This window comes from Agromyces sp. NPDC056523 (assembly GCF_042794545.1).
Classification (GTDB): Bacteria; Actinomycetota; Actinomycetes; order Actinomycetales; family Microbacteriaceae; genus Agromyces.
Map to the genome: position 1 here is coordinate 1 of NZ_JBHTTM010000004.1, position 54,086 is coordinate 54,086.

The 54,086-nt window shown below is 70.3% G+C and carries 61 protein-coding genes; 33 read left to right on the forward strand and 28 right to left on the reverse strand.

What is annotated here, in order from left to right; all coding sequences use genetic code 11:
• Positions 1-48: 48 nt before the first annotated feature.
• Positions 49-702, reverse strand: coding sequence for an ATP-binding cassette domain-containing protein (locus ACFQ58_RS13315; RefSeq protein ID WP_376951624.1), 654 nt, complete (start codon positions 700-702; stop codon positions 49-51).
• Positions 703-1,403: 701 nt separating this feature from the next.
• Here ACFQ58_RS13315 and ACFQ58_RS13320 point away from each other — a divergent pair.
• From ACFQ58_RS13320 to ACFQ58_RS13375, 12 genes are all read left to right on the forward strand, one after another.
• Positions 1,404-2,636, forward strand: a complete 1,233-nt coding sequence (locus ACFQ58_RS13320; RefSeq protein WP_376951625.1) for a hypothetical protein — start codon at positions 1,404-1,406, stop codon at positions 2,634-2,636.
• On the forward strand, positions 2,633-4,546 hold the full coding sequence (locus tag ACFQ58_RS13325; protein ID WP_376951626.1) for an AAA family ATPase: 1,914 nt from the start codon (positions 2,633-2,635) through the stop codon (positions 4,544-4,546). Before ACFQ58_RS13320 ends, ACFQ58_RS13325 begins: the two co-directional genes overlap by 4 nt.
• Positions 4,543-5,223 (forward strand): 4Fe-4S single cluster domain-containing protein, encoded by a 681-nt coding sequence (locus ACFQ58_RS13330; protein WP_376951627.1) that lies wholly within the window; start codon positions 4,543-4,545, stop codon positions 5,221-5,223. The genes ACFQ58_RS13325 and ACFQ58_RS13330 overlap by 4 nt, the downstream gene beginning before the upstream one ends.
• On the forward strand, positions 5,220-5,792 hold the full coding sequence (locus tag ACFQ58_RS13335) for an FHA domain-containing protein (protein WP_376951628.1): 573 nt from the start codon (positions 5,220-5,222) through the stop codon (positions 5,790-5,792). The genes ACFQ58_RS13330 and ACFQ58_RS13335 overlap by 4 nt, the downstream gene beginning before the upstream one ends.
• A 26-nt stretch (positions 5,793-5,818) precedes the next feature.
• Entirely contained in the window at positions 5,819-8,602 is a 2,784-nt protein-coding gene (locus tag ACFQ58_RS13340) for a protein kinase (protein WP_376951629.1), read from the forward strand.
• Positions 8,599-9,372, forward strand: a complete 774-nt coding sequence (locus ACFQ58_RS13345; protein ID WP_376951631.1) for a PP2C family protein-serine/threonine phosphatase — start codon at positions 8,599-8,601, stop codon at positions 9,370-9,372. Before ACFQ58_RS13340 ends, ACFQ58_RS13345 begins: the two co-directional genes overlap by 4 nt.
• Before the next feature lie 6 nt (positions 9,373-9,378).
• Positions 9,379-10,161: a hypothetical protein gene (locus tag ACFQ58_RS13350; protein WP_376951633.1), complete on the forward strand. Its 783-nt coding sequence runs from the start codon at positions 9,379-9,381 to the stop codon at positions 10,159-10,161.
• Positions 10,162-10,345: 184 nt separating this feature from the next.
• Entirely contained in the window at positions 10,346-11,254 is a 909-nt protein-coding gene (locus tag ACFQ58_RS13355; protein WP_376951634.1) for an alpha/beta fold hydrolase, read from the forward strand.
• A 105-nt stretch (positions 11,255-11,359) separates the two neighbouring features.
• A complete protein-coding gene (locus ACFQ58_RS13360; protein WP_376951635.1) occupies positions 11,360-11,914 on the forward strand; it encodes a TetR/AcrR family transcriptional regulator in 555 nt (184 codons plus the stop codon).
• Between the two features lie 266 nt (positions 11,915-12,180).
• Positions 12,181-12,615: a hypothetical protein gene (locus ACFQ58_RS13365; protein ID WP_376951636.1), complete on the forward strand. Its 435-nt coding sequence runs from the start codon at positions 12,181-12,183 to the stop codon at positions 12,613-12,615.
• Between the two features lie 184 nt (positions 12,616-12,799).
• Complete coding sequence (locus tag ACFQ58_RS13370; protein ID WP_376951637.1) at positions 12,800-13,087, forward strand: helix-turn-helix domain-containing protein; 288 nt, start codon at positions 12,800-12,802, stop codon at positions 13,085-13,087.
• Positions 13,080-14,318, forward strand: coding sequence for a HipA domain-containing protein (locus tag ACFQ58_RS13375; protein WP_376951638.1), 1,239 nt, complete (start codon positions 13,080-13,082; stop codon positions 14,316-14,318). Before ACFQ58_RS13370 ends, ACFQ58_RS13375 begins: the two co-directional genes overlap by 8 nt.
• Before the next feature lie 49 nt (positions 14,319-14,367).
• On the opposite strand, the gene ACFQ58_RS13380 is transcribed toward ACFQ58_RS13375, so the two are convergent.
• Positions 14,368-15,309, reverse strand: coding sequence for a LysR family transcriptional regulator (locus ACFQ58_RS13380; RefSeq protein ID WP_376951640.1), 942 nt, complete (start codon positions 15,307-15,309; stop codon positions 14,368-14,370).
• A 72-nt stretch (positions 15,310-15,381) separates the two neighbouring features.
• Between ACFQ58_RS13380 and ACFQ58_RS13385 the strand changes: the two genes are divergently transcribed.
• From ACFQ58_RS13385 to ACFQ58_RS13400, 4 genes are all read left to right on the forward strand, one after another.
• On the forward strand, positions 15,382-16,308 hold the full coding sequence (locus tag ACFQ58_RS13385) for an EamA family transporter (protein WP_376951641.1): 927 nt from the start codon (positions 15,382-15,384) through the stop codon (positions 16,306-16,308).
• Between the two features lie 498 nt (positions 16,309-16,806).
• Positions 16,807-18,237, forward strand: coding sequence for a DUF222 domain-containing protein (locus ACFQ58_RS13390; protein ID WP_376951642.1), 1,431 nt, complete (start codon positions 16,807-16,809; stop codon positions 18,235-18,237).
• Positions 18,238-18,484: 247 nt separating this feature from the next.
• Positions 18,485-19,075: a PadR family transcriptional regulator gene (locus ACFQ58_RS13395; protein ID WP_376951643.1), complete on the forward strand. Its 591-nt coding sequence runs from the start codon at positions 18,485-18,487 to the stop codon at positions 19,073-19,075.
• A 47-nt stretch (positions 19,076-19,122) separates the two neighbouring features.
• On the forward strand, positions 19,123-20,829 hold the full coding sequence (locus ACFQ58_RS13400; protein WP_376951644.1) for an ABC1 kinase family protein: 1,707 nt from the start codon (positions 19,123-19,125) through the stop codon (positions 20,827-20,829).
• A gap of 137 nt (positions 20,830-20,966) precedes the next feature.
• Here ACFQ58_RS13400 and ACFQ58_RS13405 read toward each other — a convergent pair whose 3' ends face one another.
• Entirely contained in the window at positions 20,967-22,109 is a 1,143-nt protein-coding gene (locus ACFQ58_RS13405) for a hypothetical protein (RefSeq protein ID WP_376951645.1), read from the reverse strand.
• A gap of 112 nt (positions 22,110-22,221) precedes the next feature.
• Between ACFQ58_RS13405 and ACFQ58_RS13410 the strand changes: the two genes are divergently transcribed.
• The 4 genes from ACFQ58_RS13410 to ACFQ58_RS13425 all read left to right on the forward strand — a co-directional run bounded on the left by ACFQ58_RS13410 (position 22,222) and on the right by ACFQ58_RS13425 (position 25,256).
• Positions 22,222-22,797, forward strand: a complete 576-nt coding sequence (locus ACFQ58_RS13410; RefSeq protein ID WP_376951646.1) for a GAF domain-containing protein — start codon at positions 22,222-22,224, stop codon at positions 22,795-22,797.
• 117 nt (positions 22,798-22,914) lie between these two features.
• Positions 22,915-24,171 (forward strand): hypothetical protein, encoded by a 1,257-nt coding sequence (locus ACFQ58_RS13415; RefSeq protein ID WP_376951647.1) that lies wholly within the window; start codon positions 22,915-22,917, stop codon positions 24,169-24,171.
• The gene (locus tag ACFQ58_RS13420; protein ID WP_376951648.1) at positions 24,168-24,824 is read left to right on the forward strand and encodes a hypothetical protein; all 657 of its coding nucleotides are present in this window, start codon (positions 24,168-24,170) and stop codon (positions 24,822-24,824) included. The genes ACFQ58_RS13415 and ACFQ58_RS13420 overlap by 4 nt, the downstream gene beginning before the upstream one ends.
• 66 nt (positions 24,825-24,890) lie before the next feature.
• Positions 24,891-25,256, forward strand: coding sequence for a cupin domain-containing protein (locus tag ACFQ58_RS13425; RefSeq protein WP_376951649.1), 366 nt, complete (start codon positions 24,891-24,893; stop codon positions 25,254-25,256).
• 117 nt (positions 25,257-25,373) lie between these two features.
• Here ACFQ58_RS13425 and ACFQ58_RS13430 read toward each other — a convergent pair whose 3' ends face one another.
• Positions 25,374-26,348: a D-2-hydroxyacid dehydrogenase family protein gene (locus ACFQ58_RS13430; protein ID WP_376951650.1), complete on the reverse strand. Its 975-nt coding sequence runs from the start codon at positions 26,346-26,348 to the stop codon at positions 25,374-25,376.
• A 163-nt stretch (positions 26,349-26,511) separates the two neighbouring features.
• On the opposite strand from ACFQ58_RS13430, the gene ACFQ58_RS13435 reads away from it, so the two are divergent.
• From ACFQ58_RS13435 to ACFQ58_RS13450, 4 genes are all read left to right on the forward strand, one after another.
• Complete coding sequence (locus ACFQ58_RS13435; RefSeq protein ID WP_376951651.1) at positions 26,512-26,907, forward strand: hypothetical protein; 396 nt, start codon at positions 26,512-26,514, stop codon at positions 26,905-26,907.
• Positions 26,908-27,128: 221 nt separating this feature from the next.
• Positions 27,129-27,416 carry a VOC family protein gene (locus ACFQ58_RS13440; RefSeq protein WP_376951652.1) on the forward strand — a complete coding sequence of 96 codons (288 nt, stop codon included), beginning with the start codon at positions 27,129-27,131 and terminating at the stop codon, positions 27,414-27,416.
• Positions 27,374-27,532: a hypothetical protein gene (locus tag ACFQ58_RS13445; protein ID WP_376951653.1), complete on the forward strand. Its 159-nt coding sequence runs from the start codon at positions 27,374-27,376 to the stop codon at positions 27,530-27,532. Before ACFQ58_RS13440 ends, ACFQ58_RS13445 begins: the two co-directional genes overlap by 43 nt.
• Before the next feature lie 57 nt (positions 27,533-27,589).
• Positions 27,590-27,943 (forward strand): Fe-S protein, encoded by a 354-nt coding sequence (locus tag ACFQ58_RS13450; RefSeq protein WP_376951654.1) that lies wholly within the window; start codon positions 27,590-27,592, stop codon positions 27,941-27,943.
• A 9-nt stretch (positions 27,944-27,952) separates the two neighbouring features.
• Here ACFQ58_RS13450 and ACFQ58_RS13455 read toward each other — a convergent pair whose 3' ends face one another.
• Genes ACFQ58_RS13455 through ACFQ58_RS13465 form a run of 3 tightly spaced genes read right to left on the reverse strand, consistent with a single transcriptional unit; the run spans position 27,953 to position 29,304 of the window.
• Positions 27,953-28,669, reverse strand: a complete 717-nt coding sequence (locus tag ACFQ58_RS13455) for an SGNH/GDSL hydrolase family protein (protein ID WP_376951655.1) — start codon at positions 28,667-28,669, stop codon at positions 27,953-27,955.
• A gap of 13 nt (positions 28,670-28,682) precedes the next feature.
• Complete coding sequence (locus ACFQ58_RS13460; protein WP_376951656.1) at positions 28,683-28,940, reverse strand: zinc-ribbon domain-containing protein; 258 nt, start codon at positions 28,938-28,940, stop codon at positions 28,683-28,685.
• A gap of 13 nt (positions 28,941-28,953) precedes the next feature.
• Complete coding sequence (locus tag ACFQ58_RS13465) at positions 28,954-29,304, reverse strand: metallopeptidase family protein (RefSeq protein WP_376951657.1); 351 nt, start codon at positions 29,302-29,304, stop codon at positions 28,954-28,956.
• A 113-nt stretch (positions 29,305-29,417) separates the two neighbouring features.
• On the opposite strand from ACFQ58_RS13465, the gene ACFQ58_RS13470 reads away from it, so the two are divergent.
• Positions 29,418-29,768, forward strand: a complete 351-nt coding sequence (locus ACFQ58_RS13470; RefSeq protein ID WP_376951658.1) for a DUF805 domain-containing protein — start codon at positions 29,418-29,420, stop codon at positions 29,766-29,768.
• Positions 29,769-29,773: 5 nt separating this feature from the next.
• On the opposite strand, the gene ACFQ58_RS13475 is transcribed toward ACFQ58_RS13470, so the two are convergent.
• The 3 genes from ACFQ58_RS13475 to ACFQ58_RS13485 form a co-directional block, all read right to left on the reverse strand.
• Complete coding sequence (locus tag ACFQ58_RS13475; RefSeq protein WP_376951659.1) at positions 29,774-30,184, reverse strand: nitroreductase family deazaflavin-dependent oxidoreductase; 411 nt, start codon at positions 30,182-30,184, stop codon at positions 29,774-29,776.
• A 195-nt stretch (positions 30,185-30,379) separates the two neighbouring features.
• Positions 30,380-30,664: a carboxypeptidase-like regulatory domain-containing protein gene (locus tag ACFQ58_RS13480; RefSeq protein ID WP_376951660.1), complete on the reverse strand. Its 285-nt coding sequence runs from the start codon at positions 30,662-30,664 to the stop codon at positions 30,380-30,382.
• Positions 30,661-31,620 carry a trypsin-like serine peptidase gene (locus tag ACFQ58_RS13485; RefSeq protein WP_376951661.1) on the reverse strand — a complete coding sequence of 320 codons (960 nt, stop codon included), beginning with the start codon at positions 31,618-31,620 and terminating at the stop codon, positions 30,661-30,663. Before ACFQ58_RS13485 ends, ACFQ58_RS13480 begins: the two co-directional genes overlap by 4 nt.
• A 186-nt stretch (positions 31,621-31,806) precedes the next feature.
• Between ACFQ58_RS13485 and ACFQ58_RS13490 the strand changes: the two genes are divergently transcribed.
• The gene (locus ACFQ58_RS13490) at positions 31,807-33,117 is read left to right on the forward strand and encodes a S8 family serine peptidase (RefSeq protein ID WP_376951662.1); all 1,311 of its coding nucleotides are present in this window, start codon (positions 31,807-31,809) and stop codon (positions 33,115-33,117) included.
• Between the two features lie 61 nt (positions 33,118-33,178).
• On the forward strand, positions 33,179-33,412 hold the full coding sequence (locus ACFQ58_RS13495; RefSeq protein WP_376951663.1) for a hypothetical protein: 234 nt from the start codon (positions 33,179-33,181) through the stop codon (positions 33,410-33,412).
• A 99-nt stretch (positions 33,413-33,511) separates the two neighbouring features.
• On the opposite strand, the gene ACFQ58_RS13500 is transcribed toward ACFQ58_RS13495, so the two are convergent.
• Together ACFQ58_RS13500 and ACFQ58_RS13505 are read right to left on the reverse strand one after the other, a co-directional pair.
• Positions 33,512-33,958: a CHRD domain-containing protein gene (locus ACFQ58_RS13500; RefSeq protein ID WP_376951664.1), complete on the reverse strand. Its 447-nt coding sequence runs from the start codon at positions 33,956-33,958 to the stop codon at positions 33,512-33,514.
• Positions 33,959-34,041: 83 nt separating this feature from the next.
• Positions 34,042-34,800, reverse strand: a complete 759-nt coding sequence (locus ACFQ58_RS13505; RefSeq protein WP_376951665.1) for a BTAD domain-containing putative transcriptional regulator — start codon at positions 34,798-34,800, stop codon at positions 34,042-34,044.
• Between the two features lie 131 nt (positions 34,801-34,931).
• Between ACFQ58_RS13505 and ACFQ58_RS13510 the strand changes: the two genes are divergently transcribed.
• From ACFQ58_RS13510 to ACFQ58_RS13525, 4 genes are all read left to right on the forward strand, one after another.
• Entirely contained in the window at positions 34,932-35,966 is a 1,035-nt protein-coding gene (locus ACFQ58_RS13510; RefSeq protein WP_376951666.1) for an NADPH:quinone reductase, read from the forward strand.
• A gap of 29 nt (positions 35,967-35,995) precedes the next feature.
• Entirely contained in the window at positions 35,996-36,370 is a 375-nt protein-coding gene (locus ACFQ58_RS13515; protein WP_376951667.1) for a hypothetical protein, read from the forward strand.
• 79 nt (positions 36,371-36,449) lie between these two features.
• Positions 36,450-37,025, forward strand: coding sequence for a helix-turn-helix domain-containing protein (locus tag ACFQ58_RS13520; protein WP_376951668.1), 576 nt, complete (start codon positions 36,450-36,452; stop codon positions 37,023-37,025).
• On the forward strand, positions 37,022-37,660 hold the full coding sequence (locus tag ACFQ58_RS13525; protein ID WP_376951669.1) for a hypothetical protein: 639 nt from the start codon (positions 37,022-37,024) through the stop codon (positions 37,658-37,660). The genes ACFQ58_RS13520 and ACFQ58_RS13525 overlap by 4 nt, the downstream gene beginning before the upstream one ends.
• Positions 37,661-37,718: 58 nt before the next feature.
• Here the strand turns inward: ACFQ58_RS13525 and ACFQ58_RS13530 are convergent, their stop codons facing one another.
• Positions 37,719-38,036, reverse strand: a complete 318-nt coding sequence (locus ACFQ58_RS13530; protein ID WP_376951670.1) for a nuclear transport factor 2 family protein — start codon at positions 38,034-38,036, stop codon at positions 37,719-37,721.
• Positions 38,033-38,566 carry a dihydrofolate reductase family protein gene (locus tag ACFQ58_RS13535; protein ID WP_376951671.1) on the reverse strand — a complete coding sequence of 178 codons (534 nt, stop codon included), beginning with the start codon at positions 38,564-38,566 and terminating at the stop codon, positions 38,033-38,035. The genes ACFQ58_RS13530 and ACFQ58_RS13535 overlap by 4 nt, the downstream gene beginning before the upstream one ends.
• 142 nt (positions 38,567-38,708) lie before the next feature.
• On the opposite strand from ACFQ58_RS13535, the gene ACFQ58_RS13540 reads away from it, so the two are divergent.
• Complete coding sequence (locus ACFQ58_RS13540) at positions 38,709-39,284, forward strand: dienelactone hydrolase family protein (protein WP_376951672.1); 576 nt, start codon at positions 38,709-38,711, stop codon at positions 39,282-39,284.
• 19 nt (positions 39,285-39,303) lie between these two features.
• Here ACFQ58_RS13540 and ACFQ58_RS13545 read toward each other — a convergent pair whose 3' ends face one another.
• From ACFQ58_RS13545 to ACFQ58_RS13590, 10 genes are all read right to left on the reverse strand, one after another.
• A complete protein-coding gene (locus ACFQ58_RS13545; RefSeq protein WP_376951673.1) occupies positions 39,304-39,927 on the reverse strand; it encodes a putative glycolipid-binding domain-containing protein in 624 nt (207 codons plus the stop codon).
• Complete coding sequence (locus tag ACFQ58_RS13550) at positions 39,927-40,790, reverse strand: alpha/beta fold hydrolase (RefSeq protein ID WP_376951674.1); 864 nt, start codon at positions 40,788-40,790, stop codon at positions 39,927-39,929. Before ACFQ58_RS13550 ends, ACFQ58_RS13545 begins: the two co-directional genes overlap by 1 nt.
• A 78-nt stretch (positions 40,791-40,868) precedes the next feature.
• Positions 40,869-42,239: an NAD-dependent succinate-semialdehyde dehydrogenase gene (locus ACFQ58_RS13555; protein WP_376951675.1), complete on the reverse strand. Its 1,371-nt coding sequence runs from the start codon at positions 42,237-42,239 to the stop codon at positions 40,869-40,871.
• Positions 42,236-43,546 carry a M20 family metallo-hydrolase gene (locus tag ACFQ58_RS13560; protein WP_376951676.1) on the reverse strand — a complete coding sequence of 437 codons (1,311 nt, stop codon included), beginning with the start codon at positions 43,544-43,546 and terminating at the stop codon, positions 42,236-42,238. The genes ACFQ58_RS13555 and ACFQ58_RS13560 overlap by 4 nt, the downstream gene beginning before the upstream one ends.
• A 26-nt stretch (positions 43,547-43,572) precedes the next feature.
• The gene (locus ACFQ58_RS13565) at positions 43,573-45,279 is read right to left on the reverse strand and encodes a thiamine pyrophosphate-dependent enzyme (RefSeq protein ID WP_376951677.1); all 1,707 of its coding nucleotides are present in this window, start codon (positions 45,277-45,279) and stop codon (positions 43,573-43,575) included.
• Between the two features lie 9 nt (positions 45,280-45,288).
• A complete protein-coding gene (locus ACFQ58_RS13570; protein ID WP_376951678.1) occupies positions 45,289-45,921 on the reverse strand; it encodes an RraA family protein in 633 nt (210 codons plus the stop codon).
• A 10-nt stretch (positions 45,922-45,931) separates the two neighbouring features.
• Positions 45,932-46,324: a RidA family protein gene (locus tag ACFQ58_RS13575; RefSeq protein WP_376951679.1), complete on the reverse strand. Its 393-nt coding sequence runs from the start codon at positions 46,322-46,324 to the stop codon at positions 45,932-45,934.
• Positions 46,321-47,685: an MFS transporter gene (locus ACFQ58_RS13580; protein WP_376951680.1), complete on the reverse strand. Its 1,365-nt coding sequence runs from the start codon at positions 47,683-47,685 to the stop codon at positions 46,321-46,323. The genes ACFQ58_RS13575 and ACFQ58_RS13580 overlap by 4 nt, the downstream gene beginning before the upstream one ends.
• Positions 47,686-47,899: 214 nt before the next feature.
• The gene (locus ACFQ58_RS13585) at positions 47,900-49,222 is read right to left on the reverse strand and encodes an ArgE/DapE family deacylase (protein WP_376951681.1); all 1,323 of its coding nucleotides are present in this window, start codon (positions 49,220-49,222) and stop codon (positions 47,900-47,902) included.
• A gap of 6 nt (positions 49,223-49,228) precedes the next feature.
• Positions 49,229-50,554, reverse strand: a complete 1,326-nt coding sequence (locus tag ACFQ58_RS13590) for an MFS transporter (RefSeq protein WP_376951682.1) — start codon at positions 50,552-50,554, stop codon at positions 49,229-49,231.
• A 130-nt stretch (positions 50,555-50,684) separates the two neighbouring features.
• Between ACFQ58_RS13590 and ACFQ58_RS13595 the strand changes: the two genes are divergently transcribed.
• Positions 50,685-51,839, forward strand: a complete 1,155-nt coding sequence (locus ACFQ58_RS13595) for a PucR family transcriptional regulator (RefSeq protein ID WP_376951683.1) — start codon at positions 50,685-50,687, stop codon at positions 51,837-51,839.
• 13 nt (positions 51,840-51,852) lie between these two features.
• On the opposite strand, the gene ACFQ58_RS13600 is transcribed toward ACFQ58_RS13595, so the two are convergent.
• The 4 genes from ACFQ58_RS13600 to ACFQ58_RS13615 form a co-directional block, all read right to left on the reverse strand.
• Positions 51,853-52,296 carry a hypothetical protein gene (locus tag ACFQ58_RS13600; protein ID WP_376951684.1) on the reverse strand — a complete coding sequence of 148 codons (444 nt, stop codon included), beginning with the start codon at positions 52,294-52,296 and terminating at the stop codon, positions 51,853-51,855.
• A gap of 37 nt (positions 52,297-52,333) precedes the next feature.
• On the reverse strand, positions 52,334-52,702 hold the full coding sequence (locus ACFQ58_RS13605; protein ID WP_376951685.1) for a nuclear transport factor 2 family protein: 369 nt from the start codon (positions 52,700-52,702) through the stop codon (positions 52,334-52,336).
• Between the two features lie 117 nt (positions 52,703-52,819).
• Positions 52,820-53,305 (reverse strand): nitroreductase/quinone reductase family protein, encoded by a 486-nt coding sequence (locus ACFQ58_RS13610; RefSeq protein ID WP_376951686.1) that lies wholly within the window; start codon positions 53,303-53,305, stop codon positions 52,820-52,822.
• A 75-nt stretch (positions 53,306-53,380) separates the two neighbouring features.
• Positions 53,381-54,031, reverse strand: a complete 651-nt coding sequence (locus ACFQ58_RS13615) for a LysE family translocator (protein ID WP_376951687.1) — start codon at positions 54,029-54,031, stop codon at positions 53,381-53,383.
• Positions 54,032-54,086: the final 55 nt, after the last annotated feature.

A 54,086-nucleotide genomic window follows, 5' to 3' on the forward strand; every position in this document is an offset into this window, starting at 1 on the left:
GCCCGGTCCTTCACTTCCACTGGGTACTTCTTCTGCGCCGGCATGACATCACCCTTTCGTGAGATCAATGCCTCCACCAGACCCGGGGCGGTTCATGACGCGAAGAGCCGCGACGACCTCACCACCGTCGCGAAAGCGGAACGGATCGCCGCAGCCAGGTCCGGCACCTATGGCCGCCCAGCGGCTCGTCGACCTCGGACACCTGAAAGTCGGGCCCACCATGGTCGCGATCACCTTCTTGTGATCTTCCTCACCGATACGAGCGTTCGCCTCGGTATCAAGTCGCCGGTCTCGCTCATCGCCTTGATCAACGACCACCTCGGCAAGCCCGTCGGCGGGCTCGCCTGCTTCGGCGTGTTCCTCATCAGGCTCACGCTCTCGGTCGGCAACGCGGTCGGCTCGGGGCGCGGCATCCGTCATCGGCTCGACCAGCGCGTGGCCGATCTCGTCGAGCCGGGCCTGCGTCTCGTGCACCTCGGTGAAGTGGGCGCTCAGCGTCGCGTACGTGCTCTGCTCGCCGTCGAGCTCGGAGAACTCCGAGAAGTACCCGATCGTCGTGCCGAGCGTCACGTCGACGGTGCCGCCCGACGGCTCCCGCCGCCCGAGCACCAGCTCGAGGAACGTCGTCTTGCCCGTGCCGTTCTTGCCCATCAGCCCGACCCGGTCGCCGCGGCGCAGCTTCAGGTACGCCTCGCGGAGCACCCAGGCGCCCGTCGAACTGCATGCTGACGTCGTTCAGGCGGATGCGGCTCACGGGGGTCCGAGTTGGCGCGCGCGGCCGGGGATGGCGGCGATACCGGCGGGCGCGGGCGCCGCGGGCCAGGCCCATCCCTACCCGCCGCTCAGCAATCGATCGCCACCTGATCATGTCGTCGCGCGTGAGGGGCCATCCGCTCTGCAGGTCGACGTGTTGTCGCTGTACCGCAGGAACATGCGCATTGGCCACGGTTTGGCTTCAGGACAACCGGCCCCGCCATCACCGAGCCTCGCCAACCCCGGCATGGGGCCGGCGATGCCGGATCGGAGGAGTCTCAGCCGACGTCTCGGGCGACGTCACCGCTTCCAGTGACCGCCATGCTCCGCGCAGAGCAGACCTGTCGTGCGACACTTCGAACACGTCAGGTTCGAGCGACCACCGCGGCAGGCGGGGCAGTCGTGCAGTGGTCGGAAGCACTTCTCGCACTTCATCTCGTCTCCTTCGGTCACGCGGCTGCCTGGCGTTGCCCTTCGGCGACTCTCACGTTCGCAGCCGCGCGATCCGGACGATACCCCCCATTTTGGGCGTGGCTCACGCCAACGTGAGTCCGGATAAATGGGGTCAGGGCCTGTTCCTTTCGAGGGCGGTCGAGTGCGCCGAAGCTTGGGTGCAAGTGGGCGCGCCGGGCCGCGGGAGGGAGCGGAGCTTGAGCGGACCCAAAGGGTACAACTACGTCGTGCAGTCCGCGGAACTCGAGCGACGACGCGTCGTGGAGGACGCTCGTGGTCGATGCCGAGCGTCGTGGGAACGCGCGCTCGTGGATATCGCCGAGGCCGGCGAGTACGGACGTCGCGGCCTTTCGGTCGCGGAGCCACCGAAGATCGACGCCGGGACGTCGTCGGCCGAGGCCGAAAGGATCGCGGCCGAGTACGCGGAGACGTGCCGGTCCGTCGCTGCCGCCCGAGATGAGGCGCGCGTGGATGCGATCGCGCGGGCGTTCGCGCGGCAGCTGCCTGCGAGCCTCGCGGGGTCCGACATCACGATCGACTGGTCGAGCGGGCGGGCCGACCGCGAGGCGAGCTCGGACGTGTCGGCCGGTGTGCTCGGGCATGCGACCGCTCCCGGCGCAGCCTCCGACGCCCACGCCGACCGTGACCGTCTGGTCGAGCGCATCCTCACCGGCCTCGTCGAGATCGCCGACGCGACGAAGCGCAACGCGTGGTTCGACGAGGCCAACGCGCTGCTGGATGCGGGGGCCGACGGCACCTCGGCCACGCGGCTCCTCCGCGCCCTGGAACGTGAGGTCGCGCGGGAACTGCGAGCCCAGCGCCACACCGAACGCATCCGCGCAGAAGCGGACGAGATCGCGCTGACCATCGCCGCGATCGACTCCCCCACTGCAAGTCGTGCGCGTGCGTCACTCAGCGTCGCCTCCGACCGCGACGGCCTGCGGGCCGCCGCTGAGCTCGCCCGTGCGGCTCGCGCCGAGCATGTCGACCTCGAGGAGCGCCGTTTCGTCATCGAACAGACGATCGAGGCCCTCGCCGAGCTCGGCTACGACGTCGAGGGCGAGTTCCGCACGACCGCCTTCGAGGGCGACTTCGCGGTCGCGACGAAGAGCGGGCTGCCGGAGCACGCCCTGCAGGTGCGATTCGTGGGCGACCGGATGCTGACGAACACGGTGTCCCTCGTCGGCGGCACGAGCAGTGCCGCTGATGTGGCCGCCGAGGACGAGACCTGTTCGGATCTTGCGGCGGTGGAGGCGCGGGTGCGTCGGCACGGCGTCACCCTCGAGCGCCGTCACGCCACCCCGTCCGGAGCCGTCCCCGTCGAGCGACACCTGGAGCGCACTGCGACCGACCGCGCCGCGATCTCCCGGCGTGCGGAGGCTTCGCGCGACCGGGCCCGTCCCCACGGCGGACAGGAGCGGCTCCGATGAGCGGAGCGACGGGTTCCGGACCGTCCACGGAGCGCGGCACCGCCGAGCGCGCCGGTGTCCTCGAAGCGCATGACCGGGTGGCCGGCTTCCCCTCGTGGCTCGTGTACGTCGATTCCGTCCTCCCCGCGGCATCCGTGTTCGTGGTGCACGGAAACATCCGCGACCTTCATCTCGTGCCTGGGCCGAATGGCGCGCCGGTGCTGACCCGCACGCCGTACGCCATCCGCGAGACGCTTGCGCGGAGCGGCCTGCCCACAGTGCTGTACTCCTCTCCCTTGCACGGAGTCACGGCGCTCGCGGGCTCCGACCCGCAGGCCGTCGAACGGGTTCTCGGCTCGCAGGCGAGCACGCCGGACGCCTCGCCCGCGGACCAGGACGGCGCGAGACTCGCCTTCACCGCTGTCGCCGAGATCGCCCAGCGCATCTCCGGGAGCAAGGCGGACCCGTGCGCGCTCATCATCGACTACCTCTCGCAGGCGGCGGACACGGACGCCGCCGGCGATCCGCGGGCCCTGTTCCTGGCGCTCCTGCGCGCCGCGAACGAGGGCGAACCCATCCGGCGGCCGGGCGGACCGCGCCCGCTGCTCCGGAACCCCGTGTTCCTCCTCGTCGACCGACCCGCCGATCTGCCGGCGTGGCTGCTCAGCGGGGACGGGATCCGGCAGGCCCCCGTGCCGCCGCCGAGCTTCACCGAGCGCGCGCGGGCCGTCGGCAGCCTCCGCCACGTGATCTTCGCAGACGAGCCGGCCACCATCGACGACGCAGCAGAGCAGGAGGTGATCGCCAGCCGCCTCGTGGAGGCGACGCACGGGCTCAGCCTCCGCGCACTCACCGAGATCGTGCGGCTCCGCCAGGACGCGGGCATCCCCGCCGAACGGATCGAGGACGCCGCCCGGCGGTACCGGAGCGGCATCATCGAGGATCCGTGGCGCGATTCCGGGCTGCACCGTCGCATCAGCAACGGCCAGTCGGCTCTGCAGGGCCGGGTGAAGGGGCAACCGCGCGCGATCCGACACGCCCTCGACATCCTCGTACGCTCGGCCAGCGGAATGACCGCGGCACACCGTCGCGACCGCGGCAGCGGTCCACGCGGAGTCATGTTCTTCGCCGGACCGACCGGCGTCGGGAAGACCGAGCTCGCGAAGGCGGTCGCCGAGCTGCTCTTCGGCGACGAGTCGGCGTACGTGCGATTCGACATGAGCGAGTTCGCCGACGCCGCGACCGATGCCCGCCTCATCGGATCACCCCCGGGATACGTCAACCACGACGCCGGCGGGGAGCTGACCAACGCGGTCCGCGAGCGGCCGTTCTCGGTCCTGCTCTTCGACGAGATCGAGAAGGCGCATCCGCGCATCCTCGACAAGTTCCTGCAGATCCTGAGCGACGGCCGACTCACCGACGGATCCGGCGACACGGTGTTCTTCAACGAAGCGCTCATCGTGTTCACCTCCAACCTCGGCATCGGGCTCGAGGGCACGCGCGCCGAGGACTCCGAGGCGGACGGCGCGCAATTCGAGCGGAACGTGCAGGCGTCGATCCACGACGCCTTCACCACCGGCCTCAACCGACCCGAACTGCTCGGCCGGATCGGCGACAACATCGTCGTCTTCGACTACCTCACCGACCCCATCGCTCGGGAGATCGCCGAGGGCTACGTCGACAACGTGCTCGAGCGGGCCCGGCGAGAGCAGCGCATCTCGCTCGAACTGCCCGACGCGGTGCGCCGAAGCGTGATCGACCGCGCCGTCGCGGGCTCGAGCCTCGGCGCGCGCGGCATCGGCAGCAACCTCGAGACGGGATTCGTGAACCCCATCGCCAGAGCCGTGTTCGGGCTACCGCCCGGTGCCACGCGAACGGTGGCATCGGTGACGGAGGACGAACGCGGCATCGTGACAGCGACGCTCGTATGAGTCCGGATACCATCCGCATCGCGCGCTTCGCCGCACCGGTCACCGTACTCGGCCCCGGCGTGCGCGTCGCGGTCTGGGTCCAGGGGTGCACGATCGGATGCCACGGCTGCGCCTCCGTCGACACCTGGTCGAGCGACGCCGGCACGAGCGCGGACATCGAGGTCCTCGCCGCCGACCTCGCCCGCACGGCGGCCGAGGTCGGCGCCACCGGGCTCACCGTGACCGGCGGGGAGCCATTCCAGCAGCCGGACGAGGTGACGCGGCTCATCGACGCCACACGACGGAGATGGGACCGCGGAGCCGAGATGGATGCGCTCGTGTTCACCGGCTACGCCGCAGCCGCTGCGCGTCGCCGCGCCCCCCGGCTGTGGGCCGTCGCCGATGCCGTCATCGCCGGGCCCTACCGCCGCGATCGACCGAGCCCGCACCCGGTGCTCGGGAGCGCCAACCAGACGATCGAGACGAACACCGCCCTCGGCGCCACCAGGATGGCGAGGGTGGCGCCGGCCCGGCCGGCGATCCAGGTCGCCGTGGACGACGGAGCGGTGTCGCTCATCGGCCTGCCCGACCCGGGCGACCTCGATCGCCTGCGCGCGAAGCTGGCTGCCCGTGGCATCCGCCTGCCAGAAGTCAGCTGGGATGCAGAATCGCCCGACGGCGGGCGGGCGCGCCCATGAAGCACGAGTGCGGCGCGTCGATCGAGCCGGGCATGACCATGTGCCGGTGCGGTGAGCTGCTCATCTGGGAAGGCGACATGCTCGAGACGGATCGGCGGGCCTTCGGCACCGAGACGCGCGCCCAACAGTCGGAGCCCGCCACGCCGTGCGAACTGTGCGAGCGTCCGGTGCCGGCGGATGCCGCGGCCTGCAGCTTCTGCGGGATGTCGGTGAGCCCACGTGCTGCAGCGGGCGCGGCGAATGCGGCGAACCGGATCCTGGCCACGGTCACGCTGCCGGACGGCGCGACCGTAAAGCTCGGCCCGGGACCGCTCACGCTCGGCCGCCTCTCGGAAGACAACCGCGTCGGATCGGCGCTCGACCGGGACGAGGTCTCGCGGCGACATGCGCGGCTTTACCTCCGAGACGGGGCGGTCTGGATCACCGATCTCGACTCGACGAACGGCACATGGCTCTCCGGTCGGGAGATTACCGACGAGGTTCGGCTCGAGGCGGGCGACCACCTCGTCGGCCTCGGCCGGCGCGTCACCGTCACGGTGCACGTCCCCCGAGAGCTCGGGATGAGCTGACGGGCCTGGGGAAGAAGGAGGACGGCATGGCGGCAGCGGATCGCGAACGGCTCACCGAACGGGAAGACCCGTCCGACCTCGCTCGGGACCGTGGGACGACGGTCGAGCCTCACTCCCGCTCGAAGGCCGCACCGGGGAGCGCCGACCTCGATCGTGCGACCACAGCGGAGCCCGGTTCGACCCCGGGCCGACCGCGCGGGCGTCGCAAGTACACGCTGCCCGAGCACCTCGTCGAACGGTACGACTACGAGGCGGACATCAGCGCCGGTTCGCAGGCCGCGGTGCTCCTGTGCCGGGATCGGACGACCCGCGAACACGTCGCGGTCAAGCTCTATCTCGACGCGAACGGAATCATCGATCCGAGCGTGATCGACGCCCTCGCCGACGGCGACCGCAGGCACATCGTCCCGTCCAGGCTCGAGCACGCGGACGGTGAGCAATGGGAGATCATGGAGTACTTCCCGCTCGGCTCGCTGCAGGACCTGCTCGGCGAGCGCGCCGGGACACCACAGGACACCGGGCTCGTCAGGGAACTCGTCGAGGAGCTCACCGAGGCCGTCGACTACCTCCACCGCATGGACATCGTGCACCGCGACCTGAAGCCGGGAAACGTGCTCGTGCGCAGCCTCGAGCCGCTCGACCTCGTCATCGGCGACTTCGGCGTCTCGATCCAGACCAGCGCGACCGCCGCCGCGACCGTGCGGGGCACGTGGGCGTACTCGCCGCCCGAGGCCTTCTTCGGTGAGGTGTCGAAGCGCGGGGACTGGTGGCCGGTGGGCATGATGGCCTTCGAGCTGCTGATGGGACACCACCTGCTCGCCGATCCGTCGTCCGGCCTCACGCCGAACAACGAGAACATGCGCTTCATGATCGGCCGCGGGGACTTCGATCTCGCCGCGGTGAGCGACCCCCGATGGCATCTCCTGTTGTCTGGTCTGCTCACGGGGGACGCGGAGCGCCGTTGGGGCTCGGCCCAGGTCCGCGAATGGCTTGCAGGCGGCTCGCCCGCCGTCGCGCGCAGCGGGTCGGGCCCGGTGTGGGAAGCACGGCTCCCCGGCATCAAGCCGTTTTTCGTCGGCGGCGTCGGCTATACGGATCCGGTGGAACTCTCCCGCGCGATGGTTCGCGAATGGCAATGGTCTGTCACGAAGCTCGCGGGCCGCGGCATCGAGGAGCTCCGCACGTTCCTGACGGAAGCGAGGGTGCCGGACGAAGTCATCGCGTCGATCCTCGCGAGGTCGTCCCCCAGCCTCACGCTGCTCGCGATGCAGGGCGTCTTCCTTCCCGGCGCGGCCCCCGTCTTCCAGGGCCGGAGCCTCGACGGCGAGACGCTGACGGCGACTGCACTGGCCGCGCAGGCCGGGGATGCCGGCGCCGGCGAATGGATCCGCGAGGTGCGACGGCTCCGGGTGTTCGGCGAGGCTGCGCGATACATCGACGACGACGCCGCGCTCGGTTGGGCCGACGAACTGCTCAGCCGGTGGTGGGACGACGTGCAGTTCTGGCGTGCGGCATTGGAACAGGTGCCCGACGTCGAACCTCACCTCGGATCGCTCCGGACCTCGTGGGAGGGAACGCTGCTGCTCGCCGCGTTCGACGAGGCTGCGGCCGCGTCCGCCCGGTCTCGTGCGGTCCGTGAGGGAGAGAGGAGCACGCACATCCCGGAATGGACCGTCGCGCTGCGCGACGCGGCCCGTGCGCTCGACCCGGACGATGCCGCCGGCACCGGCACGGCCGTCGTGGCGCTCAGCGTGCTCCCCGTCGCCCGGGACGTCGAGACACGAAGGCGGAACGCGGAAGAGGAGGCGGAACGGGCGCAGGAACGAGCAGCCCGAGCCGAAGAGAAGCGGGCGCGCGCCGAGCAGAAGCGGGCGATGCTGGCCGACCGAAGGGCGCGCAACGGGCCAGCATTCCTGAAGCGGCTCTGGGCGGTGGGCCTATTCATGCTGGCCGCTGGTGCGCTGTCGGCACCATCGTTGTTCCAGGGGGACTCGAGCGGGTCGACCTGGGACATCGCCCGTGCGGCAGGGGTCAGCGCCGGTGCCAGCGCCGTTGCGCTCTCCGGGGTGGTGTTCCTCTGGGAGACCTTCGTCGCACCCGTCCGACTTCAGGCGAGGGGCACATTGCTCGCCTCGGGCCTCATCGTGTCGGTCGCACTCTGGTGGGTCCAGGCCGTCGGATGGTTCCCCGCCGTACCCGTGACCAGCGCGACGTGGTGGATCACCGTGCCCTTGGTGCTCGGCGCGTTCTTCGGGTTGGCCGTCGCGCTGTCCGCCGTCTTCGGCGGGCGCCCGAGTCTCGATCAGGAACGCACGGGCAACGAGTCACTCTGGCATACCTCCGGCCCGGCGCATTCCACGGGCATGCGGCACATCCTCTCCGCCGTCGCCGTCCTCGCCGGCGTCGTGTCGGTCGGGATCGGTGCCGAACTCCTCTATATGAGCACCAGCGGCCAGGGCGCGAAATCCCTCGTCTCGACCATGGCACCGCCCTGGGCGGTCGATATCGGCAACCGGGTCGACGGAGTGCTTCCGGATCTGCCCATGGGCGGCGGACCTGGAGAGGCCTTCCTGATCGCCGTCGGCGCGTGCTGCGCCACGCTGGTCATGACGCAACTCCAGCACGACCTCGCCCGGCGCTCGGCCCCGCTGGCGATCGTCGCGGTCGTCGCCGCCGTCGTATTCGGTCTCTACGTCGTGCTCGCCTCGCCGTGGCCGCTACTGCTGGCCCTGACGGTGGTGGTCGTCGTCGGGTTCGGCGTCATCGTCGTGGGCCTCATCGCCTGGTTCGCGCTGAGTCTGCTCTCGTGAACGGCCCCGCTGCTCCGCAGTGGCGGTTCACACTCGCGGCAGCCACCGACCGCGGACTCGTGCGTGACGAGAACCAGGATGTGGCACTCGCCGACGGCTGGTGCAGCACGACGGACCGGGCCTTCCACGATCTGGCCTTCACCTTGAGCCGGGCGATCTCCTGCGCGGTGATCGATGGCATGGGCGGACATCGCGGCGGAGCGCTTGCCGCGTTCCTGACCGCGCACGTGCTGGGCCCTCGCCTCGCCGACATCCTCGATGCCGAGTCGTCGGACGCCTTGGCTCAGCGCACGCACGAGTTCGTCTCGGACGCGGGCGACGCCCTCGGCACGCCGCGAATGGGCGCCGCGTTCGCTGCCCTCGTCATCGGGCCCGACGGGTACCAGATCGCCAACGTAGGCGACTGCCGCGTCTACCGAGCGACGGAGGGGGTGCTCGGCCTGCTCTCCGTCGACGACGTCGGCATGAGTCGAGCCGATCCCGCTCGCCAAGTGCTGACGCAGTCGATCGGCGGCGGCGGCCGGCAGCAACTCGACTCGCACTGGTTCGCCGGGTCATGGGTCCCCGGAGCACGGCACCGATTCCTTCTCGCGAGCGACGGCCTCGCGGTCGTCGATATGGCGACGGTCACCGCGATCGCGCAGCGCCGGGACATCCGCTCCGTGGCATCCGGTCTCATCAGGGCGACTCACGAGGCCGGTGCGCCGGACAACGTGACGGTCATCGTCGTTGAGGTTGCACCGTTCGACGAGGACGCCGGAGCACGGTGACCGTCCTTGGGTGACCTGCTCTCGGCCGGGCTCGTGCTCGCCTGCCTCATCGGCGTCTTCTTCCTGCTGCTGGGAGGGATGCGACGAAACGGGTACGCAGCGAAGACCCTCCGAGGCGTCGGTTCCTACCGAATGCCGGAGAACAGCGGTCGCCTGGCCGGTGGCGTGCTCGCCGTCGCCGCCGTCGCGGGCGTGCTCGAGTTCACCGGCGCCGACATCTCCGCCTCGGTCGCGGTCGGCGCGCTCACGGGACTCTCCTGCACACTGCTTCCGCTCGGCGTGCTCAGGCCGGTGCTCGAGGTGATTGGCGTCGTCGGCGGCAGCGCCGCCGTCCTGGCTTTCGTGACCGGAGACTCGTGCGTCGGGCTCGCGCCGCAGACCCGGATCATGATGGTGATGGTACTCGCCATCGCGGCGCTCGCCGGGGCCGCGCTGGCGTTGCTCCGCGGCGGAATCAGGTCGGTGAGCGCGCTGGCGCTCTTCGCAGTCGTCGAGATCTTGACGTTCCTCGCGTTCCCCTTCGGCGTGCCGATGTTCGCGGAGCATGCCGCGCTCGCCCCCGTCCTGATCGGTGTCGCCGGACTCCTCGGTTTCGTCGGCTCGCTCGCGCCGGGTGTCGTGATCGGGCTCGGCGCGTTCGGAGTGACCGTGGCGACCGCGTTGGTGTCGGCGGGCTACGGGAGCGCGTGCGCGGCCGGAGGCGAACCCGCGCTGCTCCTGGGGATCGGTGCCTGCGCCGCCGCGTACCTCGCCGTTCGCGCAGTATTCGGCGGCATGCGACGCAGGTAACCGGGCGCGACCCTCAGCAAGCGCATGTGCTCGATCGGCATCGGGCAGCCTCGGGCGCCGGCTCCGGCCCGCGCCCGCAGCTATGGGTCGGTGTGCTCGTGCTCGGCCGCAGTGTTGGGGCTAGCAGGTGGAGATCCACGGATGTACTATAAACATAGTAACCCGCACCGACGAAGGAGTCGTCATGCGTGCACCTGAGCCTCGCCGTCACTCGATCGCCGCACCGGCGGATCTCGCACCGCCGCTGCCCGAGGCATCCGGGTTCGAGCACCTCATCGTCGAGACCCCGGGCCTGCGCACCCACGTCGCCATCGTCGGCGACGGTGAACCCGTCGTCATGCTGCACGGCTTTCCGCTGCATTGGTGGCAGTGGCATCAGGTCGCGCCGCTGATCGCCGAGCAGGGCTACCGCGTGATCTGTCCCGACCTTCGCGGTGCCGGCTGGACCGAAGCCGACGACCCCGGCATCGAGCGAGAGACGCGACTGCATGACCTGCTCGCGCTCTTCGAGACGCTCGATGTCGAACGTGCGCACCTCGTCAGCCACGACATGGGCGCGATCACCGCGATGCAGCTCGCCTACGCCCACCCCGAACGCGTGGGGAGGGCGTTACAGCTCTCGGTGCCGCCCGGATTCATCTCGTTCAGCCCCAGGCTCGTCGCCGCCTTCCGGCACATGCCGAAGCTGCTCTGGCATCGCCCCGGGAGTTCGCTCCGGGGCGTGTGGGCCGATCAGTACAACGCGAGACGGACGCCGGAGGCGGAGATCGACGCGCACCTCGCGCCCATGCAGCGTCCCGCCATCGACCAGGCGGTCCGCGCGCTCTACCGAGGCATGGTGATCCCCGAGTCGATGCGGCTGAGCCGTGGCGTGTACAAGCGGATGCGCCTGACCGTACCGACGCTCTTCGCCTTCGGCCGGGTCGACACCAGGTTCGAGGAACCGCTGATCCGCCGCCTCTGCGCGAACCCCGAGCGGTTCGCCGACGACGTCGAGTTCGCGTTCGTCGACGACGGGGGCAAGCTCCTCCCCGCCGAGGCTCCCGACGCGGTCGCGAACCTCGCGCTCGACTGGATCCGGCGAGCCGACTGAGCTCGGTCCGCCGACCCCGACCTGCGGATACCACGGCGCACGGATGCCACGGCGCCACGCGCGCCCGTGGGAAACTCCTCGACGTACCCGACGTGAAAGGCGCCGATGGCTGCAGCAACCAGGGAGCGAGCCCTCGAGGCGGCGGTCGAGGTCCTCGGCACCGACGGGGTGCGGGCACTCAGCCATGCGCGCGTCGATCAACGGGCCGGGCTGCCCGCCGGGTCGACCTCGAACTGGTTCCGCACCCGGCGGGCCCTGCTGGCCGGCATCATCGACTGGATGGCCGAACTCGAGCGCGCCGACTTCGCGCCCGAACTGCTCGAGCAGCCGACGCCTGACTCGATCGCCGAGGGAATCTGCGCCGTGCTGCTCGTGCAGACCGGCCCGGCCGCGACACGCACCCGGGCGCGCTACGCGCTCTTCGTCGAACTCGCGGCCGACCCAGAGCTCCTCGAACCGCTGCGCCGCCAGCGTCGCGAGTTCGAGCAATGGACCGACGGGCTCGTCGCCGCGGCCGGCATCCCCGACCCCGTGCCGGCGGCACGCGCCCTCATGGCCCTCTGCGACGGCCTGGCCCTGCACCGACTCACGGTCGACCCCGAACTCGACGTGCGCCCTGCGGTCGAGCGCGTCGTGCGCGCGCTCGCGGCGACATCCTGAGCCAGGGTCGGAGGGCGAAGACCATCTTGCAGCCCGAGAGGCTGGTCTGAATACGCCGCGCCCGTGCGCCGGCCCGCCGTCGTAATCCGTTGTGGTCGTGGATCGAGGTCTGCCATAGTGAGCACCATCACGCCAAGGCCCGCTGTTCTCAGGGATCGAGGTACGGGTATGACCCCTCATCCACAGAGTCACACGAGGGAAGCGCCGTGCGTTCGGCTCGTGTTCATCGATCCCGCTCGGGCCCGGTCGACTCGAGGGGCAGGAGCATGAGCCGCGCGTACTTCTGGGTCGCGACCATCCTCGCGGTGTATTGCTGGCTGATCCCGGTGGCATGGCTCGTCGCGCCGTCTGTGCCGCTGACGTCGTGGGGTTTGGAGATCGAGCCGGTGGCGGCCTGGTTCGGTCTCCGCGCAAGCGTGGGGACCGCCGGCTTCGGCGTTGCACTTTTCCTCGTGCGCCGCGAGCCTCCGTCGCGCGGGCGCCTCGCGGTCAGCGTCGCCTTCATCGCTGCCTGGCTCACCTGGGCCGCCTACGGTGTGTACTCCGTGATCACGGACGCAGCGGGCGTTGGGCTGCTGGCGACGGTGGGCGTCGAGATCGTCGCGGCCGCCGCGCTCGCGTGGGCGGAGTTCGGGACACGGCGTCGTACCGAGCGGAATGCGCCGGCCGTGGACGGGCTCGCGCACACCGGGGATCGATGACCTGCCAGGACTGGATGCTCGGCTGAGCACCCCACGGGGACAGCCCTGTGTGCTCACACCGTGTGCAACCGGCCCTCGCCCGACCGCGTCCGCCCCGTGACTACGAAACCGTAGTCGGGAAGGTTGACTACGAAAACGTAATGGTCTATCGTGACTACGAATTCGTAGTGAACGGAGCCTGCGCATGAACTACCGCGGCCGTGTGCCCAACGCCGAGACCCTCGGCCTCATGCTTCAGCAGGGCAGGCTCGCACGTGGACTGAGCCAGCGCGACCTCGCCGCCGAGCTCGGGCTCACGCAACGCTGGGTTTCCGAGATGGAGGCGGGCAAGCCGGGCAAGCTCACCGAGCGGCTGTTCGCGATGCTCGAGGCGACGGGCGTGCGGCTGTACGCCGAGCTCGACGAGCCGAGCCGCGAGGACGAGGGCTCCCGCGACGAGGATCGCGCCGCCGAGGAACACGGCGATGCCTGAGCTGACCGTCGAGCTGTACGGCCAGGAGGTCGGCCGCCTGATCGGTGTCGACTGGCGACGGTTCGACTTCGAGACATCCGGCGCCGCGATCGAGCGGTTCGGGCTGGGCAGCACCCAGCTGTCGACATCCGTGCCGTTGGTGCCTTTCGGGAACCGATCGCACGTCGCACGGCGACGCAACTTCTTCGCAGAACTCCTCCCCGAGGGCGACCTGCTCGCCGACCTCGCCGCGCAGGCGCGCCTGCCCGAGTACGACGTGCTCGGCCTGCTCGCACATTACGGGCGGGACGTCGCCGGCGCGCTGCAGATCTACGACCCCGCCGCGCTCGGCGAGCCGCGCACGCCGTTCACCACTCCGATCGACGACGCCGGCATCGGCCGCCTGCTCCAGAGTCCCGCCGCACTCCCCCTCGGCAACGACCGCACGACCGGCAAGACCTCGCTCAACGGCGTGCAGCCGAAGGTCGTGCTCGCCCGCATCGACGACGGATGGCACCGGGTGCACGACGGGTTCCCATCGACGCACATCCTGAAGCCAGAGGTCGCGCGGTACCCGACGATGATCTTCGACGAGGAGTACGGCGCGCGCATCGCCCGCGCGCTCGGCCTCATCGAGTACGGCACGTGGATCGAGGAGTTCGGCGACATCCGGGCCCTTGTGATCGAACGATACGACCGGGCAACGGATGCCCCGACCGGGCGGGTGCACCAGGAGGACCTGTGCCAGGCGCTCGGCATCCCTCGCACGCAGAAGTACCAGGAGCAGGGCGGCGCCGCGTCGCTCGACCGTTTTCATGCGCTCGTGCGCTCCCAGGCCGGGCGGGACTCGGTCGAGCGGCTCGCGCGGATGGTGGTGCTCGCCGTCGCCGTCGGCAACGTCGACCTGCACGCCAAGAACCTCGCGCTGCTGCATCCGTTCGACGCCCCGACGACCCTTGCACCCGCCTACGACACCGTGCCGCTTCGCCACCAGCCGAACGACGGGCGGATGGCGTTCGCCGTGAACGGCGTGTATCGGCATGCCGACCTCACCATCGACGACCTCGAGGCGCAGCTCGGATCGTGGTCGGCCGCGGCAGGTGGGCTCGTTCGGCCCACGCTCGAGCGGATCGACGCCGTCATCGACGCGGAGATCCCGCATCCGACCGCCTATCGCGGGCTCCGGCGCGACCTCGCCGGCTTCGTGGCGAATCTGCTCGGGGGCCGGGCAGCGGGGTCGCCAGCGAGCTGAGACACGAGCGGCGCTGCCGCCCGAGCAATCCTTGCTGCGTCGGGGCCGATCAGCAATCGTCGAACTGCGCCGCGCTCGCCCGCACGCCGTCGAGTACCGCCTGCAGGGCCGGCGAGTCCGCCTGGCTGCGGCGGTGCACGGCCGAGACGCCGCGGGTCGACGCCGGCCGCACGGTCGGTATCGCCACGAGGTCGTCGGGCAGCGGCGGGCGTCCCATCCGCGGCACCAACGCCACCCCGAGACCGGCACGCACGAGCTCGAGGTGGTTCTCGAACTCCATCGATTCGTGCACGATGCGCGGCGCGTTCGAGACGCCGTCGAAGAGGCGCCGGAGCCACTGCCGGCAGATCGTCGAGTCGAAGGTCGCGATCCACTGCTCCTCGGCCAGGTCGGCAGGGGTCAGCTCGGCCCGGTCGGCGAGCGGGTGTTCGCGGCGCAGGATCACGTCCGCGACATCCGCGAACAGGGGCGTCTCGACCAGGTGATCGGGCATCGCCAGCGCGACCCCGCCCCACCGGTGCACGATGCCGAGATCGCGCTGACCCGACGCGACGAGCGCGATCGTCTCCCACGGCTCGCTCTCGCGCAACGGCACTCGCAGCTCCGGATGCTCCTCGCGCAGCCGCGGCAGCACCTCGACCAGCAGGCCCCGCACCGCGGTCGAGAACGCGCCGATGCGCACCTCCCCCGTGATCCGGCGGCCGGCCGCGCCATCCGCCCCCATCGCCTGACCGGTGAGGTGCAGGTCGGCCTCGATGCGCTCCAGGTCGGCGAGCACCGTCGCCGACGACGTGACGAGGTGACGCCCGGCATCCGTCAACACCACACCGCGACCCGCCCGCTCGAGCAACGCGACCCGCGTGCCGCGCTCGAGGCGCTTGATCTGCTGCGACACCGCCGACGGCGTGAATCCGAGCGCATCCGCCGCCGCCGCGACGCTGCCGTTCGTCGCCACCGCACGCAGCGCGACCACGGCTTCGAGATCGATCATGCAGCGATGCTACCGATTCGGGCAGAGAAATGGTCGCTGGTGATTCCGGATGCCGCGGGCCACCCTTGACCCATGACGAGACGCGACATGCTGCTGGCCGCGCTGGTGGCGACGATGTGGGGCTTCAACTTCGTCGTCATCGACTGGGGCATGGATGGCATCCCGCCGCTGTTCTTCGTCGCCGTGCGTTTCGCGGTGGTCGCCCTGGCCGTGGTCGTCGTGCCGCGGCCGCTCGCGAGCTGGAAGACGGTCGTCGGGGTCGGCCTCTTCATGAGCCTCGGCCAGTTCGCGCTGCTCTACACGTCGATCGCCCTCGGACTGCAGCCCGGCATCGCCGCGCTGCTGCTGCAGGCGCAGGTCGTGCTCACGATCCTCGTCGCCGCGCTCGCGCTGCGCGAGCGGCCGACGCGCCTCCAGGTCGCGGGAGTGCTGCTCGGGACGGTGGGGCTCGGCGTCGTGGCGTTCGGCCGCGGCGGCGACGCGCCCGCGCTCGCGGTCGTGCTGTGCCTGCTGGCGGCGCTGTCGTGGGCTCTCGGGAATGTCATCGCGCGGCGGGCCGGGCCGGTCGCGGCGGCTCGGAGGTTCGGCGCGCTGTCGCTCACGGTGTGGTCGTCGCTCGTGGTGCCGCTGCCCGCGCTCGTACTGTCGGCGCTCATCGAAGGGCCCGACGCCATCGCCGCCGGCATCGCCGCGTTCGGGTGGCGGCCGCTGCTCTCGACGCTGTACACCGCAGGCCTCTGCACGCTCGTCGGCTACGCGATCTTCAACGGGCTGCTCGCCCGCAACCGGTCGGCGTCGGTCGTGCCGTGGGTGCTGCTCGCGCCGGTGGTGGCGATGGCGTCGGCTGCGGTGCTGCTCGGGCAGGTGCCGAACGTGTGGGAGACGGTGGGTGGGGCGGTGCTCGTCAGCGGGGTGTTGGTCGCGAATGCACCCGTGCGGCGGAAGGCGGCGGCGCCGGCGGCATCCGATCTGGAGGCGGTTGGGTCTCGGTCTGGGTGACGCGGACTGATACAGCCATCTCGAAGGTCGACAGCGAGACGGATGCCGCGGGCCGACCCTGCGCAACCGAGCGAGACGGATGCCACGGGTCGACGCTGCACGATCGAGCAAGACGGATGCCACGGGCCGACCCAGCACCAGCGAGCAAGACGGATGCCACGCGGCCGACCCTGCGTAGTTGAGCCCGACGGATACCACGGGGCTGCCCTGCACGATCGAGCGAAACGGATGCCACGCGGTCGGACCGGCATCGTCGGCGGCCGGATCAGCATCGTCGACGGGAGCCGAGCCCGAGCCGCGCGCCATCCACTACACGCTGCTGGCGGCCAAGCGCGGGCTACCCTCTGAGGGCCGACCAGCGCGGCATCCCGAAGTTGGCTCCTACGCGACTCGTCCTCCACAGGCGGCCATCGGGCGGAGTTCTGCACAGGGAAACAGCCAGATCAGAGCCGATTTCCGACTCGATCGAATGTCGGTGGGTGGGTGCAGGATCGAAGCATGGAACAGCCCCCGGCCGCGCAGCATCCGCCCGGGGCGTTGTCTGCGCTTCAGCGAGATGTCGCAGCGCTGCACGAGGTGTGGGCGGGCGGATTGCCGGCGTGGGGCGCCGTTCGCGGGGGCGCGCAGGTCGAGGTCGAGCAGTTCAGCGATGCCGGGCTCATACAGGTCACCGATGCGCTGGGGAAGGTCCGGCGTGATGTCGATGCGATGCTGGCCAGGGTCGCTGCCGAGGTGTCGAAGCGGTCCGGGCCCGAGTTCGGCGATACCGGGTTCGCCAAGACGCACGGGTTCCACAACCCGACCCGCCTCGTGGCCGCGGCGACCGGAGGGTCGCACGGCGACGCGCGCCGGCTGATCGCGGTCGGCACCGCGACCGCCGAACGGCAGACCTTCACCGGGGAGCGACTCCCGTCACGGCATCGGCACATCGCCGACGCCCTCAAGTCGGCCGCGATCAGCATCGAGGCGGCATCCGCGATCACTACGATGCTCGACCGGGCGTCGAGGCGATCCGACCCCGATCGAGTCCAGGTCGTCGAGCATGCGCTGGTCGACCTCGCCGCGCGGGTGCCGCTCGAGACCCTCCTGCGCGGAGTGCGTGAAGCCGAGGCGCGGCTGGATCCCGACGGCGTCGAACCCCGCGAAGACGAGCTCCGCATGGAGCGCTCGCTGACCATGCGCGAGGACGGTCGCGGCGTGGTGCACCTGCATGCCCGACTCGACCCCGAAAGCGCCGCTCCGGTGAAGGCAGCGATCGAAGCGCTCGTCAGCGACGTACTGCGCCGACGCGAACCGGGCGGCGACCCGGCCGGCGACGGCGAGCCACACCCGGTCATCGACGACCTCCGCACGATCCCACAGATCCAAGCCGACGCGCTCGCCGCGCTCGCCCGCCACACCCTCGGCTGCACCCAGACACTGGCCCCGCTCGCGAAGACCACCGTGATCGTGCGCGTCGACCTCGACACCCTCGTCACCCAGCTCGGCCACGCCCGGATCGACGGGCTGGAACAGCCCGTCTCAGCCGGCACCGCCCGCCGCATGGCCGCCGACGCCGAACTCATCCCCGCCGTCCTCGGGGGCGAGAGCCTCCCGCTCGACCTCGGCCGAGCCGCGCGCCTGTTCACCAGGACGCAGCGGCTCGCGCTCGGCGAACGCGACGGCGGCTGCGCCTCATGCGGCCAGATCATCGGGTACGTCGAAGCGCACCACATCGACTGGTGGGAACGAGATACCGGCGCGACCGACCTGTCGAACGGAGTGATGCTCTGCAGCTTCTGCCATCACATGATCCACCGCGACGGATGGCGCATCCACGCGGGCCCGACCGATGTGTGGTTCATCCCGCCACCGCACATCGACCCGGCACAAGTCCCACGACTCGGTGGCCGTGCGCGATTCGAGCTGCGCGAAGACCGGGCGGCATGACGGGATTCGAACGCGTTCACCGTGCGCGTGGCGCTCACGCCGCACGACCCGCAACCGCGCTCGCCGGCCATCGCCGGCAGGCCCATCGTGACGCGGCGATCGGCACCCTCGCGTGCCGTTTCGCCGCCCGAGCCCGCCAACCGCCGATCGTTTTCACAGCCAACTCACGACCACCGGAGCCCACTCAGCGATATATCGTTGACATATCGTCGAGACCCGATCAGGGCCCCGTTCCAAGGAGGTCATCATGAGCGATTCGTACAGCGGCGGCGGCTTCGGCAGCTCCTCACCCGGGTGGGGCAAGGGCAACCCCGGGCAGGGGCTGTGGGACGCCATGGAGCAGTTGCGCGGCATGTTCGAGCAGAAGGTCGCGCCGCGCATGGGCAAGGGCGACGTCCGCGCGGCGGTGCTCGCGCTGCTCGCCGAGAAGCCGATGCACGGCTACCAGATCATCAGCGAGATCTCCGAACGCAGCGGCGGCGCGTGGAAGCCGAGCGCCGGCTCGGTGTATCCGACGCTGCAGCTGCTCGCCGACGAGGGGCTGATCACCGCCGAGGAGTCGAACGGGCGCAAGACGTACACGCTCACCGAGGCGGGCAAGGCCGAGGCCGAGGCATCCGCTGACCGGGCACCGTGGCCGACCGGGAGCAGCGCCAGCACCAGCGGGAGCGTGCGCCGCGACTTCAGCAACGCCGGGCCGCTCGCGAAGGCCGGGATGGACCTCGCCCAGGCAGCCGCGGCGGTGGGGCGCGGCGGCAAGCCCGAGCAGGTGAAGCAGGCGGTCGAGATCTTGGATGACGCGCGCCGTCGTCTCTACTCGATCCTCGCTCAGGACTGACCTCGGTGCCCTCGGCACGTCGGCGTCCGGGAGACTCGACGCCCGATGTGGGGAACACGCGCGCCCGCTACCGACGCATCCTGCGGTTCGCCGCGCGATACATCGCGCAGACCTGGTGGTACGAGCTCGTCCTGCCCCGCATCGGCTTCGGCAAGGTCGCCGCACGCGGGCGCGCAGCGCGGCTGACCCGCATCGCCGAGCGCTTCCACGTGCTCGCGGTCGACCTCGGCGGCCTCATGATCAAGGTGGGCCAGTACCTCTCGTCGCGGCTCGACGTGCTGCCGCCCGAGATCACGCGCGAGCTCGCCGGCCTCCAGGACGAGGTGCCGCCCGTGCCGTTCGACGCCATCCGACGGCTCGCCGAGGCCGAGCTGGGGGTGCCGCTCGAGCGCGCGTACGCGGAGTTCGAGCCGACGCCGCTGGCCGCGGCATCCCTCGGTCAGGCGCACCGCGCGCGGCTCGCGCCGATCGACGCCGCCGATATGGGGTACGACGAGGCCGTCGTCAAGGTGCAGCGACCGGGCATCGAGGCGATCGTCGACGTCGACCTGGCGGCGCTGCGCCGCGTCGCCGGATGGCTCAGCCGCGTGCGCTTCGTCGCGAGCCACGTCGATCTCCCCTCGCTCGTCGAGGAGTTCGCCGCCACGAGCCTTGAAGAGATCGACTACCTGCAGGAAGCCGGCCACGCCGAGCGGTTCGCCGCGAGCTTCGCCGGCGACCCGCGCGTCGCCGCACCCGAGGTCGTCTGGGAGCGCACGACGCGCCGCGTGCTGACGCTCGCCGACGTGACGGCGATCAAGGTCAACGACCGCGACGCCCTGCTGGCAGCGGGCATCGACCCGAAGGATGTCGCGAAGCAGTTCGCGACCGTCATGTTCGACCAGCTCTTCCGCGACGGCTACTTCCACGCCGACCCGCACCCCGGCAACATCTTCGTGACGCCGGTCGCACTCGGCTCGTCTGCTTCAGGGGCGACGGATGCCGCGTCCCCGGCGTACCGGCTCACCTTCATCGACTTCGGCATGATGGGCGAAGTGCCCGACGGACTGCGCCGCGGCCTGCAGCAGCTCATGCTCGCCGTCGCCGCGCGTGACGGGAAGCGCCTGGTCGACAGCATCCGTGGCGTCGGCATCCTGCTGCCCTCGGCCGACACGGCCGAGCTCGAGCGCGCGATGTCCGAGCTGTTCGCGCGCTTCGGCGGGATGGGCCTCTCCGAGCTGCAGCAGGTCGACCAACGCGAGCTGCGCGACTTCGCGATCGAGTTCAGCGAGGTGATGCGGGCGCTGCCGTTCCAGCTGCCGCAGAACTTCCTGCTCATCATCCGGTCGATGTCGCTCACCTCGGGCCTCTGCAGTTCGCTCGACCCGCAGTTCAACATGTGGGACGCCGTCGAGCCCTACGCCGCGAAACTCCTCAGCGACGAGCGCGGCAACATCGTGCAGGCGTTCGGGCAGCAGGCGCTGTCGTACGCGGGCACGGTCGCGCGGCTGCCGCAACGCATGGACGCGATCGCGGACCGCATCGAGCAGGGCCGACTCGTCGCGAGCTCACCGAAGATCGAGCAGCGGATGGTGCGGCTCGAGCGCGCGGCCCAGCGGATCGTGTCGGCAGTGCTGTTCGTCGGCCTCTTCGTCGGCGGCATCCTGCTTCGCCGCGAGGAGCCCGTGTGGGGCGTGGCACTCATCGTGGCATCGGTGATCCCGCTGCTGCACGCCGTGTTCGCCGGTCTGTTCGGCCGGCGCGGGCCGCGGTGACTGAGCTCCATCCTTGCGAGAGCGGCGCCGAGATCCTGCCGACGGGCCCACGGAGGCCCGCATGAGTCGCGTCAGCCCGGAAGGGCGAGGCGGAGCCATGGCGCGACTGAGCGGCAGCGCGGCGTTGATCCCGCTCCTCAGGGGATCACGATCGTCAACGGTGGGCCGTACGCCAATGTCTTGCCCTGGTCAGACTCCAGACGAAGTGTGACGTTGACGTTGTACTCGCCCGCGGCCTTCAGATGCGGAATCCAGATCTCGGCGCTTCCCACATCGCGCGGGGTGCTCGCGACCACGCGATAGCTGACCTTCTCGGCCGCCCAGTCGTCGGGCACGTTCACCCCGTCGAGTGACCACGTCAAGAGGAGTGGCACCCCCTGCAGTCCCTCGACCGACAGGTTGACCCCGACGCTCCATCCTGAAGGGTCGAGATCGCCCTCCGCATCGATGGTCGACTCGACTTCGTTGAGCACTTCGGCAACCCGGCTCGCCACCTCTTCAGGAGGGAGCGGCTTGCCGTTCTCATCGGTCGGCTGGACGCCGAGGATCGGGCTCTGGTGCAACTCCGCCGATTCGAAATTCCACTCTTCCAGAACGGGAAGCGAGGCCATCGTGTGCAGGTACGTCTCGGGCAGGACGAATTCGCGCGGCCCTCCGCCGTCTGAAGGAGGAGTGCTTTCTTCGGGCGTGGAAGGTGCAGACGTCTCCGGCGGATTCGTCTCCGGCGGATTCGTCTCCGGAGGGTCCGCCTCCGGCACGAGAGGGGTGACCGTTCGCGGTCGAACCGTGACGGGTTCCTCAGGCGGCAACGTCGGGTCGGGCTCGAGCGGCGCCAGCGTTTCCGGGGCAGTCTGGGACGTGTCCACTGGTGCCGCAGGATCCGACGCGGAAGCCACGAGCACCACGGCTTCGGCCGCGGCTGCGTCAGCGGGGGCCGGTGAGAGCGGGAGATCCACGCCGAACTGCTTGTCGGCGAACTCCTTGAAGGACGTTTGCCCGATCATGCTGACCGACTCGATCGTCGCGACATCTCCCTGGTCGGCGGGGAAGATCCGATCCCCCAGGCCGAACAGAGCGAGCACCGCACCGGCGAGCGCGCCGGCACCGAGCAGCAATGCCTTGCCCCGCCGGTACCACGGGACACGATCGGTATCGTTCGCAGCGCCTCGACGTGAAGCCGGTTTCGATTTGGCCCGATGGGCGGGCGCATGTTCCTGTGTCACGGATATCGCCACCTCGGTCTTGCGTGGGGATGCACTTGAGGCAACCTTGCCAGTCATGAGCTTGCCTCATCTTCCGGGCGAACCCTGATCGTGAGGTCAACTCACCCGCCACCGCAGCGCGACCGCTGTCGTCGGTGAGTACGACGCCCGCGCGCGCTACTTTGGTGCAATGGACCCCGGTGAGGTCGGAATCGAGATCACCCCGATCCTGGCGGCCGGCTCCCACGAACCGGCGTTCGCCGCCCAGCTCGACGTGCTCCTGCGTCGCACGTGCCATATCGCCCGCGCACTGACCGGCGCCGAGCAGGCGGCGCTCAAGCTCTGGGTCGGCGAGGACCCGTCGCAGGCACGCAAGTACTTCAGCATGAGCGCGAAGTACGCTGCGTTCCGCGACTTCAAGGTCGACCCGAGAGGCACAGGCCTGCACGGGATGAAGATCCCACGGGGCGAGGTCATCCGCCTGAGCGAGGCCGAGGTGTCGTCCCATCCGCTCTTCCAGGGATTCGGCCCGTTCGCCGACGCCCACCCGCCGATGCGGGGATGGCTGGCCACGAGCGTCTGCGGCGACGACGGTCGCATCTACGGCCTGCTGCAACTGAGCGACAAGAGCGGTGGGCGCGACTTCGACGAATCCGACGAAGCGAATATCCGCGAACTCGCAGCCCTGATCGGCGAGACGCTCGACGCCCTTCGCCTGGCCTCCGCCCAGCGACCGCCCCATGACCAACCCCCAGTACGGGGGTGAGCGCTCGCGTGGTCCTGGCGTGATGTCCGACGTACCCGCCAGCATGGGCGTCGGGATGTCGAGGAACGCTGCGACCCCACCGGCCCTGCCCGCTCGCTGGAGAAAGACCCGACGTCGATGACCCACACGCCATTGGAACCTGCCTCGGCCGCCACCGAGGAGATCACGCTCGAGACGGAACTCACCGCAGATGAGGCCGAACGCGACATCGCGAAGGCGGTGAGCGGTCGCCACGCGATCGCACGGAAGCACCTGATGCGCCTGCGTCGCCGTCGCCCCGAGGCGACGCCCGAAGAGGTGATCCAGATGCTCAAGCGTCAGTACGTCACCGCGATCACGACGGCAGGTGCCGTGATCGCGGCCAGCGTGATCGCCGTCGACGTCGGCATCGCGTTGATTCCCGGTGTCGGGGCCGCAACCGCGGGTGTCAAGAGCGCGGGGCAGCAGGCCGCGAAGAAGGCGGGCAAGGAGGCGGCGAAGGCCGCCGTGAAGGCGGCCGCCAAGGATGCAGCACTCGGCGCGGGCAAGCATGCCGCGAAGGGCGTCGCCCGCCTCCTGCCTGCCGGCGACGAGCAACTGCAGTTCGAGATCACCGCGATCTTCGGCCTCGCGATCGCCGACATCCACGGCATGCACCTCGATCAGCACCAGGCGCAGGCGCTCGTCCTCGGCTTGACCAACGATCGAGTGAGCCAGAAGCAGATCGCGACGATGGCCAAGGATGTCGCAGTCGTCTCGTCTGGTGGCGTGGTCGATGTGGGCCAGAGCATCGCTGCCGGACGCTCGGACTGGTCGCACTGGGCGAACACGCTCGCTGACACCCTCCCCGGCGGAGCGGCGCAGAGCCTCGTGCGAACCATCCAGACCGGGCAGCTCGACACGGTGCGCAAGAACCTGAATGGCAAGCAGCAGGCGGCGATCGAGTACGGCGTCGGCGCGGTAGCCGGCGGGGCCACGCGCTTCGTCTTCGGTCGCGAGGTGGTCAATGCCGCCCGCGCTGCCTTCGCCGAGGCTCCGGACGAGTTCCCGGCGCACCTCGCCGTTCCCACGCAGCCGATGCCCGAGACGGATGATGCCGAGGCCGAACCGAACGCGGCGCTCGCCGCCCTCGAGGAGGCCGCCAAGTCGACGGGCACGTGGATCGCCGGCACGGCCGGCACCGCAACGCGCGTGTTCAGAAGCGTCGACCTCGATGGCGATGGCATTCCCGACGAGCCGCAGGCCCTCACCGCGGTCAAGAACGTCGGCGGGGCCATCGCGGGGGCGTCGAGCTCGCTGGGCGGAAGTGTCGCCGGCCTGTTTCGAACCAAGAAGCGCGGGAATCACGCCGACGACGAACCGGGCCATGAGGACACGGAGGCGGTCACCGCATGACCACAACGGCCACCCCACTGAGACCGACCACGCCCGCGCCCAACCCGATCAAGAAGACGCCGCTCTGGGCGAAGGTTCTGCTCGTCTTCTTCGTGCTCCTGCTCGTCGCCGGCGCGGCGTTCGCGGGTCTCAGCATGGGCACGTTCCTCGGTTCCAGCGAGACGCGGGACACCCAGGTGATTCGGTCGATCACTCGGCAGGAGCAGGTCGTCCTGGTGACCGCGGGCGTCACCGACGTGATGGAGGAGCGGAACGACCCGTTGGATGTCTTCGGGCTCTTCGAGTTGCCCGGGAGTGAGCGGACCATGCTCATCCGCTACGAGTACGACGCGAAGTTCGGCATCGAGGGTAAGGACGTGAACATCACCCGGACCGGCGACAACGCGTATCGCATCTCCATCCCGGCGTTCACGTTCCTCGGGTACGAGAATCCCGACCTCTCGGTGGCCAACGAGGAGAACGGACTCCTGAGTTGGACGACGCCTGAGATCGACCAGTCCGAGGTCTTCGAGAAGGTGCTCAGCGATGAGGCGGTCGCGACCCACATCGACGGCTTCCGCCCGGTGCTCGAAGCGCAGGCTCGCACCTTCTATTCGAGCATCATCACGAGCATCGACCCTGACATCACCGTCGAGTTCGAGTTCGCTCAATGACGACCGCCGGCGGATCGCGCGACGTCGAGCGTTGCGGAGCCCGAGGCCGGGAGTGAAGATCGGACGATGAGCGCTCGGATTCGCAACGTGCAGGCCGCCCTCGACTCGTTCTCGGAGCACTGGCAGCCTCGCCGGCTCGCGAGCGTCAACGACTACGACGTCAAGGTGGTGAAGCTCCTCGGGGAGTTCACGTGGCACTCGCACCCCGACACCGATGAGCTGTTCATGGTGGTCTCGGGAGAGCTGGTGATCCAGTTGCGAGACGGCGACGTGGCACTCGGCCCCGGCGACGTCTACGTCGTCCCCCGCGGCATCGAGCACTGCCCGAAGGCCGAGGGCGAGGTCTCTGCGATCCTCATCGAGCCCCAAGGCGTCGTGAACACGGGCGACACCCCGAGCGAACGCACGACGGTGCTCCGAGAGCTCGACTGATCAGTTCGGTGACGGATGCCGCGGGGCGGCCAGCGCACGCGTGAGCCGTCGCCGGCGATGCGGATGCTACGCCGCCGACTCGTCCTCAACAGGGCGCGGTTCACGCGATTCATGCCTCTAGACGGTGAGCACGCGAATCGGTCGTCCCTCAAGGTATGCCGCAATGTCCTCGACGGCATCACCGTAGAACGTGCGGTAGTTCGCGAGGGTCACGTACCCCATATGCGGCGAACGAAGGATTCGCGCGCCATCCGGGTACTCCTGCCGGAGCCAATGATCTGGCGGAAGCGGTTCCTCCTCGTACACGTCGAAGCCGAGCGCGGCGAACCATCCCTCGGTGATCGCGCGGTGCAGGGCGGACTGCTCGACGAGCGCAGCACGTGCGGTATTGATGAGGATCGCCGTCGGCTTCATCCGGTGCAGGTCGCGTGCGTCGATGATGCCGCGGGTCGACTCGCCGAGAGCGAGGTGAATGGTGGCCACGTCGGAGCGGTCGAAGAGCTCGGACCGCGAGACGAACGTCGCGCCGGCCTTTCGAGCACGGTCGGCATCGAGGTTGGGGCTCCAGGCGATGACGTCCATGCCGAACGCACGGCCGACTGACGCGACGCGCTGACCGATCCGCCCGAGGCCGATGACGCCGAGCGTCCTGCCCTCGAGGTCGCCGCCGACGGAGGTCTGCCAGCCTCCGGAACGAACGACCGCATCATCTTCGGCGACGCCCCGCACGAGGCCCAGGATCAGCGCCCAGGTGAGCTCCGCGGTTGGCGCGATCCCGCCACGTGTCCCACTCACGGTGATCCCGAGCTCGCGGGCTGTCGCGATGTCGATGGCGGCGTTTCGCATCCCCGTCGTGACCAGGAGTCGAAGGTTCGGGAGCCGGGTCAGGACGTCGCGCGGGAAGGCGGTTCGCTCTCGCATGGCGACGATCGCATCGAACTCGAGCAGATGATCGACGACGACGGCGGCGTCCCGGAACGGCTCATGGAACGCGACGATCTCGGCGGTCACGGCGGACCAGTCCGCCATATCCATGGCGACGCCTTGGTAGTCGTCGAGAACGGCGACACGGAGCGGACCCGAACGTTCCACGATTCAAGGGTAGCGAGCCGACTCCGACGCTCCGAGAGGTCGCTGCAACACGTCCCGGCGCAGAGGTGCTGGGGATCGGGTGACTTCCCAGCACCAGGGCCGACGCGCATTGACGCACCGCTGGCCCGGGCGTAGACCTGAGGCATCCGAAAGGGGGTGCCCCATGGCGAAGGATCTCCTGGTGAGCCTCGACGACATGCCGGGCGAAGGAGCGCGACTCGGCGAGGCTCTGGGCAACGCGGGCGTCAACATCGAGGGCCTCTGCGCCGTGTCCGGCGAGGGGAAGAGCGCCGTCCACATCCTCGTGGAGGACGCTGCCGGCGCGAGGGCAGCACTGGAGGGTGCGGGCATGACGGTCGATGCCGAGACCGATGTACTCGTCTCCCCCGCACTGTCCGAACCCGACCTGGACACGCCGGGCCGGTTCGGCGCGATGGCACGCGCGCTCGCCGAGGCCGGCATCAACATCTCGCTCGTCTACGTGGCCTCGAGAAACCGCATCGTCCTCGCGACGAGCGACAACCAACGAGCCACGCAGCTGCTGCAATCGATGATGTGAACCCCGGACGGCACGCCGGCGACCGCTGAGAGCGCCGGCGGTGCGGCGCGCCGCCCGGACGACGCTGCGTCCGCGGGCTTCAGCCAGCAGCAGGGACTCAGAGCATCACGCTGATGCCGAGCGATTGCATGCCAGATGCACCGTTCAGCGGCCGCATCGGTGCGGATGACATCGACTCGTCGAGCACGACGCCGGTGACGACGTCGTCCTACCCTCGATCCATGAGCATCCAACGTATGGACAACGTCGCCATCGTCGTCGACGACCTGGACGCCGCGATCGCGTTCTTCACCGAGCTCGGGATGGAGCCCGAGGAGCGCGCGCACATCGAGGGCGACTTCGCCGACCAGACCGTCGGGCTCGACGGCATCCACAGCGAGATCGCGATGATGCGCACGCCCGACGGCCACAGCCGGCTCGAGCTCACGAAGTACTGCCGCCCAACACCCTCGGGCTGCACCGCATCATGTTCGCCGTCGACGACCTCGACGACACCCTCGACCGCCTGAGGCCCCACGGCGCAGAGCTCCTGCGCGAGGTCGCGAACTACGAGGATGTCTACCGGCTCTGCTACTTGCGCGGACCCGCGGGAATCATCGTCGCGCTGGCCGAGCAGATCGGCTGAGCGCACCACCGCCACGGCACGCCCCGCGCGACCCGCAACCCCGGTAGCCTGCCGTCTATGGAGACCCTTCGCGGCATCGTTCTGCTCATCCACCTCGTCGGCTTCGCGGTGCTGTTCGGCGCCTGGGTCGTCGAATGGGTCAACGGCAAGCGCGGCATCACACGGCTCATGAACTGGGGCCTCGCGATCGCTGGAGTGGCAGGACTCGTGCTCGCCGCACCGTGGGGCATCGACTACGACCCGAATTACACCAAGATCGGCACGAAGCTCGTGATCCTGATCGTCATCGGCGCACTGCTCGGCATCGGCGCCGGTCGTCAGCGCAAGAGCGGCTCGGTTCCGGCGGCGATCTTCTGGTCGATCGGCATCCTGACCCTCGCCAATGCGGCGATCGCGGTGCTCTGGCGCTGACGCGCAGCGTCAGCCGTCCCGCAGCTCCTCAGCGATCGCCTCGCCGAGCACGCGCGCACCTTCCTCCGAGGGGTGCAGACCGTCGAATGACATCCCTTCCCGGTACATTCCGTCGTCGGTGCGAAGGCCCTCGGATGCGTCGACGAACCGCCACCCGCGGTCATCCGCCAACTCCTCGAGTCGCTCGTTGAGCTCGACCGCACCCTCCGGGAAGGCGTCCATCGGCGGGACCGACGCGAGGACGACATCCTCGATGCCGACCGTCTCGACGATGCGTTCGAGGTTCGCCGACGTCTCGGCGAACGGCACGCCGAACGCGACGTCGTTGGTGCCGCCGAGCACCACGAGCGTGTCAGCGTCGAGGGATGTCGCGGACTCCGCCATCTGCGCCGTCGTCGCACCCCACTCGGCCCAGCCGCCGGCGAACCCGTACCCGGCGTCATGGACGTACCTCGCCCAGGACGCCGGTCCGATGTCGCCGGCGGCGAAGTCGCGACTGTCGGCGTCGGTGATCGAGTCGCCGACGGCGGCGAACGTCGGGCCGTCCGCCGCGGTCGGGTCGGATGTCGCGGGCTGATCGTCCGTCGAGCCCGACGGGTCCGAGTTCGATGCTCCCGGTGCGCAACCCGCGAGCAGGAGGCAGGCCGTCGCGACGATCGCGACGGCACCCCCTCGACCGGCCGAGCGCGGTCTCGGCGCCGTGCCATCCAGCTCGCTGCGAGTCATCCGCTGCCGATCGCTATGCCGATGGCCCGCTGCGGGCGGCGAGGTCTGCGGCCCGCAGCGCCGCGTCCCGGCTCAGTTCGGTGGCCCACCCGCAGTTCGCGCAGATCATGACGTACCGGCGTCCGAACGTGAACAGCGGGATGAAGAACACCCAGAGGCGGCTGCCGCCCTCGACGATGTGCTGCACGGCCACCTCGTGGCAGTGGTCGCAGCGGATGTGCGCCACGGCGATCTCCCGGTCTCGCGGGAAGACGCCGATGAAGAGGAACATGTCGCCGTCGACCCTACGCCCAGCCCAGCTCGCGCAACCGAGCGTCATCGAGCCCGAAGTAGTGGCCGATCTCGTGCACGAGCGTGATGCGCACGCGCGTGCGGAGCGAATCGAGGTCGGCGCTGTGCGCCTGCATGTTGTTCTTGAACAGCGTGATCCGGTCGGGAAGCTCGCCGTATCCGTAGACTCCGCGCGTCTTCAGCGGACGCCCGCTGTACAGCCCGTACAGCCGGGGCCGCTGGCCTGGCGGCTGGTTCTCGATGAGGATGGCGACGTTCTCGAGTCCGCGCACCATGTCGTCGGGGAGCGCATCGAACACCTCGGCGACCATCCGCTCGAAGTCGTCGTCGGAGATGTCGACCATGTCCCCATTGTGCGCGCTCATCGAGCCGTGCCGGGGCGGTACCATGACGACGGTTCCAGACGTCGAGGGGCGGCAACGCTCGCGAGTCGCCGTTGCCGCTCGAGAGGACTCCCATGTCGTTCGCCGACGCCATCCGGACCGTGCTCCGCAAGTACGCCGAGTTCACCGGGCGAGCCACCCGCCCGGAGTTCTGGTGGTGGTTCCTCTTCTACGTGCTTGTCGCAAGCGCACTCGCGGTCTTCAACGTCATCCCGATCGGCGACGCGTCGAGCCTCGGCGCCATCCTGTCCAGTCTCTGGGGCATCGCGGTGCTCCTGCCGACGCTCGCCGTGATGGTACGCCGCCTGCGCGACGCCGACTATGGCTGGGGCCATGTCTTCTGGCTCCTGGTGCCGATCGGCGGACTCGTCGTGCTCGCCGTCCTGCTCTCGCGGCCGGCGAAGGAACCCGACCCCACCGGCTGACCGGCTCAGCCCGCGGCATCCGCCGTCGTCGGCCTCAACACGATCGCCGCGGGGAACCGCCGCACGACCGGGCGGAACGCCGGTTTCGCCAGCGCGGCCGCCTCGCCGCAGTCGATGATGCGCGGCTCCCCTGCCCGCACCTCGCGGCCCTTCCACCTGAGCGTCGCCCCGCCGGCCGCGACGACGTTGCGCGCCCAGTTCGTGCCGGCACCCCACGGCAGGCCGATCAGGATGTCGTGGCGCGAGGTCGTCGGCACGATCGCGATCGGCGTCGCATAGTCGGTGCCGCTCCTGCGCCCGCGGTGGTGGATCACCGCCCAGAGCGGGAACCAGCGTCGACCGGCGAGCGCGCGCGCCACGGGTTCGGTCGCACGCACGATGCGACGCGGCGGGTGCCGGGCATCCGGTTCTCCCACGCATTCAGCATCGTCACTCGCGGTCTGCGCCGCCAGTGCGATGGGCCGGATGGCGCGACCGCCCTGACTCTCAGCCCACCCGAGCGTGGGATGATCGGCTCATGGCGGGCGAACGCTCGGTGTGGAGTTGGGTTGCGCTTGCGGTGGGCGCCGTCCTGGCCGTCGTGCTCGCCGGGCTGATCATCTTCGTCGCGCTCATCCCCTGAACGACACGCGGATCTCCACCTCTCCCTCGACAGGCCCCTCCGCCCCGACCAGCACGGTGACCGCGCCGGTGCGCTGGTCCGGCGCCGTGGCGACGACCGTGTACTCCCCCGGCTCGGCCACGGACATGGTGAACCGCCCGTCCGCACCGGTCAACGCCGCGATATCCGGCACCGGACCGGGCGCGGCCACGATCGCGACCGCCGCCTCGGCGACCGGTCGCCCCGCGTCATCCGTCACCCTGCCGGTGATGAGGGGAACATCCTCAGGCGTCATGCCTTCCAAGCCACCAGGTTGTTGTAGACCTCCGTCGTGATGCGCGTTCCCGAGTTCGCCGTGCCGCCGCCGTACGCGTGGATCGCGATCGCGACGCGCCGGCCGTCGGCGATCCGGTAGACGCCACTGCCGCTCTGGCCGCCGGCCGTGTCGACGTCGTAGAAGACCTTGCGCGAACCGACCGAGGTCACCTTGCGGGCGTGGTACCACTGCGTGCCGGCCGGCTTGTCGCCGGGGTAGCCCGAGATGTTCGCGATCGACGCCAGCAGCGTGGCATCCGAGTACGCACCGATGCCCAGCCAGCCCGTGGCCGAGCCGAGGTCGGTGGGCAGGATGATGGCACCGTAGTCGTACTCCTGGTTGCCGCTGTTCGACCAGCCGCTCACGGTTCGGAAGTTCGTGCTCACGGCAGAACCGAACGGCTGCTGGGCGCCGTTGCGCCCGGGGATCACGGTGATGCTCCGGACCCATCCGTCGCGGTTCGGCACGCCGCTGTTCTTGATGAACACGCAGTGCCCGGCCGTGATCAGCGTGTGCGGGCCGCAGAACCAGCCCGTCCCGATCCACCGCGAGCCGTCGTTGGCGGTGATCCGCAACGACGCGTGCACACGCCACGGGAAGACGGAGGTCGCCGTGATCTGGACCCGGTCGTCGACGCCGATCACGACCTCGAGGCCCGGCACCGGTCCGAACGACGCCTCGCCGATGTCACGGAGGGCCTCATCGGACTCGACGACCGACTCGGCGACCGATCCGGCGTCGGGCATCGTGTAGCCCGCGACATCCTCGAGGCCGCCCGAGGTGCTCGCAGCCTGCCCTTCATCGCCCTCGTCGCCGGCCTGTTCCGGCTCGCCCCCACGGCCTTCGAGGCCGGTCTCGGCGCCGGCCGCACCCGGGCTCGACACCGAGGCGTGCCCGTCATCGGCGGCATCCAGCCGCACGTCGTCCTCGTCCATCACGGCACCTCCCCCTTCGCGCGGGCGCTGAGCCCGGATGCGATCCATGTGATGCGGCCGACCGTACGCCGCCAGTGTCACGCCCGCGTCACCGCCCGTGACGCGGCGGTGACGCTCGCGCACTTGACTGGAACGTCCGGCCGTCCCGCGCGCCGTGGCGGTCCACCGACGGAGAGGAGCATTCCCATGATCGAGTCAGGACCCGGGTCGCAGGTCGCGATGTCGCCCGAGGGGCCGACCCTGTCGACCCCGCCGGAGACGACCGGCAGGTTCATCATCGTGTTCGCCGACGACGTCGACCCGGCGAGCGTCCTCCAGGAGGCCGGACTCGACGACGTCGTGAGCTCGCAGGAACTCGCGGGCGAAGAGGGCGCCGTCGCCTCGAACGACACGGTGTTCGAGCAGCTCGGGATGGCCGTCGTCAGCGTCGAACCCGGCCAGCTCGGCGCGCTCGAGTCCACGGAGGAGGGGCCGCGGCGCGTGCTGTCGGTCTCCCCCGAGCTCATCCACCATGTGCGCGGCGACGACTACGTGCGCGGCTACGCCGACGGCGTGAACGATCTCGCAGGCCGGCTCGGCGTGACCTCCACGCCGCCCGCAGGTGGCCCCGGCGGCGCGGAAGCCGCCCCCGGCGTCCAGTTCTTCCGCGACGGGACCGACTTCACCTGGGGCATCCAGGCGACCAAGGCCCAGCTGTCGACGTTCTCGGGGCAGGGTATCTCGGTCGCGGTGCTCGACACCGGCTTCGACTCGGCACATCCCGACTTCGTCGGCCGGGCGGTCACCACGCAGTCCTTCATCCCCAACGAGTCGCCTCAGGACGGCCACGGGCACGGCACGCACTGCATCGGCACCTCCTGCGGCCCGAAGTCGCCGAGCACCGGGCCGCGGTACGGCGTCGCGTACAACGCCGCGATCTTCGCGGGCAAGGTGCTGAGCAACGGCGGGTCCGGATCCGACGGCGGCATCCTCGCCGGGATCGACTGGGCGATCACGAACGGCTGCCAGGTGATCTCGATGTCACTCGGCGCGGACGTGCCGCGCATCCATCCCCCGTACACCGCCGCCGGACGTCGCGCGCTCGACAAGGGCAGCCTGATCGTCGCCGCCGCCGGCAACAACGCGATGCGAACCGACCTCAAGTACGGCTTCGTGGGCGCACCCGCGAACAGCCCATACATCGTCGCCGTCGGCGCCCTCAACCAGCAGCTGGATGTCGCGTTCTTCTCGGCGCGCACCCTTGCCGACATGAACGGCGGGCAGGTGGATGTCGCGGGGCCGGGGTACCAGGTGTACTCGTCGTGGCCGATGCCGACGCAGTACCGCACGATCAGTGGAACGAGCATGGCGACCCCGCACGTCGCCGGGCTCGCTGCGCTCTGGGCCGAGGCGACCGGCTACCGGGGCAACGAGCTCTGGTCGTTGCTGATGCAGAACGGGCGGCGCCTGGTGGCACCCTCGCTGGATGTCGGCTCCGGACTCGTGCTCGCGCCGTGAGGGGCTGCGCGAGAGGCCGGGTGCCGGGCTGATGCACGTCGAGCGGGAGTACGATCCGGCCATGGACTGGACGAAGGTCAGCGTCACGGTCGACGACGAGCACCTCGACACGATCGACGAGGTCGCCGAGGCGCTGCGGGAGCGCGGCATGCAAGTGGACCAGGTGCTGACGAGCGTCGGTATCGTGACCGGGTCCGCGCAGGATGTCGCTGCGCTGAACTCCGTGCCCGGCGTCGCGTCGGTCGACCTCGAGGAGGGCATCGACATCGGGCCGCCCGACCAGGAGATCCAGTAGCTCCGGTCGGGTCGGCCTGGCCCGGGCTCGGGTCTTGCACGCGCGCTCTCCACCGACCGGCTCGCCCTCACGCAGGGTCGGCGTGGGGTACGCCCCGCGCTACTTCAGCTGCCCACGTATCTCCCCGGGCTGGTTGTTCGCGTTGTGCACGTTGACGTAGTAGGCGCTCGGGTTCGCCGCGATCGCGTCGAGCAGCGCCTCGTCGTTCACGGTCGTGCAGCCGCTGACCGAGAAGTCGGTCGCGCTCGGCACGGCCAGCGGGATCACCACCGGACCCGGCGTGTTGCGGGGGGCGACGTGCACGTGGGCGGCCGTGGCCGGAGCGGACAGATCGTTCACGACGAGCGTGTAGCAGAACCGGTTGAGGTCGTCGTCGATCTCGTAGCTGAATGAGCCGTGCGCGCCGAAGTTGTTCGGCCGGGGTGCCTCCTGGCCGCCGTTCAGCGGAATCGCCGGTGCGGCGTTGGCGGCTCCCGCGCCGGTCAGCGCGAGCGCTGCGGCGGCGACGAGGGAGGCGGCGGCATTGCGTGCGATCGTGGGCTTCATGACGGTCCTCACTTCCTGACGGCGGAGTCGGGTCACTTCGCACGGTACGCCTCTCGTGCAGGAGCGACAAGCATGCGGGTCGCCTACCCGATCCAGGGCCGGACGAGCCCGATGAGTTGCGCGCTCGGCGCGACTCCGAGTTCGGCGCGGAGCCGGCGTGCGTACTGCAGGTAGGCGCGCCTCGCCTCCGCGAGGTTGCCCTCGCAGAGGTGGACGAGGATGAGCGCGCGCTGCGCGCTCTCCCGCAGCGGGTCGATGTCGATCGCGGTCATCGCGGCCTCGATCGCCTCGCCGTACCGTTCGTCGTCGGCGAGCCGGCGACTGAGCGCCTCGAGCGCGTGCAGCAGCCGTTGCCGCATGCGCTCGCGTTCGAAGACGACCCAGTCGTCGTACCATCCGGGCAGCAGTTCGATCGCTGCGGGGTGGAAGCGCCGCATGGAGAGGTCGTCGGCATCGGCCGTGCCGTCGACCAGTCGGCCGGCCCATTGCTCGACCGCCACGACGTCGATCGCGGTGCCGAACCGCATCGACAGCGTGTGCCGGTCGGCTTCGAGGATCTCGATGCCCGAGCACCTGAGGCGCCACAGCGCGGTCCGGAGGTTGCCGGCGGCTCGGTCATCCGACACCGACGGCCACAGCGTGCCGGCGACCTTGCGACGACTCACCGCGCGTCCGTTGCGGAGTGCGACGAACACGAGGAGCCGCTCGCTCCCCTCCGGGACGGGCAGGCGGCGGTCGTCCTCCATGACGTACGGCCCATCGAGCAGGCACACGGACTGTGCCGGCTCGATGGTCGGGGCGACGCCGTCCCCCGTGTCGCGACCGACGAGCAGACTCGACATCACAACGCACCCCTCGTCAGTCCTACTCGCGCTGGGTCGAGTTGAATAGTCCTCACTTCGGACGACCGGGCGTCGGCGCCTGCGGAGAGCGGTGACGGAAAGGTCGGCGCGCGCGTAGCGTTGCGCTCATCATGAGAGCGATCGCGTACTCCGAGACCGGGCCCTCGTCCGTCCTGCAGCTCGTCGAGCGCGACATCCCGGAGCCCGGCCCCGGTGACGTGCGCGTGCGCATCGTCGTCTCCGGGGTGAACCCGACCGACTGGAAGGCGCGCGCCGGCGCACGGGCTGGCCGGCCCACGCCGTTCGACGAGGTCGTGCCGAATCAGGATGGCGCGGGCGTCGTCGACGCCGTCGGCGACGGGGTGACCGGGTTCGCCGTCGGGGACCGCGTCTGGGTGTTCCTGGCCGCGCACGGGCGGCCGTCCGGCACCGCACAGGAGTTCGCGGTGGTCCCGGCGAGCCGCGTCGTGCAGCTGCCGGATGCCGCGGGCTTCGAGCTCGGCGCCTCGCTCGGCGTTCCCGCCATGACCGCCCACCGCGCCCTCACCGTGCACGAGGGCGGGCCGACGCGCCTGAGCCCGGGCGCACTCGACGGCCGCACCGTACTCGTCGTCGGCGGAGCCGGAGCGGTCGGCCACGCCGCCATCCAGCTCGCCCGGTGGGCCGGAGCTCAGGTGATCACCACGGTGAGCTCACCCGAGAAGGCGGCCCTCGCGACGGCAGCCGGTGCCCACCACGTCGTGAACTACCGAACGGATGACGCGGCCGCCGCGATCCGTGCCATCGCGCCCGATGGGGTCGACCAGGTCGTCGAGGTCTCGCCGGCGCGCAACGCCGCGCTCAACGCTCGCGTCATTGCGAACCACGGCTCGATCTCGGTCTACGCCACCGACGGCGGCGCCGAGATGACGCTCGACGTACGCCACCACTTCTCGCTCAACGCCCGCTACCAGTTCCTGCTGCTCTACACCGTCGGCGACGCTGCGCTCGCGGCCGGCGCCGAGGACGTGACCCGTGCGGTCGAGGACGGCGCCCTCGCCGTCGGCGAGGAGGCGGGCCTGCCGCTCACCCGGTTCCCGCTCGAGCGGACGGCTGAGGGGCATGATGCGGTCGAGGCGGGCACGGTCGGCAAGGTGCTCATCGACGTCGGCGACGCGGCATCCTGAGGGTCACGGGCGGCCGGTAGCCTCTGCCCATGCCCGCCACCGCCATCGCGCTGACCGTCATCCTCGTCCTCCTCGCCGTGTTCCAGCTCGCGCTCGTGCTCGGGGCACCGATCGGACGGTTCGCGTGGGGCGGCCAGCACCTGGTGCTCCCGACGAGGCTGCGGATCGGCAGCCTGGTCTCGATCGTGATCTATGCGCTCATCGCCGTGCTCGCGCTCGACAAGGTCGGGCTCATCGATGTGGTGCCCGACGTCGTCTCCGACGTGGGCATGTGGGTCGTGTTCGCGTACTTCGTGCTCGGAATCCCGCTCAACGCGATCTCGCGCAGCCGGGCGGAGCGGTACACGATGACGCCCGTCGTCACAGTGCTCGCGGTGCTGAGCTTGCTGGTCGCGCTGAGCTGAGCTCGCGGAAGTCGTCCTCGCGGTCGGGTCTCCGGATCGGGTACCATTATTCAACGGATCGAATGATTGGAGGTGCTTCATGCCCGCAGCTACACTGATCCGCACTGCCCGCCGCAGTCGGCGGCTCACCCAAGCGGCGCTCGGGCGGCGCGCGTCGCTCACCCAGTCGCACCTGTCGCTCATCGAAGGCGAGCGGCAGAACCCGTCGTTCGAGACCGTCGAGCGCGCACTGGCCGCCGCCGGGCATCGGCTGATCGCCGTGCCGACGGTGCGCGACGATGTGGCCACGATCGCCGCTGACCTTCGCGCCGACCTGTCGTTCGGGCGACCGCAGATCGCGCTCCGCCGCTTCCTGCAGATGAACGACAACCTCGCAGCAGAGCACGGCGCAGTGCGCTTCGCCCTCGCCATCACCGAGCCCGAGCCGACGGGCTCGAAGCAATGGGATGCCGCGATCGGCGGCCTGGTGGCCTACCGACTCGCCGAGGAGGGCCTTCCCGTGCCCTCGTGGGCCGAGGCATCGGATCGATCCCTCAAGCGCTCGTGGGTCTTCGGCGTCGGACCGTACGCGCTCCCCCCGGAGCCCGAACACGTTCCGCACGAGTTCGCGCGGCGGCGCGTGCTTATCGATGAAGACACCCTGGCCAGCGCATGAGCCGCCTCGACGGAATCACCGCCTTCGACCGAGACCTCCTGATCGAGGGTCTTCGGCTGCTCGTCGCAGCACTCCGCGACTCCGGCCAGCCGTCCGACCTTCGCATCATCGGCGGGGCCGCGCTCGCGCTCCGCTACTTCGACCGGGGAGTGACGGTCGACATCGACGCGCACTTCATCGGGTCTCCCGCGCTCGTCGACCAGGCGGCGCTGACCGTGGCCGAACAGCAAGGTTGGCCATCCGACTGGCTGAACAACGCGGCCGGCGGCTTCATCCCCGAGTACGGCTCCACTCGGATCGAATGGCAGCCGGTCTTCGTGGACGGCGACGTGGTCATCGAGGTGGCACCGCCCGACGCGATGCTCGCAATGAAGCTTCGTGCGAATCGGCCGGGACGTGACGACGACGACATCGCGCGCCTGCTCGCGATCTGCGGAATCGACACGCTCGACGAGGCCGAGAGCCTGTACGAAGGCTTCTACTCCGGTGAAGTCCTCCCCGCGCGCGCCATCCGAATGGTGGAACGGATCCTGCGGGTCGGCCTACCGGACCGCCCCCAGCCGCAGCCGCCGATCGACCTCGGCTCAGCGTCCGGAGGCAGATCGGCCGCCGTCATCCGCGGAGTGCATCCGTGACTCGCCGCGCGCACCGGTGCGATTCGAGCGTGCCATTCGGACAGCATCCTCGCCCGACTCAACTGCCGCCACAGGCCGACACGTGGCAGGCTGCCAGCATGGCCACCAGAGCAGCGGCGCACCGACCGCGCGGGCACTGATGCGGTACGTTGCCCTGCTGCGCGGCGAACATCGCGGCCCAGTTCGCGCGAACCTGCTCGCGTCCGACGAAGCCGCGAGCCGGATGCGCCGGTTGCCGGCTGTCGTAGTCGGGGTGGAAGAGCGCGACCATTCGATCGAGGTCGTGGTCGTTGATCGCGTCGACGAGCCGATCCAATACGACGCTCGCATCGCGACGCTCCTCCGGCGTCACCCCTTCGGCATCGGGCCCGGTCACGCCGGCCTGTACCTCGCCGCGATGATCCCCGACTCGTACGTCTCGACCCCGAGCAGGTGCAGGCCGACCGGATGCGGCGTGCGCAGCCGATCCTCCGCGTTGCCCACCATGAACGGGTGGATCCCGGCGTGCACCTCGTCGACGAGTCCGGCGTCGACGAGCACGGCGGCCAGCTCACCGTAGCCGTGCGAGACGATCGACTCGTACTGATCGCGGAGGCGCCGCACGGCCTCGACGACATCGCCCTCGATGAGGGTCGCGTTCCAGTCGAGCGGGCCCGTCAACGTGCGCGAGGCGACGTACTTCGGGAGCGCGTTGTAGTGCGCGGCGAACCCGCGGTCGTCGGTCTGCGCGGGCCAGTACTCGCGGAAGAACTCGTACGCGTTGCGCCCGATCAGCACCGCGTCGGCGCCGAACACGAGTTCGTCGGAGGCCCGCTGCACGCCCGGATCCTCCGGATCGAACCACTGCTCCATCTGGTCGAACGCGCCGTCGAGGGTCATCTCGAATGAGATCGTCACCTTTCCCATGCGCCCCAGCATGCTGCAGTGCGCACCGGATGTCACTGGCCCGCGCCATCCATCGCGCCATGCGGGGGCCTGTCGACATGTCGGTGCCGCGCGATACGTTTGCGACCGATCGACGTCCGAGTCGGTCGGGAAGCGGGGAACGATGGCCGAAGTACTGCTCTTCCACCACGCACTGGGCCCCAATGAGGGCCTCCACGCCTTCGCCGAAGAGCTGCGCGAAGCGGGACACTCGGTGCACACGCCCGACCTCTTCGAGGGGCGCACGTTCGACTCGATCGAGGACGGCGTCGGCTACGCCAGTGAAGTCGGGTGGGACCAGATCATGGCCCGCGGCGACCGTGCGGCCGAGTCGCTGCCGAACGAGATCGTCTACGGCGGCTTCTCGCTCGGAGTCATACCGGCGCAGAAGCTCGCGCAGACCCGCCCCGGTGCGCGCGGCGCGCTGCTCTTCTACTCGTGCGTCCCGCCGTCGGAGTTCGGCGCATGGCCGACGGGGCTCCCCGCGCAGATCCATGGAATGGATGCCGATCCCTTCTTCATGGACGAGGGCGATGTCGATGCGGCCCGCGAACTCGTCGCGTCAGCCGACGACGCCGAGCTCTTCCTCTACCCCGGCGAGCAGCACTACTTCGCCGACTCCAGCCTCCCGAGCTACGACCCGGCTGCGGCGCGACTCCTCACGCAACGCGTGCTCGATTTCCTGGCGCGCGTCGGCTGACGCTCGCTCGGAAGCCGGATCACCGGATGTCGGCGAGTCGCCCGATGCCCGGATAGTCCACGACCAGGCCGTCGGCATCGACCTCGAGGTCGGCGGCGAAGTCGCTGTCGAGGCTGCGGAACCGGACACGGCGGCCGCCGCCGGCCGCCGCCTGCGGTCGAAGCGACGCGTAGGCCTGGTCGCTGCGGAGCACGCGCAGCGAGGGGACCTCGACCCATGCCATGACGAGCGGCGTCTCGGGCACGTCGGCGTCGAGCAGTCCGAGGCGACGGATCGGCATCGTGTTCGTGAGCGGGCACAGGCCGAGGTCGCAGTCGAGCGCGCCGGCGACACTCGACGGGTCGGCCAGACCCGCATCCGGCAGGTCGACATCACCCGACTGCTGTGCGTCGGTGTGCCACTCCCCCTGCCGGGACCGCTCGAGGTCGAGCGTGCGCCACCAGCCGAAGCCGCGGGCGGTGACGCGCAGCGCGCGGGTGCGCCATCCGTCGCCGACATCGAGCTCCCAATCGGTCACGTACCACGTCGCGCGTGCCCCGCCGATCGCGTGCATGCGCTCGGCGCCGAGGCGCACGCACGCCGTCTCGATGCGGTGCGGGTCGTCGGCTCCGGCCCACGCCAGCATCCGCTCTGAGCCCGGCATCACCGCTCGGCCACCGCATCCACCACGAACCCCCACGCGCTCGGCGGCAGCTCGTGCCCACCGCCCGGGACCGCCACGAACGCGGCCCCCGGGATGTCGCGGGCCAGCGCCTCGCCGTTGGCGATCGGGAACATCGGATCGGCGGTGCCGTGCACCACGGTGGTCGGCACGCGGATCTCGGCGAGCCGCTCACGCCAGCGCGGAGCCTCCTCGAACTCGTCATCCGTGTCGCCGTCCCGGTGCCTGACCGGCGACCGACGCACGGTGTCGGTCCAGATCGCGCGGTCGTGCACCTCGTCGAAGGCGACGCCCGCGTAGTCGCGATCGATCTCGACGTGGTACTCGACCACGGCGTGCGGGTCGTTCCAGTCCGGGTCGGGCGGCGGATTCGCCCACGCCTGCCGGAGGCGGGGGTGAGCGCCCGGCAGATCGGGATCGGCCTCGAACATCGTCGGCGTCGTCGACACCAGGGTCAGGGACCGCACCCGATCGGGATGGTCGAGCGCAGCGAGCTGGCACACCCACCCGCCCGCCGAGAACCCGACCCAGTGCGCATCACTCGCCCCCGCGGCGTCGAGCACGGCGAGCGCGTCGGCGAGGGCCACCGGCAGCCCGTCGCGCCGCGTGCCGGGCGGCCCGAGCGTCGTCTGCCCCATCCCCCGCTGGTCGTATCGCGCCACCCGCAGCTCTCGCCCCACGAGCAGTTCGCAGAACTCCGGTCGCCACCAGTCCATCGAGGTTTCGGCGCCCGCGACGAGCAGCACGAGCGGATGTCCCGGCAACCCGAACAGCTCGGCGGCGATCACCGCGCCGTCGGGCCGCGGCACCCGCAGCGACTCGACGGCGGCAGCGGATCGGTCCATCGGCACAGCATCGTCGGTCGGCACGGACGCCGCAACGGCGGCGGCCGCCGTGCCGACCGGCCGAGGAGCAGAGCGCTGCTACGCGGTCAGCGTCCTGATCAACTTGCGGTTCACGAACTCGCCCATGCCGTACTCGCCGAGCTCGCGGCCGACCCCCGACGCCTTGACCCCGCCGAACGGGAGCTCAGGCTGCGTCTGCGACGGACCGTTCACCGAGACCATGCCCACCTCGAGCCCCGCCGCGACCTCCGCGATCACGCCGGGATCCGTGCCGAAGATCACGCTGCCGAGCCCGTACCGCGTGTCGTTCGCGAGGGAGATCGCCTCTTCGACTGACTGGACGCGGTGCACGACCGCGACGGGGCCGAAGATCTCCTCGTGGTAGGCCCGTGCGTCGCGAGTGACCCCGGTGAGGACGGTCGGCGCGACGAACGCGCCGGGCCGGTCAAGCCGGCCGCCGCCGGTCTCGACGGTCGCGCCGCTGGCGACGGCGTCCGCGATCTGCTCGACCACGGCGCCCGCCGCAGCCTCCGACGAGAGCGGACCCATCGCGACATCCTCATGGGGATCGCCGACCCGCAGCTCGCGCACCGCGCCGACGAACGCCTCGAGGAACCGGTCGTACACCTCGTCGAAGACGACGAATCGCTTCGAGGCCGTGCACGCCTGGCCGGCATTGGCCATGCGACCGACGACCGCCGCACGCGCGGCCGCCACGGGGTCGGCGTCGGGCAGCACGATGAACGGATCGGAGCCGCCGAGCTCGAGCACGACCTTCTTCATCGCCCGGCCGGCGAGCTCGCCCACCGCGCGACCCGCTCGCTCGGAGCCGGTGAGGGACACGCCCTGGACCGCCGGTGCCTCGATGAGCGCGGCGACCTGCGCCTCCGTCGCCCGCACGGTCTCATACACGCCCGTGGGGAGGCCCACCCGTTCGAAGAGCTCCGCGACCGCCTCCGCAGACGCCGGGCAGCTCGGTGCGGGCTTGAGGATGACGGTGTTGCCGAGCGCGAGGTTCGGCGCTGCGAACCGGGCGATCTGGTAGTACGGGTAGTTCCACGGCATGATGCCGAGGAGCACGCCGATCGGCGCCGAGCGCACGACGGCCCGGCCGTGCGCGACGTCGATCTCGCGATCTGCCGCGAACGCCTCGGCGTTGGCCGCGTAGTAGTCGTAGATGTCCGCGACGAGGTCGACCTCGCCCAGCGCCTCGCGGAGCGGCTTGCCCATCTCGACCGTGATGATCCGGGCCAGCCGATCGCGGTCGATGCGGTACTCGGCGGCGACTCCGGCGAGCAGGGCTGCGCGCTCGGAGATCGGCCTCCGGCTCCAGCCCGGGAACGCCACCGTCGACCGGGCGAGCGCCGCATCGACCTCGTCGTCGGTCGAGGTCGGGAACGTTCGGACGAGTTCGTTCGTCGTGGGGTCCACGACTCGGTACTGGGTCATTCGACTCCTCCTTCGGTCGAGCGGGCGGGCGACAATGCGCCCTCGGCGAGTCGCCGGACGATCTCGGTGAGCACCTCGAGTCCCGCGACGAGGTCGTCATCGCGGGTGTACTCGCGCTCGTTGTGCGAGACGCCGTCGACCGACGGGACGAACAGCATGACGGTCGGCACGAGTCCCTTCATGTTCGTGGAGTCGTGGCCGGCCACCGTCAGGATCTCGCCGCTCGCGTAGCCGAGCCGCTCGGCGACCCCGCGCGCGAGTTCGACCCCTTCGGGTTGGTAGAGATCGATGCCCCACTCGTGGGAGAGTTCCGAGACGATCGTCACGCCGGAGGTCCGCTCGATCTCCGCGATCCGCTCGCGCAGGAGCGTGTTCGCCTCGGCGAGCACGGCCTCGTCGGCGCAGCGCAGGTCGAGGAGGAGCTCGACGCGGGATGCCACGACGACCGGCGAGTTCGGGTAGACGTCGAGCTGCCCGACGGCGGTGTGCAGGATTCCGGGGAAGCGGTCGGCGAGCTCGCGTGCCGCGACGACGAGCAGCGAGGCGCCGTAGAGCGCGTCCCGGCGGTCGGCCATGACGGTCGCACCCGAGTGCGCCTGGTCGCCGTGGACCACGACGCGGTACTTGCTCGCCGCCCACGTCGCCGAGACCAGGCCGATCGTCGTGCCCGCGTTCTCGAGGAGCCGTCCCTGCTCGATGTGGATCTCGGCGCAGCATGCGGCGACCGGTCCGTCGCCCTGACCGAGGAATCCCGCTGCTCCCAGTGCCTCCGCGACGGAGACGCCAGTGCGGTCCTGGGTCGCCAGTGCCGCTTCGAGCGGGAGGAGGCCCGTGTACACGGCGCTGCCCATCATCGACGGCGTGAAGCGCGAACCCTCCTCGTTGAACCAGTTCACGACGGCGAGATTGTGCTGCGGCACCGTACCCTCGGCCGCCCACTGCTCGGCGAGGCGGAACGCGGCGTGCGCCGCGGCGAGCACCCCGTACGCGCCGTCGTACTTGCCCGCCGTGGGCTGGGAGTCCATGTGCGAGCCCACGACGAGGTACGGCGCGCCCGGCGCCAGTTCGAGCAGGCCGAACTGGTTTCCGATGCGGTCGTACTCGACGCGGAGTCCGTGCGCCTCGAGCCGGTCGGCAAGCCAGCGCCGCTGGGCGACGTCGGCGTCGCTTGCGGCCTGCCGGTCGACGCCGCCGTTGCCGGTCGCGCCGAATCCGCTCATGGTCTCGAAATCGCGGAGGAAGTCCGCCGCGTTCTCGAGCGAGATCGTCGAGCCGCGCGTTGCGACGGCCTCGGTCGATTTTTGCATGGTGGTTCCTGTTCTCGTTGGATGTCTCAGGCGGCCGTGCCGGGCGCTCGGACCGACGGGTCCTGACGGACGTGCAGCACGGCGGGAAGGCGGCTGGCGCGGGCGCGCCGGTAGGCGTCCCCGAAGTCGGCGGTGCGCTCGACGGTCTCGCCGTACCCGCCGAACGCGCGCGCGAGGGCGGCGAAATCGGGGTTCGTCAGGTGCGTGCCCGACGGACGACCCGGGTAGTGGTGCTCCTGATGTTCGCGGATCGTCGCGTACACCCCGTTGTCGACGACGATCGCCACGAACGGGGCGCCGTAGCCGACCGCGGTGGCGAACTCCTGGCCGTTCATGAGGAAGCAGCCGTCGCCGGCGATGGAGACGACTTCGCGGCCGGGGAACGCGAGGCTCGCCGCGATCGCCGCCGGGATGCCCATGCCCATGGCGCCGTTGCGCGGGGCGACGAGCGAGGCGGGGACCCGGTGGGGAAGGTAGCGTGCGGGCCAGATCGCGTGGTTGCCCGCGCCGAAGGTGATCACCGCGTCCTCATCGATCTGCTCGCGGAGCACGGCCATGACGGCGGTCAGGTCGACGTACGGCCCGTCGTCGTGCGTGATGCCGTCCGAGGGCGTCGAGTAGCGCAGGAACGCATCGCGGGCCGCGGTGAGCCGTGCCCCGTCGAAGCGGATGCCGAGGTCGCCGGGCAGTGCGGCGACGAACCCGATCGGGTCGGCGACGATCAGCTGGTCGAGCCGCCCGGAGTGCCCACGCGGCTCGCCGCCGAGGACCACGACGGTCTCGGCGTCGGCCCCGAGCTGGAAGCCGTCGCTCAGCACGTCGGTTCGAGACGCTCCGACGAACAGGACGAGGTCGGCGTCGTCGAGCAGCGCGGCCACGTGGTCGGCCCGGCCGTACCCGAGCGAGCCGACGTAGGGGTTGTCGTCGCCGACGTGCGAGACGGCGTCGTACGCACGGAAGTCGGCGGCGACCGGGATACCGTGCCGGCCCGCCCACGCGAGGAGGTCGTCGCCCGCATCCGCCGTCCAGCGCTCGCCCCCGACGACGACGAGGGGCCTGCTGGCCCGGCGAAGCCGATCGGCGAGTTCGGCGATGACAGACGCGGCGGGCTCCACCGCAGCCGTGGCGAACGGCTCGACCACCTGCGCGCCTCCCGCCCGCAGGCGGATGACGTCCTCGGGCAGGCCGATCACGACCGGGCCGGGGCGGCCCGAGCTCGCGATCCGCATCGCCTCCGACACGACGCGCGCAGCCGACGCGGGGTCGTCGAGGGTCGTCACGTGCTTCGCGGTGCTGCCGAACCATCCGGTGAGGTCGAACTCCTGGAACGCCTCACGGCCACGGTCGGCGACCGGGATGAGGCCGACGAAGAGCACGAGCGGCGTCGCGTCCTGCCACGCGGTGTGCACCGCGATGAACGCATTCGCGGCGCCCGGGCCCCGGGTGACCATCGCGACGCCGGCACGGCCGGTGAGGCGACCCTCGGCGAGCGCCATGAAGGCGGCCCCGCCCTCGTGGCGGGTCACGACCGTCTCGATCGTGGAGTCGTGCAGGCCGTCGAGTACATCGAGGTACGACTCTCCGGGAACGCCGTAGACCCGGGAGACGCCCTCGCGTTCGAGCTGCGCCACGATGAGGTGCCCGGCCGACCGAGCGGTGATGCCGGATGACGCCGGTCCGGTCGGTGCCGCGACGTCGATGTCGGCGGCGAGGAATGCGGTGTCGGTGCGCATGGCGGCCTTTCAGTGATTCTCGGGCTGGACGACGAGGACAGCACCCAGGTCGTCGCCCTGGTCGATGCGGCCGAGCAGCTCGGGCTCGGCCAGGTCGGAGCGGAGGGCAGCTTCGAGCAGCACGTGGTCGACCGACTCGGGGTCGATGACGAGCACGCCGTGCTCATCGCCAGCGACGAGGTCGCCGTTCGCGACGGTGACGCCGCCGACTCGGATGTCGCGGCCGACGCCGTCGACAGCCGTGCCGAGCCGCTTCGTCGTCAGCGCGGTGAGCCCGCGAGCGTAGACGGGCAGGATGTCCGCGGTCGCGCGGAGCGCGGAGGCATCCGTCACCGGGCCCTCGACGACGATGCCTGCTGCGCCGCGCGACCGAGCCGCCGCCGCGGTCACCGCACCGACCGGCGCGTGCCGCCCGCTCGCGACCCGGATGACGAGCACCGAGCCCGGCCTGAGCGTGAGCAACGCGCGGTTCACCGCGATCGCGTCGGGCTCGACGAGGTCGACGGTGACGGCCGGACCGATCATGCGGCCCACCTCGCCGACCGGGCGGATGCCCGGGTCGCAGAACCCGTCCTCGAGGACGTGCCCGAGCGTGGGCAGCTCGACCGCCGAGACCTGCCGGATCAGTTCGGCCTGGGTCATTTCCATCTGCTCAGGCATCCGTCTCCCCGTTCGCCAGCATCGCGACGCACTCGAGCTCGAGCGAGACGCCCCAGAGGGCGACGCACACGGTCGTGCGCGCCGGGAGGTGGTCGCCGAAGTGCCGGCGGTACACCTCGTTGTAGGTCGGCAGGTGCTCCGGGTCGGTGAGGTACCCGTTGACCTTGACCACGTGGGCGAGGTCGCTGCCGACCGCCTCGAGGAGGGTGCGGAGGTTCTCGATCGCCGCCTCGAGCTGGTCTGCGAAGTCCGCGGGCGTCGTGCCGTCACCCCGCACCGGGAGCTGTCCCGACGTGTAGACCAGGTTCCCGGCCACCACGACCTGCGAGAACGCGCCGACCGGCTCAGCGACGCCCGGAACCGTCCGCACCCTCCTGATGCTCATCGGGCCGACGCCTCCGCGACGTCCGCGTCATCCGTCGTGTCGACACGGTCGATGCTGCGCAGGCTGTTGTCCGCGAGCATCATGAGCGCGACGAGCGACAGGACCGCCGCGCCTCCGATGTACCACGCGATCGACGAGCTGGCGCCGGTCGCCGCCACGAGGGCGACGGTGATCGCCGGGGTGATCGCCGAACCGAGCAGGCCCGAGAGCATGTACGCGACCGAGAGGCCGGAGTAGCGGACCTTCGAGCCGAACAACTCGGCGAGGAACGTGGCGATCGGCCCGTAGTTCGCAGAGAACGCGAGCATCATCAGCCCGTAGGCCACGAACACGAGCTCCGGGCGTCCGGTGTCGAGCAGCCAGAAGAACGGGAAGGCGAGCAGCGCCTCGGCGAGGATGCCCGCGGCGATCACCGGCTTGCGACCGACACGGTCGGAGATGCGTCCGAACAGCGGGATCGCGACGAGCGCGACGAGGCAGGCGACGAGCACGGCCCACAGCATGAGGTCCTTCGAGTGGCCGAGCTCCGACGCTCCGTAGTTGACGCCCGAGGCGACGAGCAGCGTGAAGGTCGAGCCCGTCGAGAGCGTGGCGACGCCGCCGAGCAGCACCTGCTTCCAGTAGCGCTGGATGAGGTAGGCGAACGGGAGCTTGGCCTTCGCGCCCTGCTCGCGCACCTGCTTGAAGCTGGGGGTCTCCTCGATGTTGAGGCGGATGTAGATGCCGACCGCGACGAGGATGAACGACGCGAGGAACGGAACTCGCCAGCCCCACGCGACGAGGGCCTCGCTGTCGACGGCGCCCGCGACGATCAGGAAGACCAGGTTCGCGATGAGCGTGCCGGCCGGCACGCCGATCTGCACGAGCGAGCCGTACCAGCCGCGCTTGCGGTCAGGCGAGTGCTCGACGGTCATCAGCACCGCGCCGCCCCATTCGCCGCCGAGAGCGAGTCCCTGGATGAGCCGGAGCGAGAGCAGGATGAACGGTGCGGCGATTCCGATCGTGGCGTAGTCGGGGATGAGGCCGATCGCGAACGTCGCCGCACCCATCGTGATGAGGGAGATCAGCAGCATCGACTTGCGGCCGAGCCGGTCGCCGAAGTGCCCGAACAGCACCGCGCCGACGATGCGCGCGAGGTACGCCGAGGCGAAGGTCAGGAACGCGAAGATCGTGCCCATCGCGGGATCGAGCTGCGGGAAGAAGACCTCGTTGAAGACCAGCGCCGACGCGGTCCCGAACAGGAAGAGGTCGTACCACTCGACGGTGGTGCCGATCACGCTGGCGAGCGCGATCTTCTTCATCTTCGACCGGTCGAGGCGCCCGGAGGCCTCGAGCACGGGGGGTGTTGCAGTGGTGGTCATCGTCGACTCCATCTGTGATTGGAAAGGATCGAGGGCTACTCTCGCCCGGCGAGCGGGTCGGCGGGAATCGGCAATCGCACATGATTGCGGGCGCCTCGAGTGCATCTGCACACGGCGCCGGCGGGGGCATCGGCCCACCATCCCGGAAGGCATGCGGAAACGGCGATGCGCACTCCGGGGAGTGCGCACCGCCGTCGTGACGAGCGGGGCGCGATCAGCGCGCTGCGGTCCCCACAGCCTCCCGCTCGGGCTCCGAAGCGACCTCCTCGACGCCGCACCATTCGGCGATGAAGAGGGCGATGGTCTTCGTGACGCGACGGACCGACTCGATGCTGACGCGCTCGTCGTACCCGTGGATGGCCTCGGAGACGGGGCCGTACACGAGGGCCGGGATGTCGGCGTACTGGACGAACACGCGGCCGTCGAGGTACCCCGGAGTCGTGAACGAGTGCAGCTCACTACCGAACACGGTCTCATGCGATGAGCGCAGTGCGGCCTCGGCGTCGCCGCCTTCCTCCAGCACGTAGCCCTGCGCGAAGAATCCCGTCCGGGTTGCGGTCGCCGAGATCGGGCTCCCGGCGCCGTCCGCCGTAATGCCGGCGAGCTTGTCCGTGATCTGCTGCCAGGCATCCTCGGCGCTCACGCCCGGGTACAGCGCGATGCGCAGGTCCATCTCGCACCATGCCGGGACGCTCGATCCCCAGTCCCCGCCCTGGATCTTGCCGAGGTTCAGGTTGATCGGATGGTCCAGGTCCTCGAAGTGGCGATGGCGATGCTTCTCGTCGTTCCATTCCTGCTCGAGTTCGCGGAGCCGGCCGATGACGTGGTACGCCGCGTCGATCGCATTGAACCCGCCCGCCATCTCGCGCGGATGGATCGGGTCCCCCGCCACGCGGACGCGGAACCAGATCACGCCGGTGTTCGCCCGGACGAGCATGTCCTCCTCGGGCTCCGGGATGAGCACCGCGTCGGCGACGTATCCGCGCTGCAGTGCCGACAGCGACCCGTTCCCGGTGCACTCCTCCTCGACGACCGACTGGAAGTGGATGCGCCCAGTCGGCGCGAGGCCGGCGGTGCGCAGCGCGTCGAACGCGAACAGGTTCGCGACGAGGCCGGCCTTCATGTCGCCGGCGCCGCGCCCGTAGAGCCAGTCGCCCTCGATGCGCGAATCCCACGGCGAGCCGGTCCATCCCTGCTCGGGTCCGGTCGGGACGACGTCGACGTGCCCGTTCAGGATCAGCGAGCGGCCGCGCTCGACCTCGGGGCGGTACGTGCCGACCACGTTCTCGACGCCGTCGTACGACACTTCGACGATGCCGGCGCCGGGGTGCGTGGCGAGTTCGGCCGGGTCGAGTTCCCACCGGTCCATCTCGAACCCGCGGCCGGCCATGGCGGCGTGGAGCAACTGCTGGGCGGATGCCTCGTCGGTTCGAAGCGACGGATGGCGGACGAGTTCCTGCGTGAAGGCGACCTGCTCGTCGAACGCGCGGTCGACCGCCTCGACGATCCGGTCGCGGAGCTGGGGATCCAGTGCCATGGTTCGTTACCTTTCGATCTCTGTCGCGACCTCGTCGCGGATGCGGAGCCGCTCGCCCACCAGTCCGCCGACGGCGGTGACGAGGGAGATGCCGATGAGGAGGAGCGCGGCGGACCATGACCGGTTGTCGCTCGCGGCGAGCAACGCGGTCGCGAGGAGCGGCAGGAAGCCGCTGATCGCGCCGGCGAAGTTGTACCCGAGCGCGACGCCGCTGTAGCGCAGCTTCGCCGGGAAAAGCTCGGTGAGCAGGGCTCCGGTGACCGCGTAGGCGAGCGTGATGAGCATGATGCCGAGCGTGATCGCGACGGTGATCGCGACGGGATTCATCGTGTCGATCAGCCAGAACAGCGGGAACGCCGCGGCTGCGGTCGCGAGGCCGCCGATGAGCGTCATCCGCCCCGGACCGACGCGCTCTCCGAAGCGGCCGGCGAGCACGGTCATCGGGATCTGGAAGACGGCCGCGATGAGCGTCGCGTTCACCATCACGGCGCGATCCACGCCGAGCGTGTTCGTGCCGTAGCTCACGGCGAAGGTCGTCATCACGTAGAAGCCGCCCACGCCGAGCAGGGCCGCGGCGATCGCGATGAGCAGGCGGCCCCAGGCATGCCGGAAGACGGCCAGCGCAGGGATCCGTGCACGCTCCTCGAGCTCCACGAGGTGCTTGAAGACCGGCGACTCCTCGACCTTGAGGCGGATGTACAGGGCGACGATGAGGAGGGGGAAGGCCGCGAGGAACGGCAGGCGCCAGCCCCAGGCATCGAAGGACTCGGGCGGCAGCATGAGCACGAGCGCGAAGGCTCCGGACGACAGCAGCGTGCCGACCGGCGAGCCGATCTGCACGAGCGCGGCGAACCGCCCGCGCCGCTCGATCGGTGCGTGCTCGACGGCGATCGTGACGGCGCCGCCCCACTCGCCGCCGACGGCGACGCCCTGGACCAGTCGCAGGACCGCGAGCATGATCGGCGCGGCGACGCCGATCGCGACGTAGTCGGGCAACAGTCCGATGAGGCCGGTCGCGCAGCCGATCATGACGATCGTCGTCAGGAGCGCGGGTCGCCGGCCGAACCGGTCGCCGACGTAGCCGAAGATGAGCGCGCCGATCGGGCGGGCGACGAATCCGACGCCGAAGGTCGCGAACGCCGCGAGCGTCGCCGCGGTGGCGTCGAGTTCAGTGAAGAAGAGCCGGTTGAACACGAGCGCCGCGGCCGTGCCGAAGAGGAAGTAGTCGTACCACTCGAGAGCGGTGCCGACGAAGGCGGCGCGGGCGATGCGCGAGGCATCCCGTTCGCTGACCTTGATCGAGGGTTCTGGCGTGATCGTCGCCTGGGACATGAGAGGGTGCTCCGGTCGTTCTTAGGACTCCTCGACGACGCCGTCGCCGTCGAGGCTTCACCATCATGAGCAATCGGATGCCTCGCCTCAATGTCTCGCTGCAACCGGAATCACCGACTAAAATGTGCAAGTGCACACGACGGGGTTGTCCGAGATCACCCGGCGCTGCCTCGCCGACGTCGATGTGATCGCCGCGGAGTACGCCAGCGAGGTTCGCCGACTCCCCGGGTATCCGCAGGCCGCAGTCGCCGATGAGGAGCTCTACCGGACCGCCCACCGCACCTTCGACCTCATGCTCCGACTGATCGGCGGCGGCGAGGACGTGCGGGCGCAGCTCATCGCCCACTCCGACGGCATCGGGCAGCGCCGAGCCCGGGCGGGCCTGGCCCTCGATTCGCTGCTCAGGGCGGTCAGGCTCGACTTCCGCTTCATCTGGGAGACGCTGCGTGCGCACACGGCGGAATCGGAGCTGCCCACGCTGACCGGCGAAGTGGTCGCGATCTGGGACGCGGTCGAGGTGCACACGAGTCACATCCAGTCCTCGTACATCGCCGAGCTGACCCAGATGAACCGGGAGCTCGAGCTCGAGCGGGCGACGCTCCTCCGACGGCTGCTCGTGGGCGAAGCCGACGACGAGGCGCAGCTGCAGCACGTCGCCTCCGCCTTCGGGCTTCCGATCGCCGGTCGCTTCCGGGTCCTCGTCGGGAGTCCACGGTTCGCGCGGCAGTTCCGGCGCGCGGTCACCGCGCTCAAGCTCGACGCCATCGTGCACTCGGTCGACGGCACCGAGGTCGTGATCATCCAGGAGCACCGGCTCGGCCCGCGCGGCGCAGACACGCTGCGCTCGGTCCCCGCCGGCGTCGCCCCGGCCGTGGACGGACTCGTGCGGGTCGGTGCGGCCTGGTCGACCGCGCGTCGCCTGGCGGCACACGTGCCGGCGGAGGACGTCGCCGCGACGTTGGACTCCCACTGGGAATTCCTCGTCGACGAGGGGCTGGGCAGCGCGGCCCCCCTCTTCCGCGAGGATCGCCTCGCCGAACTCGATGCGATGCCTGCCCCGCGCCGGGCACAGCTGGTCCAAGCCGTGGCGGAGTACCTTCGCAGCGGCTCGGTGACCGCGACGGCGGACGCCCTCTACCTGCATCGCAACACGTTGCTCAAGCGATTGCAGCGTTTCGAGGAGGCGACCGGACTGGATCCCACGCTGCCGCGGGACGCCGGCACCATCCGCGTGGTGCTGGGCGGTGAACTCGAGCTCGTGCGTCCGGGAGCGAACCGGCCGTGACGATGCGGCGACGTCACCGCCCGGTGGCGACGTCTCCCGCCGACGCGTGGCACAGACGTTCGCGCACCCAGTCCGCGGCATCCGCTTGGGGAAGCTCACCCGCCTGGACGAGCCGAACGAACTCGATGGCCTCCTCGCTGAGTCGCCCGTCGGCGGTGTCCGGCCCGTCCCGCAGCACGTGGACGGTGAGCCAGCGCGTGATCCGTCCGCCGACGCGCGCCGCGACGGCGACCGTGCCGGCGAAGTGCCGCGCCTGCCCGTCGGTGGCGTCGTCGACGGACGGTAGGAATCCGCGTCCGCGCAGTCGATTCCGTCCACCGGATGCCGCGTCCAACAGCCACATCGGACCGCGCCGCACCCCGGCCGCCCACCCCAGCTCCTTCAGGAAGCGCGTGGCCGAGTAGCCGCGCGCGGCGAGGCGCTCGATCGATTCGGCGAGCGCGGCACAGGCATCCACCGGTTCAGGGTAGGCGTGGGCCGGCCGACGCCGCGACTCAGCTCGGCAGCTCGATCGTGTACGAGACGATCTCGGTGATGCGTCCGTCGTCGGCGAAGTCGTAGATGTCGCACGAGGCGACGATCGAGACGTCGCCGTCGCCATCGGTGTACCGGGCCAGGCTGTCGACCACGACACTCTCCTCGCCCACGACCGAGCGGAAGCGCTGGAACTCGGTGGTGACGCGCGAGAGGTCCTTGGCAGTGCGCTCGATCGCCTTCTTCACGGCCTTCCGCCCGATCATCGGAGGGGTGCCGACGACGGTCCAGACGATGTCGTCGGCGAGGTGCGGCAGCGCGAGGTCGAACCGGTGGCTCGAGAACGCTCGCGCGATCTTCTCGGTCGTGATGTCGGTGGCGACGTCCATGTGGCTGACCCCCTCGCGCGGCATCCCGCGCCTTCGCGGATGACGGATGCGTTCAGCCTGTTCCGACCGGCTCCCGCCGTCAAGAGGTGAGGCCCACCGGGCGTCGTCCCCGACAGATCAGTCGGTGATCGGATGGCGCGCCTCGGAGCCGCCCCGAGGCGTGAGGCGGATGACCGGGATCACGCGGTCGGTGATCCGCTCGTATCTCGCGAATCCGCGTGCCGCAGCGGTGATCTCGACCCATGCAGCGTCGCGCTCGGCGCCGTGGAGCTGGTCGGCGATGACGTCGGTCCGTTCGCCCGCGAGCTCGAGGGCCACGCGATCCGGATGCGCGGCGATGTTGTAGTACCAGGAAGGGTTGCGCGGCGCACCGCTGGCGGACGCGACGATGAGTCCGCCGCCGCCCTCATCGGGGAACCACCGCACCGGCGTGCGGCGTTCCATCCCAGAGGTCTTCCCGATGGTGACGAGCACCACCTTCGTACCGCGTCGGTCGCCCCGGCGGCGGATGCGCTCGACCATCTTCGTGTTGCCCCAGCGCTCCAACCGGCTGTGCCCGGGCTGGCGCGCTCCCCGTGTCCCGTTGTGGGTGTCGAATGACATGGCGACCCCCATCCCGCTCGGCTCGGCTCGATCCTCCTCCGACGCCGGAACGCGGTCAAGCAGCGCAGGGCGCGCTCACGCGGCGACAACGTGCGAGACCTGTTCGACCACGAGCGCACCCGCGAGCACGATCATCGCGACCCCGGACACCGACGAGACGAGGCGCATCGCCGACGGTCGCGCCCGCAGCACCGCCCGCGCACCGATGCCGACCACCGAGTAGACGAGCGCGCAGCTGCCCACGAAGATGAGGCCGAGCACCGCGAGCTGCACCGGGATCGGCCAGGCGCCCGCGGCATCCGTGAACTGGGGCAGCAGCACCACCAGCACCAGCAGGCCCTTCGGGTTCAGGCCGCTCACGCCGGCGCCCTGCGCCAGCCGCGCCCAGGGTCGCGACGACGTACCGGCCGCAGCGTGGCTCGTCGCGCCATCCGCCGTCACCATCGCCGGCGGATGCCGCAGCACGCGGATGCCGAGGTAGGTCAGGTACGCCGCGGCCGCGAGGGTCAGCACGACGAGCACCCACGGCAGGGCCGCGACCGCGGCTCCGACCCCGACGGCGACGGCCGCCACCACCGCGAGGTAGCCGAGCAGGATGCCGCCGAGCGACGGCACGATGCTGCGCTCCTGCGTGCCCGCGGCGAGCACGAACGCCCAGTCGGGGCCGGGAAGCAGCACCATCAGCGTCATCACGCCCCAGCACGCGAGCAGCAGTTGTCCGTCCATGGTTCGGCCCTTCGCATCGTGACACCACGAACGTAGGTCGGATGGCGCGGAAGCC

Coding starts and splice junctions, on each gene's coding strand:
- ACFQ58_RS13325 (WP_376951626.1), top strand. CDS start 2,633: ATGAGCGGAGCGACGGGTTCCGGACCGTCCACGGAGCGCGGCACCGCC.
- ACFQ58_RS13450 (WP_376951654.1), top strand. CDS start 27,590: ATGGAGACCCTTCGCGGCATCGTTCTGCTCATCCACCTCGTCGGCTTC.
- ACFQ58_RS13560 (WP_376951676.1), bottom strand. CDS start 43,546: ATGCAAAAATCGACCGAGGCCGTCGCAACGCGCGGCTCGACGATCTCG.
- ACFQ58_RS13515 (WP_376951667.1), top strand. CDS start 35,996: ATGCCCGCCACCGCCATCGCGCTGACCGTCATCCTCGTCCTCCTCGCC.
- ACFQ58_RS13380 (WP_376951640.1), bottom strand. CDS start 15,309: ATGATCGATCTCGAAGCCGTGGTCGCGCTGCGTGCGGTGGCGACGAAC.
- ACFQ58_RS13435 (WP_376951651.1), top strand. CDS start 26,512: ATGGCGAAGGATCTCCTGGTGAGCCTCGACGACATGCCGGGCGAAGGA.
- ACFQ58_RS13615 (WP_376951687.1), bottom strand. CDS start 54,031: ATGGACGGACAACTGCTGCTCGCGTGCTGGGGCGTGATGACGCTGATG.
- ACFQ58_RS13385 (WP_376951641.1), top strand. CDS start 15,382: ATGACGAGACGCGACATGCTGCTGGCCGCGCTGGTGGCGACGATGTGG.
- ACFQ58_RS13335 (WP_376951628.1), top strand. CDS start 5,220: ATGAAGCACGAGTGCGGCGCGTCGATCGAGCCGGGCATGACCATGTGC.
- ACFQ58_RS13455 (WP_376951655.1), bottom strand. CDS start 28,669: ATGACTCGCAGCGAGCTGGATGGCACGGCGCCGAGACCGCGCTCGGCC.
- ACFQ58_RS13445 (WP_376951653.1), top strand. CDS start 27,374: ATGTTCGCCGTCGACGACCTCGACGACACCCTCGACCGCCTGAGGCCC.
- ACFQ58_RS13585 (WP_376951681.1), bottom strand. CDS start 49,222: ATGGCACTGGATCCCCAGCTCCGCGACCGGATCGTCGAGGCGGTCGAC.
- ACFQ58_RS13360 (WP_376951635.1), top strand. CDS start 11,360: ATGGCTGCAGCAACCAGGGAGCGAGCCCTCGAGGCGGCGGTCGAGGTC.
- ACFQ58_RS13330 (WP_376951627.1), top strand. CDS start 4,543: ATGAGTCCGGATACCATCCGCATCGCGCGCTTCGCCGCACCGGTCACC.
- ACFQ58_RS13490 (WP_376951662.1), top strand. CDS start 31,807: ATGATCGAGTCAGGACCCGGGTCGCAGGTCGCGATGTCGCCCGAGGGG.
- ACFQ58_RS13545 (WP_376951673.1), bottom strand. CDS start 39,927: ATGCCGGGCTCAGAGCGGATGCTGGCGTGGGCCGGAGCCGACGACCCG.
- ACFQ58_RS13610 (WP_376951686.1), bottom strand. CDS start 53,305: ATGTCATTCGACACCCACAACGGGACACGGGGAGCGCGCCAGCCCGGG.
- ACFQ58_RS13550 (WP_376951674.1), bottom strand. CDS start 40,790: ATGGACCGATCCGCTGCCGCCGTCGAGTCGCTGCGGGTGCCGCGGCCC.
- ACFQ58_RS13520 (WP_376951668.1), top strand. CDS start 36,450: ATGCCCGCAGCTACACTGATCCGCACTGCCCGCCGCAGTCGGCGGCTC.
- ACFQ58_RS13410 (WP_376951646.1), top strand. CDS start 22,222: ATGGACCCCGGTGAGGTCGGAATCGAGATCACCCCGATCCTGGCGGCC.
- ACFQ58_RS13540 (WP_376951672.1), top strand. CDS start 38,709: ATGGCCGAAGTACTGCTCTTCCACCACGCACTGGGCCCCAATGAGGGC.
- ACFQ58_RS13555 (WP_376951675.1), bottom strand. CDS start 42,239: ATGACCCAGTACCGAGTCGTGGACCCCACGACGAACGAACTCGTCCGA.
- ACFQ58_RS13485 (WP_376951661.1), bottom strand. CDS start 31,620: ATGGACGAGGACGACGTGCGGCTGGATGCCGCCGATGACGGGCACGCC.
- ACFQ58_RS13415 (WP_376951647.1), top strand. CDS start 22,915: ATGACCCACACGCCATTGGAACCTGCCTCGGCCGCCACCGAGGAGATC.
- ACFQ58_RS13525 (WP_376951669.1), top strand. CDS start 37,022: ATGAGCCGCCTCGACGGAATCACCGCCTTCGACCGAGACCTCCTGATC.
- ACFQ58_RS13565 (WP_376951677.1), bottom strand. CDS start 45,279: ATGCGCACCGACACCGCATTCCTCGCCGCCGACATCGACGTCGCGGCA.
- ACFQ58_RS13580 (WP_376951680.1), bottom strand. CDS start 47,685: ATGACCACCACTGCAACACCCCCCGTGCTCGAGGCCTCCGGGCGCCTC.
- ACFQ58_RS13480 (WP_376951660.1), bottom strand. CDS start 30,664: ATGACGCCTGAGGATGTTCCCCTCATCACCGGCAGGGTGACGGATGAC.
- ACFQ58_RS13495 (WP_376951663.1), top strand. CDS start 33,179: ATGGACTGGACGAAGGTCAGCGTCACGGTCGACGACGAGCACCTCGAC.
- ACFQ58_RS13420 (WP_376951648.1), top strand. CDS start 24,168: ATGACCACAACGGCCACCCCACTGAGACCGACCACGCCCGCGCCCAAC.
- ACFQ58_RS13375 (WP_376951638.1), top strand. CDS start 13,080: ATGCCTGAGCTGACCGTCGAGCTGTACGGCCAGGAGGTCGGCCGCCTG.
- ACFQ58_RS13390 (WP_376951642.1), top strand. CDS start 16,807: ATGGAACAGCCCCCGGCCGCGCAGCATCCGCCCGGGGCGTTGTCTGCG.
- ACFQ58_RS13605 (WP_376951685.1), bottom strand. CDS start 52,702: ATGGACGTCGCCACCGACATCACGACCGAGAAGATCGCGCGAGCGTTC.
- ACFQ58_RS13370 (WP_376951637.1), top strand. CDS start 12,800: ATGAACTACCGCGGCCGTGTGCCCAACGCCGAGACCCTCGGCCTCATG.
- ACFQ58_RS13575 (WP_376951679.1), bottom strand. CDS start 46,324: ATGAGCATCAGGAGGGTGCGGACGGTTCCGGGCGTCGCTGAGCCGGTC.
- ACFQ58_RS13405 (WP_376951645.1), bottom strand. CDS start 22,109: ATGACTGGCAAGGTTGCCTCAAGTGCATCCCCACGCAAGACCGAGGTG.
- ACFQ58_RS13470 (WP_376951658.1), top strand. CDS start 29,418: ATGTCGTTCGCCGACGCCATCCGGACCGTGCTCCGCAAGTACGCCGAG.
- ACFQ58_RS13535 (WP_376951671.1), bottom strand. CDS start 38,566: ATGGGAAAGGTGACGATCTCATTCGAGATGACCCTCGACGGCGCGTTC.
- ACFQ58_RS13465 (WP_376951657.1), bottom strand. CDS start 29,304: ATGGTCGACATCTCCGACGACGACTTCGAGCGGATGGTCGCCGAGGTG.
- ACFQ58_RS13395 (WP_376951643.1), top strand. CDS start 18,485: ATGAGCGATTCGTACAGCGGCGGCGGCTTCGGCAGCTCCTCACCCGGG.
- ACFQ58_RS13590 (WP_376951682.1), bottom strand. CDS start 50,554: ATGTCCCAGGCGACGATCACGCCAGAACCCTCGATCAAGGTCAGCGAA.
- ACFQ58_RS13460 (WP_376951656.1), bottom strand. CDS start 28,940: ATGTTCCTCTTCATCGGCGTCTTCCCGCGAGACCGGGAGATCGCCGTG.
- ACFQ58_RS13365 (WP_376951636.1), top strand. CDS start 12,181: ATGAGCCGCGCGTACTTCTGGGTCGCGACCATCCTCGCGGTGTATTGC.
- ACFQ58_RS13340 (WP_376951629.1), top strand. CDS start 5,819: ATGGCGGCAGCGGATCGCGAACGGCTCACCGAACGGGAAGACCCGTCC.
- ACFQ58_RS13425 (WP_376951649.1), top strand. CDS start 24,891: ATGAGCGCTCGGATTCGCAACGTGCAGGCCGCCCTCGACTCGTTCTCG.
- ACFQ58_RS13355 (WP_376951634.1), top strand. CDS start 10,346: ATGCGTGCACCTGAGCCTCGCCGTCACTCGATCGCCGCACCGGCGGAT.
- ACFQ58_RS13500 (WP_376951664.1), bottom strand. CDS start 33,958: ATGAAGCCCACGATCGCACGCAATGCCGCCGCCTCCCTCGTCGCCGCC.
- ACFQ58_RS13570 (WP_376951678.1), bottom strand. CDS start 45,921: ATGACCCAGGCCGAACTGATCCGGCAGGTCTCGGCGGTCGAGCTGCCC.
- ACFQ58_RS13440 (WP_376951652.1), top strand. CDS start 27,129: ATGAGCATCCAACGTATGGACAACGTCGCCATCGTCGTCGACGACCTG.
- ACFQ58_RS13505 (WP_376951665.1), bottom strand. CDS start 34,800: ATGTCGAGTCTGCTCGTCGGTCGCGACACGGGGGACGGCGTCGCCCCG.
- ACFQ58_RS13510 (WP_376951666.1), top strand. CDS start 34,932: ATGAGAGCGATCGCGTACTCCGAGACCGGGCCCTCGTCCGTCCTGCAG.